Source organism: Stutzerimonas stutzeri (assembly GCF_024448955.1).
Classification (GTDB): Bacteria; Pseudomonadota; Gammaproteobacteria; order Pseudomonadales; family Pseudomonadaceae; genus Stutzerimonas; species Stutzerimonas stutzeri_AQ.
In genome coordinates this window covers 171,730-223,208 of sequence record NZ_JAMOIH010000007.1, presented here as the reverse complement: position 1 = coordinate 223,208, position 51,479 = coordinate 171,730, and the positions used below count along the sequence as shown (strand labels likewise).

Genomic DNA, 51,479 nt, shown 5'->3' with positions numbered 1-51,479 from the left:
CAGCGATATAGACGAAACCCGGCTGATCCTGAGCTACACAATGGCGCTGTGGTAACAGCCCTGCGGTTGATTCAAATACCTCCTCGTTGATCGTTTTTACCGGGCTGTTGTGGCCCGGTTTTTTTCGGCTACTTTCAATGGGGATTCGCCCATGGTGGGCGAAAAACTGGTTGTTCCGATCAATCGATCGTTTGAAATTGGAACTTGCCTGCTGATTGAAACGATTGTTATCGTTTACGTAAAGGTCATCCAGCGACCTGCGCCATAACCAACAACAATAATCAGGGTTAGAGGGCATCTCATGGCACCAGAGTTCGTGCTGGAAACGCGCGGCTTAACCAAGGAGTTTCGCGGCTTCACCGCAGTGGATTCCGTCGATCTTCGCGTTCAGAAGGGTCACATCCACGCACTGATCGGCCCGAACGGTGCCGGCAAGACCACCGTATTCAATCTCCTCACCAAGTTCCTGAAGCCCACTCGCGGCGACATTCTCTATCGCGGCAAATCCATCACCTCGATGAAGGCCAACGAGATTGCCCGGCTGGGGCTGGTGCGTTCGTTTCAGATTTCCGCGGTGTTCGGTCACATGACGGTGCTGGAGAACGTGCGAGTAGCGCTGCAGCAGAAGCTCGGCAACTCGTACCACTTCTGGAAATCCGAGCGAACGCTGCGCGATCTGGATGAGCGCGCCATGCAGTTGCTGGCTGACGTAGACCTGCAGTCCTTTGCCCAGACGCTCGCCATCGAGTTGCCCTACGGCCGCAAGCGCGCACTCGAACTGGCAACCACCTTGGCTCTGGACCCGGTCGTCCTGCTGCTCGACGAACCCACCCAAGGCATGGGCGGCGAGGACGTCGATATGGTCGTTGCGCTGGTTCGTCGCGCAGCTGAAAACCGCACGGTGTTGATGGTCGAGCACAACCTCAGTGTGGTCAGCCGCCTCTGCGATCGCATCACCGTGCTCGCCCGCGGTGCCGTGCTGGCCGAAGGCGACTATGAAACCGTCTCGGCCAACCCGCAGGTCCGCGAAGCCTACATGGGCAGCGAAGCCGCCGTAGAGGAGGCGCATCCATGACGCCCATGGCTGATCGCGACCAGCTGCGGCTGGATGACCTGCATGCGTTCTATGGCGAGTCTCACATCCTTCACGGCGTCGACATGGTGGTCGGGCGAGGAGAGTTGGTGACGCTGCTCGGGCGCAACGGGTCCGGACGCAGCACCACCTTGCGCGCCATCATGAACATGGTCGGCCGCCGCACCGGCTCGATCGTGGTCAACGGCAACGAAACCATCGGCATGCCCGCCCACCAGATTCCCCGGCTGGGTGTCGGCTATTGCCCGGAAGAACGGGGCATTTTTTCCAGCCTGAGCGTCGAGGAAAACCTGTTGCTGCCGCCAACGGTACGCAGTGGCGGCATGGGGCTGGACGAGCTGTACGAAATGTTCCCCAACCTCTATGAACGCCGCTTCAGCCAGGGCACGCGGTTGTCCGGCGGCGAACAGCAGATGCTGGCAATGGCCCGCATTCTGCGTACCGGCGCCAATCTGCTGTTGCTGGATGAAATCACCGAAGGCCTCGCACCGGTGATCGTGCAGAAACTCGGCGAGGTGCTGATCAAGCTGAAGAACCGCGGGTTGACCATCGTTCTGGTGGAACAGAATTTCCGTTTCGCGGCGCCACTGGCGGACCGTCATTACGTGATGGAACACGGTCAGATCATCGAAGAAATCAGCGCTGCCGAACTGGATTCGAAAAAGGAGTTTTTGAATAGCTGTCTGGGGGTCTGACGGGCCTCTTTGTCAGAAAGGCATACCGGGTTGAAGTGCATGCCGGTTAGTACAACAACAAAAACAATCACAGTGAGTGACTATGAAAATCATCAAGAAAACCGCAGCCGCCGTTCTGGTTTCGAGCATGATCACCGGTGCCGCCCAGGCGGAAATCAGCAACGATGAAATTCGCATCGGCTACCTTGCCGACATGTCCGGCACTTACCGCGACCTGTCCGGCCCGGGCGGTCTCGAAGCGCTGAAGATGGCCATCGAGGACTTCGGCGGTAGTGTCGATGGCAAGAAGATCGTCACCTTCAACGCCGATGACTTGAACAAGCCTGACGTGGGCGCCAACACTGTCCGCCAGTGGATCGATGAGCGCAACGTCGACATGGTCACCGGCATGGTGGCCAGCTCCGTGGTGCTGGCAGCCAGCAAGGTGGTGGAGCAGGGCGGTAAGCTCGCCTTGATCTCAGGTGCCGCCGCGTCGAGCATCACCAATGAGTTCTGTTCGCCCAACCACATTCACTGGACCTACGACACCTTCGCGCTGGCCAACGGTACCGCCAATGCAGTGCTCAAGGATGGCGGCAAAAGCTGGTTCATCCTGACTGCCGACTATGCCTTCGGCCACGCCATGGAGAACGACATCAAGAAGGTCGTCGAGGCCGAGGGCGGCAGCGTGGTCGGCGCCGTTCGCCATCCGTTCCCAAGCAGCGATTTCTCTTCCTACATTCTGCAGGCACAGGGTTCCGGCGCCGATGTGATCGCGCTGGCCAACGCCGGCGCTGACACCGTCAACTCGCTGAAAACCGCCAGTGAATTCGGCGTGACCCAATCCGGGCAGCGTCTGGCCGGCATGGTGGTGTTTCTCAACGACATTCACGCCATGGGGCTTGAAGTGACGCAGGGCCTGATGCTGACGACCGGCTGGTACTGGGACATGAACGAGGAGACTCGCGCCTGGGCCAAGCGCTACGAAGAGCGCATGGGCAGCATGCCGACCATGGTGCATGCAGGCATCTACTCGGCGACCACTCACTACCTGAACGCAGTGAAGCAGACGGGCAGCGACGACACCGAAACCGTTCGCGCGCAGATGGCCAAGACGCCGGTCAACGACATGTTCGCCAAGAACGGCACCATCCGCGAAGACGGTCGCATGGTCCACGATATGTACCTGGTAAAGGTCAAGACACCAGCCGAATCCAAAGGCGAATGGGACCTCTACGAGATCGTCAGCACCATCCCAGGCGACGTGGCGTTCCGCCCGCTCTCCGAAAGTCAGTGCAAGCTGGTTACCAAGAACTGACCGGCCGGACCCGAGCCATCCCCGGCCGCGCACGGCCGGGGCGTCACGGACTTTTCTGGGTAGTGAATCATGACTCTCGTTTTCGGCGTTCCCCTGAGTGTGTTGTTCGGGCAGTTGCTGCTCGGCCTGATCAACGGGTCGTTCTATGCGCTGCTGAGCCTTGGTCTGGCGATCATCTTCGGCCTGCTGCGCATCATCAACTTCGCCCATGGCGCGCAATACATGCTGGGCGCCTTCGCGGCATTTCTCGGGCTGAACTACCTGGGCATCAATTATTGGGCAGCGCTGCTGCTGGCGCCGCTACTGATCGGTTTGCTGGGAATGGGGATCGAGCGCGGCCTGCTACGGCGCATCGCCGGTGAAGATCACTTGTATGGCCTGTTGCTGACGTTCGGCCTGGCGCTGATCGTCGAAGGCAGCTTCGTCAAGCTTTTCGGCGTGTCGGGTTCGTCATATCCGATGCCTGAAATGCTCAAGGGCGGACATAACCTGGGCTTCATGTTCCTGCCGACCTACCGCGGTTGGGTCATCGTCGCCGCGCTGACGGTCTGCTTCGCCACCTGGTACATGATCGAACGGACCCGCCTGGGCTCGTATCTGCGCGCCGGCACGGAAAATCCCAAGCTGATGCAGGCATTCGGCATCAACGTGCCGCTGCTGATCACCCTGACCTATGGCTACGGCGTCGCGCTGGCGGCCTTTGCCGGCGTGCTGGCGGCGCCGATCTATGCAGTCACGCCTGGCATGGGCTCGAATCTGCTGATCGTGGTGTTCGCGGTGGTGGTGATTGGCGGTATGGGCTCGATCATGGGCGCCATCATCACTGGTCTTGCCATGGGGCTGATCGAGGGGTTGACCAAGGTGTTCTACCCAGAGGCGGCAAACACGGTGATCTTCGTGATCATGGTACTGGTCCTGCTTGTTCGTCCGGCAGGTCTGTTCGGTAAGGAGGCATGAACATGTCGACTCAGGAAAGCGTTCAAGCGTCTCCGATGACCATCCGGGCAAATGCCGAGCGCGAGCGCCGCCGTGCTGCCCGGCGGCGTCAGAACATCTTCTATCTGGTCCTGCTGGGTGTGGCGCTGGTCGCGCCGATGATGGTCTACCCCGTGTTTCTGATGAAGTTCTTGTGCTTCGCACTGTTTGCCTGTGCGTTCAACCTGCTGCTGGGGTATGCCGGGTTGCTGTCCTTTGGGCATGCGGCATTTTTTGCCTGCGGCGGCTACATCACCGGCTACATGCTCAGCACCTACAGCGGCCTGAGCACGGAACTCGGCATTCTGGTCGGGACGCTGGCATCCACGATCCTGGGTGTGATTTTCGGGCTGTTGGCGATTCGCAGGCAGGGCATCTATTTCGCGATGATCACCCTTGCGCTGGCACAGATGGTCTTCTTCGTTTTCGTACAGGCGCCGTTCACCGGCGGTGAAAACGGCATGCAGGGGGTTCCGCGTGGACACCTGTTTGGGCTGTTCGACATGCAGAACAATATGTCTCTGTACTACTTCGTGTTGGCGGTGTTCGTGCTTGGTTTCGCGATCATCCAGCGCACCATTCATTCGCCCTATGGGCAGGTGCTCAAGGCGATCCGCGAGAACGAGCCGAGGGCGATATCGCTGGGTTATAACGTCGACGCGCACAAGCTGATCGCGTTCGTTATCTCCGCCGCGCTGACCGGGCTGGCGGGGTCCACCAAGACGGTGGTGTTCCAGCTCGCGTCCTTGACCGATGCGCACTGGCACATGTCTGGCGAAGTGATCCTGATGACACTGCTGGGCGGCGTTGGCACGCTCCTCGGGCCGATAGTCGGAGCGACCGTAGTGGTGACGTTGCAGAGCTCGCTATCCAGCGGCCCGTTGGGCGAGTGGGTGCACGTGATTCTCGGGGTGATCTTCGTCCTGTGCGTGCTGCTGTTCCGCTCCGGCATCGTTGGCTGGCTGGAAAAGCTGGTTAAACGCAACTTCAAGTAGCGGACGCAGAGCGTCGCGCTTGCATTTCGACGCGGGAACGACCACCCGTAGGGCCGAACTTGTTCGGCCGCGTTGGCGGTTGCGGGGCCATCGGCCGAATAAATTCGCCCTACGGACTGGTTTGGGACGCGATGCCGGCGTTGCTGAGCGGTAGTTCCGCTCTGCGTGGAAACCCTACAGGGAACCATCACCGTAGGGCCGAACTTGTTCGGCCGTGTTGGCGGTTGCGGGGCCATCGACCGAATAAATTCGGCCCTACGGACTGGTTTGGGATGCGATGCCGGGCGTTGCTGAGCGGTTGGTTCTGCTCTGCGGGGAACCCTGCCTGGACGCGCAGAGAACCATCACCGTAGGGCCGAACTTGTGCGGCCGCGTTGGCGGTTGTGGGGCCATTGGCCGAATAAATTCGGCCCTACGGATTGGGTTTGGGATGCGATCTTGTCTGCGAGGCAGAATGACTTAAGCGTTGTGCCATTTGGCGCTGCGCTTTTCCAGGAAGGCATTGACGCCTTCCTTCTGATCCTGCGTATCGAACAGCTCGGCAAACAACTCGCGCTCAGCGGCCCAGCCGGCAGATTGCGGCGCCTGCCGTGCGTTCATCACCAAACGCTTGCAGCGGCTGACTGAGGAGGGGCTTTGTGCGCTGACGCCTTCGGCAAGCTTGAGCGCGACTTCCAGCGACTGTCCGCGCGGCACCACTTCTTCGACCAGACCGATCTTTTCTGCCTTCTGAGCGCCGATGCGCTCACCACAGAGGATCATCCGCTTGGCCCAACCTTCACCAACCAGCCAGGGCAGGTTCTGCGTCCCGCCGGCGCAGGGCAGCAGTCCTACCTTGGCTTCCGGTAGCGCCATTTGCGCGTGTTCCTCGGCGATACGGATATCGCACGCCAGCGCGCATTCCAGCCCACCGCCCATGGCATAGCCATTGATGGCGGCGATGGAAACACCACGAAAATGGCTCAGCGCTTCGAAGGCGCGCCCGAACAGCGCGGCGACTTCTTGAGCACTCTGCTTGTCCCCATCCGCAAACTGGTTGAGATCGGCACCTGCGGAAAAGAACTTCTCGCCCTGGCCGGTGATCACCAGCGCGTACACGTTCGGATCATCATTGAGTTGTCCGATCATCTGTTCCAGAGCGGCCAGCGATTCCCGATCCCAGGTATTCGCCGGTGGGTTGGCAATGGTTAGCAAGGCCGTGTGGTCGCGCATTTCGAGCTGAATCTTCTGGCTCATGTCGGTTCCTTCTTGTCGGAATTATCGTTAGGCGAAACAGCGTTCGATGAACGAGCCTAGCAGCGTAAAAATAGTAAACCCATGGTGCGAAATGCAGAGTTATTCTGTGTTTTTGCACAAGTTGGCACGCTCATGCCAAATGGATGGAGCCTGAAGTGGATTGGGACAACCTGCGTTTCTTTCTCGAACTCTCCCGGGCGGGCAAGCTGACCGTCGCCGCGCGACGCCTGGCAGTCGATCACACGACGGTGGCGCGACGCGTGCAGGCACTGGAGAAAACCCTGGACCGGCAACTGTTCATTCGCGCCAAGGCGGGCTATCGCCTGTCCGAAGCCGGTCGCGAATTGTTGGTGCAAGCCGAGGCGATGGAAAGCGCCATTACCTCGATCGAACAACCGAGCCTGAGCGCCGACAAGCTCTCCGGCCAGGTGCGCATCGGCGCCACCGAAGGCTACGGCACTGTGATGCTGGCCGGTCAGCTGGCCAATCTGACCCGCGACTATCCGCACCTTGGCGTGGACTTGCTGGCGGTTCCGCGTTCGGTGCGATTGGCGCGGCATGAGGCGGATATTGTCGTCACGCTGGAGCGCCCGGAGCGCGGCCCCTATGTGATCACCAAACTGACCGATTACGTGTTGCGGCTCTACGCTTCGGAGGCTTACCTCGCGCAGCATCCACCGATCCGTAATCGGGACGATCTGAGCAACCATGTATTCGTCAGTTATATCGAGGACCTGCTCTACAGCAAGGAGCTGAACTTTCTCGATGAGATCATGCGGCCGCGCCAGCACTCGCTGCGCAGCACTAGCATTCTTGCGCAGCAGGAAGCCGTTGCGGCCGGCGCTGGGCTGGCGATCCTGCCGGCGTTTGCCGCCCGCAAGGAACCCTTGTTGAAAGAGGTTCTGGTCGAGGAGATCGAGTTCACCCGCACCTTCTGGATGCTGATGCCGGTTGAGAACAAGGACCTGGCTCGGATGCGCGTGTGCTGGGATTTCCTTCGTGAGGTCGCCGCCAGCAGCCAGGATCAGATGATGGGGCGAGCATGATGCGCGAGGACAAGGGCACCATTTCCGTACGGCTGGTGGAAGAAGCGCTGCTGGCCTTCCTGACGCCAACGCAGACGGCCACTGTGCTGCTGCAAGCTCTGGATGTTTCACCGATCGACCTTGATGACCCGGCGGCGCGGATCGATGTGGTCGAGTACAGCAAGCTATGGCGCCGTCTGGCGCGGCGCTTCGATGACGAGTTCTTCGGCATGGATTCACGGCGGATGCGTACGGGCAGCTTTGCCTTCGTTGCGCGTGCGGCCATGGCACAGCCGACGCTCGACGGTGCGCTGCGGCTGGCGCTGGATTTTTTCGGCCTGACCTTCGAGCGTTTTCGCGGCAAGCTGCACCGCAGCGAGAGTCTGGCCGAAGTCGTGCTGTTGGAGCGCACGGATTCACCGCCGTCACGTGCGTTCACGTATTTCACGTTCTGGATGTTGGTGCACGGCCTGGCGTGCTGGCTGATCGGGCGGCGCATCCCGCTATTGGCCGTGGAACTGCGCTGCGCCGAACCAGCCTATACCGATGATTATCGGGTGATGTTCTCAGACAACCTGCGCTTCGCCCGACCCAGCACACGGATTATCTTTGCCGCCGAGATGCTGGACCTGCCGGTGCGACGCAGCGAGCAGGAGCTGCACGCCTTTCTGGCTCATGCCCCGGCCAACATTCTGGTCAAATACCGCGACACCACCAGCCTCGCCAGCCGCATCAAGGCGCAGCTGCGCGAGCTGCCGGCGGATCGATGGCCGACCAGCGAACTGCTCGCGCAAACGCTGTGCGTCTCACCCTCGACGTTGCGTCGGCGACTGGCCGAAGCCGGAATGCCCTACCAGGCGATCAAGGATCTGGTGCGCCAGGAGATGGCCACGCTATGGCTGGCGGATGCCGGCATCACCTACGCCGAAATCGCCGAGCGGCTCGGTTTCGCTGACGTTAGCTCGTTCTACAAGGCGTTCCGCAAATGGACCGGTACGAATCCGGGCCAGTATCGTGGGTTGATCCTTCACGCCGATGAATAGGCCAAGCGTGTTCCTGTAGAAGCGAGGAGCGCCGTGCTCCAGACGCATAAGCTGCAGGCCCAGCCAAGCGAGATCGACAAGTTCATCGGATCAGATCTAATGGCGCTCAACCATTCTTGTCTTGAGACAACCAGCGCTGCCGCTGACTGCTCCGCCTCGTCGTCAAACCCCGCCCGGTAAGCCCGGCTACCGGCTCCCTCGCCCCGTTGGGGAGAGGGCTGGGGTGAGGGGAACAAGGCTGAGTCATCCACCGGCCTCAAATGATGGCCCGAAGCGTCGCCTTGCTATGGATGTCGGCTACGCCGCGCCGTGGAGGTGATTTGGCCAAAACAGTCATCGCGATTGCGTGCAACGACCATTGTCGGTGGCCTTTGGTCTGATGAAGATGAGGTCAGTGTGATCAAGCAGCACGCGTCTGCTCGATCCCAACCATCTGTGCGAGGTCATGCTGTGAACATTCAAGACAAGGTTTTTCTGATCACAGGCGGCGCGTCCGGGCTGGGTGCGGCAGCTGCCGAAGCGCTGATCGCCGAGGGCGCGAAGGTCGTGCTGGCAGATATTAACGCCGAGCTGTTGAACGAGCGCAGCGAAGCGCTGGGCGCAAGCGCTCACGGTGTGGTCACCAACGTGTGTGACGAGGCTGCGGCACAGGCGGCAGTGAATGCGGCGTTCGAACATTTCGGCGGCCTGCATGGGTTGGTCAACTGCGCCGGCGTTGCAAGCGGCGAAAAGGTTCTCGGTCGCCAGGGGCCGCATGGGCTGGACAGTTTCAGCCGGGTCATCGGCCTCAACCTGATCGGCAGTTTCAATATGCTGCGCCTGGCTGCCGAGGCGATGTCGCGCAGTGAGCCGGATGCGCAAGGCAATCGTGGCGTCATCATCAATACGGCTTCCATCGCCGCCTACGACGGTCAGATCGGCCAAGCCGCTTATGCCGCATCCAAGGGCGGCGTAGTCGCCATGACGCTGCCGGCCGCACGCGAACTGGCGCGTCACGGCATTCGCGTGATGACCATCGCACCGGGCGTGTTCGAGACGCCGATGATGGCCGCCATGACCCAGGAAGTACGCGACTCGTTGGCAGCCGGAGTGCCGTTCCCGCCGCGTCTGGGGCGAGCGAATGAGTACGCGGCGCTGGTGCGCCACATCATCGAGAACGACATGCTCAACGGCGAAGTGATCCGCCTCGACGGCGCACTGCGCATGGCCGCCAAATAATCGGGAGATACATGATGAACAACGATCCAATCGTGATTCTGGGCAGCGCCCGTACGCCCATGGGCGGCTTTCAGGGCGATCTGAAAAGCGTCAGCGCGCCGGAGCTTGGCGCGGCTGCGATTCGCGCGGCAGTTGAGCGCAGCGGCATTGCTGCCGAACAGGTGCAGGAAGTGCTGATGGGCTGTGTGCTGCCGGCCGGCCTCGGCCAGGCGCCCGCACGCCAGGCGGCGCTCGGCGCCGGGTTGGGTAAGGCGACCGCATCCACGACGCTGAACAAAATGTGCGGTTCGGGCATGCAGGCGGCCATCCTGGCGCACGATGCATTGCGCGCTGGCAATGTCGATCTGATCGTCGCGGGCGGCATGGAGAGCATGTCCAACGCGCCGTACCTGCTGGAAAAGGCGCGCAGCGGCTATCGCATGGGACATGGCAAGGTGCTCGACCACATGTTTCTCGATGGTCTAGAAGATGCCTACGACAAGGGCCGGCTGATGGGCACCTTTGCCGAAGATTGCGCGCAGAACCATGGCTTCAGCCGCGAAGAACAGGATGCCTACGCGCTGACCTCTCTACAGCGCGCCCGAGATGCGATTTCCAGCGGTCGCTTCGCCACCGAGATCGTCCCGCTTGAAGTCACTCAGGGGCGCGAGCAGCGCACCATCCGCGATGACGAGCAGCCGCCCAAGGCGATTCCGGAGAAGATTCCGTCGCTCAAACCGGCGTTCCGCGAAGGCGGCACCGTGACCGCGGCCAACTCCAGTTCCATCTCAGACGGTGCCGCCGCATTGATGCTGACACGTCGCTCCGAAGCCGAGCGCCTGGGACTGAAACCCCAGGCGGTGATCCATGGCCACGCGGTGTTCGCCGATGCCCCCAACCTGTTCCCGACCGCGCCCATCGGCGCCATTCATAAATTGCTGGAACGCACCGGCTGGCGGCTCGACGAGGTGGATCTGTTCGAGATCAACGAAGCCTTCGCCGTGGTCAGCATGGTCACCATGCGCGAGTTGGGGCTGGATCACGCCAAGGTCAACGTCAATGGCGGCGCCTGCGCGCTGGGCCATCCGATCGGTGCATCAGGGGCGCGGATACTCGTGACGCTGATCGCCGCACTGCGCGACCGTGGCCTGCGCAAAGGTATCGCGGCGATCTGCATCGGCGGTGGCGAAGCGACTGCCATGGCCGTCGAATTGCTCGATTGAGGACCTGCCATGCTGCTCAATGAGGACCAAACCAGTATCCGCGACATGGCCCGGCAGTTCGCTCAGGAACGTCTCAAGCCGTTTGCCGCCGATTGGGATCGTGAACACCGCTACCCAGCGGAGGCGATCAGCGAAATGGCCGAGCTCGGCTTTTTCGGCATGCTTTGCCCGGAACAGTGGGGCGGCAGTGAGACCGGCTACATCGCCTACGCACTGGCGCTTGAAGAGATCGCAGCCGGTGACGGTGCCTGCTCCACCATCATGAGCGTGCACAACTCGGTGGGCTGCGTGCCGATTCTGCGGTTTGGCAATGAGGAGCAGAAGCAGCGCTACCTGACGCCCTTGGCCAGCGGCGCTCAGATCGGTGCCTTCGCCCTGACCGAGCCGCACGCGGGCTCCGACGCCAGCAGCCTGCGCACGCGCGCCCGGCGTGACGGCGATGGCTATGTGATCAACGGCGCCAAGCAATTCATCACCTCAGGCCAGCACGCCGGCACGGTGATCGTCTTCGCCGTAACCGATCCGGACGCCGGCAAGCGCGGCATCAGCGCCTTCATCGTACCCACCGATACGCCGGGCTATCAGGTGGTGCGTGTGGAGGACAAGCTCGGGCAGCATGCGTCCGACACCTGTCAGCTGGCGTTCGAAGACATGCGCGTGCATGAATCCCAACGCTTGGGCGAAGAGGGTGAGGGTTACAAGATCGCATTGGCGAACTTGGAAGGCGGCCGCATCGGCATCGCCGCCCAGTCCGTCGGCATGGCCCGCGCGGCATTCGAAGCGGCACGCGACTATGCCCGTGAGCGCGAGGCATTTGGCAAGGCGATCAGCGAGCACCAGGCCGTCGCCTTCCGTCTGGCTGACATGGCGACCCAGATTGCGGTCGCCCGGCAGATGGTTTTGCATGCCGCCGCACTGCGCGAGGCCGGACAGCCTGCACTCGTCGAAGCCTCGATGGCCAAGCTGTTCGCCTCCGAAATGGCCGAGAAAGTTTGCTCAGCGGCGATCCAGACGCTGGGTGGTTACGGCTATCTGCAGGACTTCCCGGTGGAACGCATCTACCGTGACGTGCGGGTGTGCCAGATCTACGAAGGCACGAGCGACATTCAGCGGTTGGTGATTGCGCGTAATTTGGGTGAGTGACGCTTGCGATGGTCGGTAGGTTGACGTGTCCGCCTGGGGGCACACCGGCGTCCGGATCGCTCCTGTAGGGTGTGATACGGGGGCGCAAAGGATGGCCCGCGTCGCCTATGTGGCCGCTTCAGCCCACCGCAATGGAGCGATACCGGCTGGGCTGAAGGGCACGCCCCCAGCCTACGGAGTTGCGCTGATTCTCCAGATGACGTTGGCTCAGCATTCGCGAGCAAGCTCGCTCCTACGGCTGCGTGGTGGCTGATCATGTAGGAGCGAGCTTGCTCGCAAAAAAGTTAGACGTTTCTGCCGTTGCCTGGCCTCTCGATCAATCCCAATCCGCCGCATCCTCAATTGAATCCGTGATCGCTCCCGGCGTTCGCGAGAAACGCGGAGCCGGTGCGGCATGTAGCGCGCCGTCGATATCGCGATAGACGCCGCGCTGCTGCATGTGGGGGTGCTGCGCGGCTTCTTCGAGGGTGAGCACTGGCGCGAAACAAGCATCGCTGCCTTCGAGCAGGGCGCACCAGTCGGCCTGGGTTCGGCTGACGAACAGGGCGGCGAGCTGTTCGCTCTGTTCCTCCCAGAGCGCAGCGTCGTTGCAGCCTTGGCGCAAAGATTCAGGCGCATCGATTCGCCGAATCAGCTCAGCGAAGAATTGCGGCTCCAGCGGTCCGACAGCGATATCGAGACCATCCGCGCACGTGTAACAGCGGTAATGCGGCGCGGCGCCGGACAGCATATTGCGGTCGCGTTCAAGTGAAATTGCGCCGCTAGGCAAGAGTCCCGCAAAGAAGCTCATCATCGAAGACACGCCGTCGACGATTGCCGCGTCGACCACCTGACCCTGGCCAGATCGTTCCCGTTCCCACAGTGCGGCCATGATGCCGAATGCCAGATACAGCGAGCCGCCGCCGAAATCGCCCACCAGATTGAGCGGCGGAATGGCCGGTCCCTCGCGACCGCCAATAGCGGCCAGCGCGCCGGTAATGGCCAGGTAGTTGATGTCATGCCCGGCGCTTTTCGCCAGCGGCCCGGTCTGGCCCCAGCCGGTCATACGGCCATAGACCAGCCTCCGATTGCGTGCGTGAACCTGCTCCGGACCGAGGCCCAGACGCTCCATCACGCCGGGGCGAAAGCCTTCGATCAGCACATCGGCGTTTTCGGCCAAGGCCAGGCAGCGCTCGCGCCCGGCATCGCTGCGAATATCCAGGCTCAACCGCTTACGACCGCGATCGACCACCGGGTTCGGCCAGCCGTTGCCGCCGTCACGTTCGATGCGCAGAACCTCGGCGCCCAGATCGGCCAGCAGCATTGCGCAATGAGGGCCGGGGCCGATGCTCGCGAATTCCAGCACGCGCAGGCCTAGTAGCGGGCCCTGGCGAGGTTGGACATTTTCGTTTGGCATGGATAGCTCCTAAGCGCAGTAGGCAAGGCGCGTAGCGCGTGTTGAACCGGAACCGTAAATGGCCTGCAAGCAAAGAAGCCGGATTTCCGATGGGTTTCATTCCCCTAGGTGCGTTGGTGACGCGCACCGTTTCGTAGAATGGGTGACTTGTGTTACCCGAACATATGGGACGCTCCAGCCACGTGAGGCTCGCTGACAGGTTGCACCTGCGCGGCCCGACCCATCCTAGGATTACCGCAGTGCAGGACGCTGGGTTGGAGGATGCGTCGGACAGCTCAGGTTGAGCAGAGCGGAGCCCAACGAGCTGGCTGGCTCCGCAAGCTCATCCATCCTCGGACGGCACGGCATTGGCTACATACTCGCCGCGCTCGCTTCTTTTGCCGGCATCTCGATGAGGTACGAGCGATAGCGGTCGCGCAGGGTTTTCTTGTCGATCTTGCCGGTGGCGGTGAGGGGCACGCTGTCGAAAATCACCGCGTCGGGCATCCACCATTTGACGATCTGTGGTTCGAGATAGGCGAGTACCGCCTCGGCGGTCAGTTCAGTGTCGTCATGCGGTTCGATGATGAGCACCGGGCGTTCTTCCCATTTCTCATGCGTCACGCCGACCACCGCGGCGATGCGTACGCCTGGGCAACCCACGGCGACGTTTTCGATATCGATGGAGCTGATCCATTCCCCGCCGGACTTGATCACGTCCTTGCTACGGTCGGTGATGCGCATGTAACCGTTGGGGTCGATGGTCGCGATGTCGCCGGTGTCGAACCAGCCGTCTGCGTCCAGTGCGCTGGTCTCGCTACGGAAGTAGCGCTCGACGGTCCAGGGACCGCGCACCAGCAGGGCGCCTGAGCTGGACCCGTCATGGGGCAGCTCGTTGCCCGCTTCGTCGACGATCTTCAACTCGATGCCAAACTGCAGGCGGCCCTGGCGGGTCCAGATGGCCTCGTTGGTGGCGGCTTCGCCCAGGGCCGCGAGCTTGGGCGTCGGGGTGGCGACGACACCGAGCGGACTGGTTTCGGTCATGCCCCAGAGCTGACGGACGCTCACGCCGTAGCGAGTCTCGAATTTCTCGGCCAGCGCCCTGGGCACGGCCGAGCCGGCAATCACCAGACACTTGAGCTTGCCGGTGTCTTCACCGGTGCGTTCCAGATAATTGAGGTACATGGTCCAGATGGTCGGTACGCCGCCGGAGAAGGTGACGCCCTCGGTCTGGATCAGCTCCTGCAGGCTGGCGCCATCCATCTTGTCGCATGGTAGGACGAACTTGCAGCCGTTGATGGCGGCGGTGAAGGGCACGCCCCATGCGGTGGCATGGTAGAGCGAGGAGCAGGGCATGATGCAATCGAACGCGGAGAAGCCGAAGGCGCCGGTAAGACCCGCCGCCATGGCATGCAGGACGACGGAGCGGTGGCTGTACACCACGCCTTTCGGGTTGCCAGTGGTGCCTGACGTGTAGCAGAGCATGGCGCCCGCGTTCTCATCGAACTGCGGCCAGTCGATGACTGGTTGCACCTTGGCGATGAGCGTTTCGTAACTGAGTGCACCCACTTCCCCCGGCTCGGTGCGTTGCGCGTCGGATAGCATGATGAAGGTCTGGATGTGCTCCAACCGTGGTCGTACGCGCTCGACCACGGCGAGAAAGCTGCGGTCGAACAGCAATACGCCGCTGCCGGCGTGATTCAACGTATAGATGATTTGCTCGTCCGACAAACGAGGGTTGGCGGTATGCAGGACAGCGCCGATGCCAGGCACGGCGAAGAATAGTTCGAAGTGACGATGCGTGTTCCAGGCCATCGAAGACACCAGATCGCCGGGATTGACGCCAAGGCTGCGCAGCATTGCGGCTGCTTGGCCGGCGCGCTTCGCCAGGCCTGAATAGTCATAGCGCCACAGGGGTTCGTCCACCAATCGCGAAACGATTTCCCGGTCGCCATGGGCCAGGGCCGCGTGGGTCAGGATGCCGCTGATCATCAGCGGAGTCTGCTGCATCGTACCTTTGAGCATCTGCGTATCCTTCTTATTGTTGTCTGGATGACGGCTGGCGCATGGACATCCATTGCCGGAATACTGCTATCGAAACGTTCAGTCTGGTCGAGCCTGCCGTGCTGCGCCGGGCGATTTGATCGCTAGCAAGCTAGCTCCTACAAGAGCATGGTGGCCGCGATCGACCAAGTGTCCCGGAACGTACAGGGCGCCGCAGCCTTGTAGGAGCCAGCTTGCTGGCGAACCGATGGCGCCGGGCTTATCGTTTGAGCGTTCCCGTCGTCGCTTACAGTCCATAGTTGTTCAACTCACGCGCGATCAGCAGGCGCTGGATCTCGCTGGAGCCTTCGTAGATTTGGGTGATTCGCGCGTCGCGGTAGTAGCGCTCGACTGGATAGTCGTCGAGGTAGCCGTAGCCGCCGTGGATCTGCATGGCTTTGGAGCAGACGTATTCGGCCATTTCCGAGGCGAATAGCTTGGCCTGGGACGCCTCCGATAGGCACGGCAGATTGGCGCTGCGCAGGCGGGCGGCATGCAGGATCAACAGGCGCGCGGCATTCAACCGGGTATGCATGTCGGCCAGCATGTTCGCCACGCTCTGATGCTCAATGATCGGCTTGTCGAACTGGATGCGTTCACGGGCATAACCTAGCGCCGCTTCGAAAGCGGCGCGGGCGATACCCAGCGCCTGGGCGCCGATGCCGATGCGCCCACCTTCTAGGTTCGACAGAGCAATGGCCAAGCCCTTGCCGCGCGGGCCGAGCAGGTTGGCCTCGGGAATACGGCAATCGCGCAGGGTCACGCCGCAGGTATCCGAAGCGCGGATGCCCATCTTGCTTTCCATGCGATCGACAACGAATCCGGGGTTATCAGTGGGCACCAGGAACGCCGACAGGCCTTTCTTGCCCATATCCGGGTCGGTTACTGCGAAGACGATGGCGATCTTCGCGCGCTTGCCGTTGCTGACGAACTGCTTAGCGCCGTTGATCACCCATTCGCCGTTTTCCAACACGGCGCGGGTGCGCAAGTTGTGCGCTTCCGAACCGGCCTGGGGTTCGGTGAGGGCGAAGCAGCCAATGGCGCGGCCAGCAGCCAGATCCGGCAGCCATTCGTCCTGCTGTTCTGGAGTGCCGTATTTCAGGATGGGGCCACAGCCGACCGAGCTGTGGATGGACATCAATGCGCCTATAGCGCCGTCGCCGGCCGATATTTCCTCGACCGCCAGGGCATAGGCGACGTAATCGATGTAGGTCCCGCCCCATTGCTCTGGGACGATCATGCCGAGAAGGCCGAGGTCGCCCAGCTGGGTTACCGTCTCGTCGCCGATCCAGCCGGCCTGTTCCCAGGCTTGAGCCTTGGGGGCGATCTCGGCGCGGGCGAAATCTCGCGCCATGTCGCGGATCATCCGCTGTTCTTCGCTCAGTTCGATGTCTTGCATTGATCCTCCTCAGGCACCCGCGAAGAAATCAGCAACACGCTGCGGCGTCACTTCATTGAGCGTAGGCGGGTTCCAGCGCGGGTTCTTGTCCTTGTCGACAATCAGTGCGCGCACGCCTTCGATGATGTCGCCCTTGTCGAACCACTGCCGGTCCAGATGTAGCTCCATGGCGAAGCACTCGGCTAGCGACAGCGTGCGTCCGCGACGGAGCATTTCCAGCGTGACGCTGAGCGATAGCGGCGAACGGCTGTCGATGACCTTGAGCGTTTCGGCCGCCCAGTCGCGGTACTCGGGTCGGTTTTCGTCTGCCAAGGATTCGCGGATGGCCGCAACGCTGTCATGGGCGAAGTGCTTCTCGATGGCGGGAAACAGGGTCTTGAACGGCGCGTCTGGCAGTTCCTTGCTGCCCATGGAGGCGAGCAGGGCGGTGAGTGCTTCGCCGGCCGGAGCGATCCAGCGCTGCTCGTCCAGCCGTTGTTCCAGTTCGGCGAAGCGCTCGTAGGGCACGCAGTAATCGGCAAGTTCGGCGTAGAGCGCATCGGCCGAACCAACGTGGTTGCCAGTCAGGCCCATATAAATGCCTAGATTGCCGGGCAGACGCGGCAGGAAGTAACTGCCGCCGACATCCGGAAAGTAACCAATGCCGACCTCCGGCATGCCCATTCGCGTGCGTTCGGAGATCACTCGCAGCGAGGCGCCCTGGACTAGGCCCATGCCGCCGCCGAGCACGAAGCCGTTCATCAATGCCAGCAGCGGTTTGCTGTAGGCGTGGATGTACTGATCCAGCGCGTATTCTTCCTCGAAGAAGACACGATGCAGGTCTTCGCCGCTCTGATAACTGTCATACAGCGAGCGAATATCACCACCGGCACAGAAAGCTTTTTCGCCGGCGCCGCGCAATACCACGGCGACCACGCCCTGGTCGTCGGCCCAATCCTGCAGCTGGCGATGGAGGGTGCGCACCATGGGCAGCGTCAGGGCATTCAGGCCGGCTGGACGATTGAGTGTGAGATAACCGACGCGGTTGCGGACTTCGATCAGTACCGGCGCCTCTGCCTGGGTCATGCTCAATTCTCCTGGCGGTAAAGTTTGATGATCGCGGAAAAATCCAGCGCACCGTGGCCCTGCATGCTGAAGGCTTGGTAGAGCTGCTGGGCGATGCTCCCGAGAATCACCGGCTGGCGCACCTGTTTGGCCGCTTCACTGGCAAGGCCGAGATCCTTGAGCATCAAATCGGTCCCGAAACCGCCGCTGTAGTCGCGCGAGGCCGGGCTGTTCTCCACCACGCCGGGGAACGGGTTGTAGATTTCGGAGCTCCAGCAGCGCCCGCTGGACGAGTTGATCACGCCGGCGAGAACCTTGGCATCCATGCCCAGCGCGACGCCCAGGGACATGGCTTCGGCGGCGCCGATCATCGAGATGCCGAGCAGCATGTTGTTGGCGACTTTCGCCACCTGGCCGTTACCGGTGTCGCCACAGTGGACGATGTTCTTGCCCATTGTCGCGAGAATCGGCTGAGCCTTCTGAAAGTCCGCCTCGCTGCCGCCGACCATGAACGTCAGGGTTCCCGCTGCTGCGCCGACGGTGCCGCCGGAAACCGGCGCGTCTAGCATTGGATTGCCTTTTTTCGCAGCCGCTGCGGCGACGTCGCGTGCGCTCATCGGGTCGATGGTGGAGGAGTCGATCAGCAGTACACCTGCCGGCACATGGGCCAGCAAGCCGTCCTCGCCAAGATAGACCTGACGCACATGTACTGCCGCCGGTAGCATGGTGATGATGACTTCGACCCCTGCCTGGGCGACAGCGGCAGGCGAAGTGGCTTCCTTCGCGCCGGCTTCCACCAATCCGGAAACCGCCGTGGCGGATAGATCGAAAACGCTGACCTGATGGCCGGCCTTGAGCAGGTTGCGGGCCATGGGTCCGCCCATGTTGCCGAGTCCCAGAAAACCGATATGCATGGCCGTTTCCTTCTTCTTGTTAGTGGCGACTGGTTGTTGTGGCGAAGGACGGCGCCGGTGGTGCGGCGCCGATTGCGTTACTTGAGGTTGATGGTGGTGTTAACCGGTCCGCCCACTTCGCTCTCGTCGAACCAACGCTGGATGACGGTCTTGGTCTGAGTGTAGAACTGCACCACCTGTTTGCCGTATGGGCCAAGGTCGCCGAGCTTCGAAGCGCGCGAGCCGGTAAAGGAAAACATCGGGACCGGCACCGGGATCGGCACGTTGATGCCCACCTGACCGACGTCGATCTCCTCCTGAAAGTGGCGTGCCGCGGCGCCGGAGCGGGTGAAGAGGGCGGTGCCGTTGCCGTTGGGGTTGGCGTTGATCAGTTCGATGGCCTCGTCGAGGGTGCCGACCTGCATTACGCATAGCACCGGACCGAAGATTTCCTCGCGGTAGATGCTCATGTCGGCCGTGACGCCGGAGAAAATCGTCGGGGCGACGAAGTTGCCCTTGTCGTAGCCGGCGACCTGCGGGTTGCGACCGTCTAGCGCGAGCTCTGCGCCCTCGGAGATGCCGCGTTCGATCAACGAGCTGATGCGATCCAAAGCCGCGCAAGAGACCACCGGGCCGACGTCCGTGCCGCCTTCAGCACCGGCATTGACCTTCAATGTCTTGGCCTTGACCACCAGATCCGGCAGCCAGCTCTGCGCTTCGCCTACCAGGATCAGCACAGACAGTGCCATGCAACGCTGACCGGCTGCGCCGAATGCGGCACCCACCAAGTTGTTGAGCGTTTGCTCCTTGTGCGCATCGGGCATGACGATGCCGTGGTTCTTCGCGCCCATCATGCATTGCACGCGCTTACCGGCCTGGCTGGCGCGGTTGTATACGTGGGTACCGACCTTGGTCGAACCAACGAAGGAAACGGCCTTGATGTCCGGGTGATCGCAAATCATGTTCACCGCATCGGCGCCACCATGGATGACGTTGAGCACGCCTGGCGGCACACCGGCTTCCATCGCCAGTTCCGCCAGGCGCATAGTGACCATCGGGTCCTGCTCGGACGGCTTGAGCACGAAAGTATTGCCGGTAGCGATAGCCATCGGGAACATCCACAGCGGGATCATTGCCGGGAAGTTGAACGGCGTTATGCCGGCACAAACGCCCAGCGGTTGCAGCAGCGTGTAGGTGTCGACGCCCGTGGCGACGTTGTTGGCCAATTCACCCAGTTGCAGGTTGCCGATACCGGCGGCGTGCTCGACCACTTCCAGCCCGCGGAACACATCGCCCTCGGCGTCGGGCAGGGTCTTACCCTGTTCGGCGGTGAGGATCGCAGCCAGCTCCTTCATGTTCTCTCGGATCAGCTGCTGATACTTGAGGAAGATCCGCGAGCGCGCGCCGATGGGCGTCTTGCGCCACGTCTTGAACGCTTCCTTGGCGCTGGCGACGGCGGCATTCATTTCGGCTTCAGTGGCGAAGGGCACGCGGGCCAGCACTTCCTGGGTCGCCGGATTGACGATGTCACGCCACTCGGTGGTAGAGGACTCGACCAGCTCACCGCCGATCAGGAGTTTGACTGTTGGGATGGCACTTGACGGGGTCATGGCGGGGTCCTAGCGATTGTTGTTATTGGATACGGCTGTCCTGATCCTAGAGTGCAAATTTCTCAGTATCAATGAGGCTTGCCGCATAGTGCATCTGCAAAAATGCACGTCCTGCTCTCGCACGTTGACGGGCGCAGATTCGCTGCGGCTTGAATGACTATAGATGTTGAGGCTGGATAATTCTGGCGAAGCGGTAGTCGACAGGCTGATGGACTTCGATGAAGCGCTACCGGATATGCTGGCGATTGACATGCCTGCTCGACGCGATGATGCGTGCGAGTCGCCGGTTAGGCGTGTCGGTGTCCAGGCGGATGGGAGCCAGATCGGAGGCCTGCGCAGACCGGATGCGCAAGCCCCCGCTGAAGTGCAGGGGTGTTGGGCCATTGCACGCACTATCGAGCAAGGCGGCGAGTGCGACGTACCGCTAGACCGCGTACCCCAGCACGCGCGGTAGCCACAGCGCGATTTCTGGGAAGATCGCTACCAGCACCAGTGCGCTTCCCATCACCAGTACGAACAGCATGGCCCAGCCGACCGTTTGTTCCAGACGGATCTTGGCGACTTCGGCCGTGACCATGAGGTTGATTGCAACCGGCGGCGTGAACTGGCCAATGGCGATGTTCATCGCCAGCAGAATGCCGAACCACACCGGATTCCAGCCGAAGTGCTGCATTACTGGAATCAGAATGGGCATCAGGATCAGGTAGATGGAGATGGCGTCGAGCAACATGCCGGCCAGCAGCACGGCGATCATCACCAGAATGAGCAGTACCGTGCCGTTGTCCGATAGCGAAATCAGCCATTCGGCCAGATGACGGAACGTGCCGAGCATCGTCCCGGCCCAGGCGAAGATGCCGGCCAGAGCGATGATCAGCATGACCACGCCAGAGATCACCGCAGCCTCGCCGCAAAGTCGCCAGAGGTTGCGCCAATCCAGTTCGCGAGTGACGAACAGGCCGATCAGTACGCCGTAAGCCACGCCGGCTACGGCCGCTTCGGTCGGCGTGAACAGGCCGCTGCGCAGGCCGCCGAGGATCAGCACCGGCGCGAACAGTGCGGGCAACGCCTGGCGGAAGCTTTCGCCCAACGGCGGCCGTTCGGCGCCTTCAGGGTTTTCCCAACCATAACGCCGTGACAGTAACCACGCGGGCAGCAGCAACACCAGACCGGCAAGGATTCCCGGGAACAGACCCGCGGCGAACAGTGCACGTAGATCGACGCCCGGCACGACGATGGAATAGAGGATCAGCGCGATGGATGGCGGAATCAGGATGGCGGTGGAAGCCGAGGCGGCAATCAGCGTGGCGGAGAACGGCTTGGGATAGCCCGCGCGAGTCATGCTAGGCAGCATCACCATGGCGACCGCCGCAGCATCGGCCGGCCCCGAGCCGCTCATTCCGCCCATAATCAGGCACACCAGGATCGCAACCATCGCCAGGCCGCCATGACGTGGGCCGATCACTGCCTGGGCGAAGCGCACTAGACGCAGCGCGACCCCGGATTTCTCGAACACCAGGCCGGTGAGAATGAACAATGGAATGGCAATCAGCGGGTACTTGGCGACGCCGTTGTAGGTGTTGGTGCCGAGCGTTGCCAGCATGTCTGGCGAGAGCCCGGCGAGGATGCCGATCGCGCCCGACAGCGCCAGAGAAAACGCCACCGGCACACCGATCAGCAGCAACAGCAGGAAGCTTGCGAGCATCCAGAAATCAGGGCTCATCAGAAAGCCTCCCGCGCAGTCGGTCGACGGTCATTTGAGTCAGGCGCACCGCCATCGACAGAGCCAGCAATGGCAGCCAGACCACATACCACCAGTTCGGCAGGCCAAGGCCGGGAGACTCCGATTCCCATTGGTATTCTTCCAGCGCGAACTGGCCACCGAACCAGACCACCAGACCCAGCACCAGCATGCTGGCGAGCCATTGAAGGAGGATTAGGGGTGTGCGCAAGCGCGGAAAGAGGCGCTCGATCAAGCCAATGCGAATGTGGCGGTTACTGCGCATTGCCACCGAGGCGCCGGCAAAGGTCAGGATGACCAGCAGAAAGACGGAAAGCTCTTCAGTGAAAGCAAAGGAAGCATCGGTGAAATAACGCACCACTACGTTGGCCAAGCTGATCAGGCTGATAAATATTAGCGCCAGCGTGCCCAGCACGCGCTCCAGGCGCGCGTCCTTTCGATTGTCCATGGATTTCCTCGAATCCCGGCGGCACGGCGCCGCCGGGCAGAACGGTTTACTCAGCGATGGCCGCGCGGGCCGCCTCGATCAGCTCTGCGCCGATCTTCTGCGTCCACTTCTCATGCACGCTGCGAGTCGCGTCGACGAATGCCTGGTGCTCGGCGTCGCTCAGTTCGGTCACCTCGACGCCGCGGGCGCGGATATCTTCCAGGCGCTTGGCCTCGCTGCTGCGCGACAGCTCGATCTCCCACTTGCCTGCGTCGATGGCTGCCTGACGCAGCAATTCGCGATCAGCTTCCGGCAGTTGTTTCCAGACGCGCTGGTTGACCGCAAAAATCAGCGGGTCGGCCATGTAGTGCCAGAGTGTCAGGTATTTCTGACCAACCTGGTCGACGCGCGCGACATCGAATACTGCCAACGGGTTTTCCTGGCCATCCACCGCGCCGGTGGTGAGCGCTGGCTTGGCATCGGCCCAGCTCATCTGGGTCGGGTTGGCGCCCAATGCGGTGAAGGTGTCCTGAAACAGGGGGGAACCGACCACACGGATCTTCAGGCCGGCAAGATCGGCTGGGGTCTTCACCGGCTTGGATGAGTTGGATATTTCGCGAAAGCCGTTCTCACCCCAGGCCAGCGGAACGATGCCACGCTTCTCGATGGCTGCGAAGGCCTGCTTGCCGGCGTCGCCTTGGGTGATGGCGTCGAGATCGGCGCTATCGGCCATCAGGAAGGGCAGGGAGAACAGGTTCAGCTCCGGCACCTGGGGTGACCAATTTATGGTCGAGCCGACCGCCATATCGATCAGCCCGGAACGCATGGCGGAGAATTCCTTGGTTTGATCCCCGGCGACCAGTTGCGCGTTGGGGTAAACGCGCAAGGTGATTTCGCCTCCGGAGCGTTCCTCGACCAGATCGGCCCATTTCTGCGCCGCCTGGCCCCACGGAAAGGCATCGGACAGCACAGTGGAAACGGAGTATTCGCGGGCCGAAGCGGCGAAGGTAGCAGACAGGGCCGCAGCGGCAGCCAGCGCGGTGAAGCAACGGGTCAGTTTCATGAGGCGTCCTTGTTCGGATCGATCTTGGTTTTATTTGGCGAACGACCGGGCGCTGGCGAGCAGCGACGGGTGTAACGATAGCGGGTCGGCCATCGAACGCGCGGGTAGCGCGAAAGGACGCGGCGAGCTGCGGAAGGTGGGCGCAGCGAATATTGAAGGGCGTCACGAGCGCCGAACGCCTTGTGAGCGAGCGGCGTACCAGCCGCAACGCGACAGGTCGGGCAACTATCGCAGAAGGTGTCGCGGAGCGCTATTACCGGTTCTGGTTAGACGCAACGGCGGGTCATCAGGCATCGCGCAACAAGTCGTGGGCGTTGAGGAGACTGAAGGCGATTTCCGGCCGCTTCTGTAATGCCCGTCGAATCGCGGCGGGAATCGACTGGCGCGTTTTACGACACAGCCCAGGCAGCTCGGCTATCTCAATGCGGATGCCACGCATGCTGCGCACTTCGTTGTGTCCCGGCGCGATCTCCACGCGAATACCCAATTGCTGGTACATCCGCTGCTGCATGCGCTCGAGGTCGTCCAGGCTGGTCAGGTTCTCCAGCCGCTCCAGCAGCCGATTCTCTTCATGAAGGGTCAGGCGCAGGATGCGCGCATCACTGTTGGGCATGCCCAATAACTGCTCTCGGCCACAAATGCAGGCGGCGGGAGGGCAGGATTGGCGAATCGGAACCGAGGCTGTCATGGCGCTGATCATAGTGAGCGTCGCATGGCGTTGCCCATCATTTTTATTGGCCTTCGAATTGCCGGCGCCGCTAGTGCTTTGCCTGCATTTTTCACTAATGGCGTCTTCTAACCTCCGGGCGAGGCTCTGTTCGGTTGACCGCTGACGAGCGGGGTGACTTCTATGATTCGAGCCACTAGAATGCTTGCCCATTCTGGGGCCGGAACGCCGGCTTATGTCTGTGCAACGAGGAAAATCCATGCAAGTTTCTGTTGAAAGCACCTCCGCTCTTGAGCGCCGCATGACCATTGGCGTGCCGGTCGAGCGCATCGAGAACGAAGTCAACAAGCGTCTGCAACAGACCGCCAGCCGTGCAAAGATCCCAGGTTTTCGTCCCGGCAAGGTGCCGATGAGCGTCATTCGTCAGCGCTATGAAGCTGCTGCACGCCAGGAAGCGCTGGGCGATCTGATCCAGGCCACCTTCTACGAAGCCGTGGTAGCCGAGAAGCTGAACCCCGCCGGCGCGCCTGCCGTCGAGCCGAAAGTGTTCGAGAAGGGCAAAGATCTGGAATACGTCGCGACTTTCGAAGTGTTCCCCGAGTTCAAGGTTGCCAGCTTCGAAGGCGTCGAGATCGAGCGCCTGCAGGCCGAAGTGGCAGATGCCGACGTCGACAACATGCTCGAAATCCTGCGCAAGCAGAACACTCGTTTTGAGAAGGCCGACCGTGCTGCCGAAGATGGCGATCAGCTGAACATCGATTTCGTCGGCAAGATCGACGGTGAAGCCTTCGCCGGTGGTTCGGCGCAAGGTACCCAGCTGGTACTGGGATCCGGTCGCATGATTCCGGGCTTCGAGTCCGCGCTGGTTGGTGCCAAGGCCGGTGAAGAGCGGGTCATCAACCCGGCTTTCCCGGAGGACTACCAGAATCTCGACCTCGCCGGCAAAACTGCTGAGTTCACCGTTACCGTCAACAGCGTCGAGGCTCCTCAGTTGCCGGAGCTGAACGACGAGTTCTTCGCCCAGTTCGGTGTACAAGAAGGCGGCCTCGAAGGCTTCCGTGCCGAAGTGAAAAAGAACATGGAGCGCGAGCTGCGCCAGGCCATCAAGACCAAGGTCAAGAACCAAGTCATGGAAGGTTTGGTCAGTGCCAACCCGATCGAAGTGCCGAAGGCTCTAGTCGACAACGAAGTGAACCGTTTGCGCGTTCAGGCCGTTCAGCAATTCGGCGGCAACATCAAGCCGGACCAACTGCCGGCCGAGCTGTTCGAAGAGCAGGCCAAGCGCCGCGTCGTGCTGGGTCTGATCGTCGCCGAAGTGGTCAAGCAGTACGAGCTCAAGCCTGATGACACACGCGTTCGCGAGCTGATCGAGGAAATGGCTTCCGCTTACCAAGAGCCGGAGCAGGTCGTGTCCTGGTACTACAAGAACGACGAGCAATTGAACGAAGTCCGTTCTGTTGTGCTCGAAGAGCAAGTTGTAGATACTGTCCTGCAGCAGGCTAAAGTGACCGACAAATCGGTCTCCTACGAAGAAGCAGTGAAGCCTGCGGAAGCTCCGCAAGCTGCCTGAGGCTCTTCACCGTTTATATGCATTCATAAGCCAGCCTCGTGCTGGCTTATGTCTTTGCGGCATGACATAGGGAGTTTCGTTGGAAATGTCCGGCAATTCGTTTATGCAAGCACCAGATATCCAGGCGGCTGGCGGCCTGGTGCCCATGGTCATCGAGCAATCCGCTCGTGGCGAGCGTGCGTATGACATCTATTCCCGTCTCCTGAAGGAGCGGGTGATCTTCATGGTTGGCCAAGTGGAAGATTACATGGCCAACTTGATCGTTGCGCAGATGCTGTTCCTCGAGGCGGAAAATCCCGAGAAGGACATTCACCTGTACATCAATTCCCCCGGTGGTTCGGTTACTGCAGGCATGTCGATCTACGACACGATGCAGTTCATCAAGCCCGACGTTTCCACAATTTGCATCGGTCAGGCGTGCAGCATGGGCGCCCTTTTGCTGACGGGCGGCGCAGCGGGCAAGCGTTACTGCTTGCCGCATTCGCGCATGATGATTCACCAGCCTCTGGGTGGTTTCCAGGGGCAGGCGTCTGACATCGAAATTCACGCCCGCGAAATTCTCACGATTCGTGAGCGGCTGAACAAGGTAATGGCTGCACACACTGGCCAGCCGATGGAAGTGATTGCGCGCGACACCGACCGTGACAACTTCATGAGTGGCGAAGAAGCCGTCAAGTACGGCCTGATCGACCAGGTCCTGGCCCAGCGGCAGATGGCAGTCTGATCACACCGCCCGGCGATATCCGGCTGTAGCGTGGGCTTGAAAAAGCCCACGATTGCCTTCATCTTGTGTTTCAAGCCTTCCCCGATTGGATCGATCGAATGACTGACACCCGCAACGGCGAGGATTCCGGCAAGCTGCTCTATTGCTCTTTCTGCGGCAAAAGCCAGCATGAAGTACGCAAGTTGATTGCCGGACCTTCGGTCTTTATCTGCGACGAGTGCGTCGACCTGTGCAATGACATCATCCGTGAGGAGGTGCAAGAGGCACAGGCTGAAAGCAGCGCGCAAAAACTGCCTGCACCCAGAGAGATCAGCGGCATTCTCGACCAATACGTCATTGGTCAGGAGCGTGCCAAGAAGATCTTGGCAGTGGCTGTTTACAACCATTACAAGCGACTCAACCAGCGCGACAAGAAGGAAGAAGTCGAACTGGGCAAGAGCAACATTTTGCTGATCGGGCCGACCGGTTCGGGCAAGACGCTGCTTGCCGAGACGCTCGCACGGCTGTTGAATGTGCCGTTCACCATTGCCGACGCCACCACCCTCACCGAGGCGGGCTACGTAGGCGAGGACGTTGAAAACATCATTCAGAAGCTGTTGCAGAAATGCGATTACGATGTCGAGAAGGCTCAAATGGGCATCGTCTACATCGACGAGATCGACAAGATTTCCCGTAAGTCGGACAACCCTTCGATTACCCGTGATGTGTCGGGTGAGGGTGTACAGCAGGCACTGCTCAAGCTGATCGAAGGTACGGTCGCCTCGGTTCCGCCGCAGGGCGGTCGCAAGCATCCGCAGCAGGAGTTCCTGCAGGTCGATACGCGCAACATCTTGTTCATCTGTGGCGGTGCGTTCGCTGGTCTGGAGAAGGTTATCCAGGGCCGCTCGACCCAGGGCGGCATCGGCTTCAATGCCGAGGTTCGCAGCAAGGATCCGGGCAAGAAGATCGGTGAGTCGTTGCGTGCCGTGGAGCCTGACGATCTGGTCAAGTTTGGCCTGATTCCAGAGTTCGTCGGTCGTCTGCCGGTCATCGCGACCCTCGATGAGCTGGACGAGGCAGCGCTGATTCAGATCCTGACCGAACCCAAGAACGCGCTGACCAAACAGTATGGGAAGTTGTTCGAGCTCGAAGGCGTAGATCTCGAGTTCCGTACCGACGCACTCAAGGCCGTGGCTAGCCGTGCGTTGGAGCGCAAGACCGGAGCGCGCGGTCTGCGTTCGATCCTGGAGGGTGTGCTGCTCGATACTATGTATGAGATTCCTTCGCAGAAGGATGTCAGCAAGGTGGTCATCGACGAAAGCGTCATCGAAGGGACTTCCCAGCCGCTGCTTATTTACGAGAGCAGTGAGCCGCCTGCGAAGGCTGCGCCGGACGCGTAACGTAACAAGGGGCCTCCGGGCCCCTTTGCTTTTCTGCCGCCGCCTTGTTTTTTGCCCTGCACGCCCTCATCTTGATTGCCAGGGTGTTTCCCGTTCACCGCCGTATGGCCGTCGTAGAGCTGAATTTATGAAGACAACCATCGAATTGCCCCTTTTGCCACTGCGCGACGTCGTGGTTTACCCGCACATGGTGATTCCGCTGTTCGTTGGCCGGGAAAAGTCCATCGAGGCGCTCGAATCCGCCATGGCTGGTGACAAGCAGATCCTACTGCTGGCCCAGAAGAACCCGGCCGATGACGATCCGGCTGAAGACGGGCTTTACCGTGTGGGCACGGTTGCGACCGTGCTGCAGTTGCTCAAGCTTCCGGATGGCACCGTCAAGGTTCTCGTCGAGGGCGAGCAACGTGGCGTCATAGATCGCTTTTACGACGTGGACGACCATTGTCGCGCCGAGGTGTCGTTGATCGATGAGTCCGGCATCGAAGAGCGCGAAGCGGAAGTTTTCACTCGCAGTCTGCTGAGTCAGTTCGAGCAGTACGTTCAGCTTGGCAAGAAGGTCCCCACCGAGGTGCTTTCATCACTTGCCAGCATCGATGAGCCGGCGCGTCTGGTCGATACCATGGCCGCGCATATGGCGCTCAAGATCGAGCAGAAACAGGCGATTCTCGAAATCATCGACCTGCCGGCCCGGGTCGAGCACGTACTGGCGCTGCTTGATGCCGAAATCGATCTGCTTCAAGTGGAAAAGCGAATTCGCGGGCGCGTGAAGAAGCAGATGGAGCGAAGCCAGCGTGAGTATTATCTGAACGAGCAGATGAAGGCCATTCAGAAAGAGCTGGGCGACATCGACGAAGGTCATAACGAAATCGATGACCTGAAGAAGCGCATCGAGAATGCTGGCCTGAGCAAGGATGCCCACGCCAAGGCGACGACCGAGCTGAACAAGCTCAAGCAGATGTCGCCAATGTCGGCCGAAGCGACTGTCGTGCGGACCTATATCGACTGGCTGGTAAGTGTACCGTGGAAGGCCGCGAGTAAGGTGCGTCTGGATTTGGCGAAGGCCGAGGATGTGCTCGATGCCGACCATTATGGTCTCGAGGAAGTCAAGGATCGCATCCTTGAATACCTCGCGGTCCAGAAACGCGTGAAAAAGCTCAAGGGGCCGGTGCTCTGCCTGGTTGGGCCTCCGGGCGTGGGTAAAACTTCGCTGGCGGAGTCCATTGCGCGTTCCACCAACCGCAAGTTCGTACGGATGGCGCTGGGTGGGGTGCGGGACGAAGCCGAGATCAGAGGCCATCGGCGTACCTATATCGGTTCGATGCCTGGCCGGTTGATCCAGAAGATGAGCAAGGTCGGCGTGCGCAATCCGCTGTTCCTGCTCGATGAGATCGACAAGATGGGCAACGACATGCGGGGTGATCCCGCATCCGCGTTGCTTGAAGTGCTCGACCCAGAGCAGAACCATAATTTCAATGACCATTACCTCGAGGTCGACTATGACCTATCCGACGTAATGTTCCTTTGCACTGCGAACTCCATGAATATCCCGGCTCCCTTGCTGGATCGTATGGAGATCATTCGTCTTCCGGGGTACACCGAAGACGAGAAAATCAACATCGCGATTCGTTACCTGGTTCCGAAGCAGATACAGGCCAACGGACTGAAAAAGACCGAGCTGCTGTTCGAGGAAGAGGCGATCCGCGACATCATCCGCTATTACACCCGCGAGGCGGGCGTTCGCAGCCTTGAGCGCCAAGTCGCGAAGGTCTGCCGGAAAGTGGTCAAGGAACATGCAGCGGAGAAGAGCTTCGAGGTGAAGGTCACCGCCGAATCGCTTGAGCACTTCCTTGGCGTTCGCAAGTTCCGCTACGGGCTTGCCGAGCAGCAGGATCAGGTCGGCCAGGTGACGGGTTTGGCCTGGACCCAGGTTGGCGGCGAGCTGCTGACGATTGAGGCCGCCGTAGTGCCCGGCAAGGGCCGGTTGACCAAGACGGGTTCGCTCGGTGATGTAATGGGCGAGTCGATCACCGCGGCGCTTACGGTCGTGCGTAGCCGAGCCAAAAGCCTGGGGATTCCGGTAGATTTTCATGAGAAGCAGGATATCCATATCCACGTGCCGGAAGGTGCAACACCCAAGGATGGACCTAGCGCGGGAATTGGAATGTGCACGGCGCTCGTATCAGCGCTTACGCAGATTCCGGTTCGCGCCGAAGTTGCGATGACCGGAGAAATCACGTTGCGTGGTCAGGTATTGGCTATCGGTGGACTGAAAGAGAAACTGCTCGCTGCGCATCGGGGTGGAATCAAGACTGTGATCATTCCCGAAGAAAATCAGCGTGATCTGAAAGAGATTCCTGAGAATATTAAGCAGGACCTGCAGATTAAACCGGTGAAGTGGATTGACGAAGTCCTCCAAATTGCGCTGCAATACGCGCCGGAGCCCTTGCCCGATGCGGCTCCAGAGATTGTTGCAAAGGACGACAAGCGCGAGTCTGATTCCAAGGAGCGAATCAGCACGCATTAGTCTGAAAGGCTTTGTTGACACATTTTCGCCGGCCTTGATATAAGCCGGCCCCTTGTGTCGTCGCTATTTCGGCACCGCTTTGCTTACACCCAAAAAATTAAAGATACGACTCAACAGAAATAAGGGGACTTAGAGTGAACAAGTCGGAACTGATCGATGCCATCGCTGCATCTGCTGATATCCCGAAAGCTGTTGCTGGCCGCGCGCTGGATGCAGTGATTGAATCCGTCACTGGTGCTCTGAAGGCTGGTGATTCCGTGGTGCTGGTTGGTTTCGGTACTTTCGCTGTCAAGGAACGCGCCGCTCGTACTGGCCGCAACCCGCAGACCGGCAAGCCAATCGACATCGCTGCCGCCAAGATTCCGGGTTTCAAAGCTGGCAAAGCTCTGAAAGACGCTGTCAACTAAGCGTTTTCGATCCGGCCAGTTGTCAGTTAGCGCTGGCCCTGGCTTGGAGCGGTTAGCCGAACAGGCACGGCCTGTTGCGTTCGGGCCTGGGGGATAAGGTCCAACCGCTCCAAAGCTCCGAGAGGCGCATCCCTGGATGCGCCTTTCTTTTATTCGGATTCCACCCGCGCTGCAACGATCATTGCGCAGCTGACTCCTGGGGGACGCATGCTTCAGAACATCAGGGACAATTCACAAGGCTGGATTGCCAAAACCATCATCGGCATCATCGTTGTGCTGTTGGCACTGACAGGCTTTGAGGCCATATTCAATAGTGCAGGCAACAGCCGAACTGCCGCCGAGGTTAATGGCGAAGAAATCTCGCAGGATGAGCTCAACCAGGCAATGAATATGCAGCGCCGGCAGCTGTCCCAGCAGTTGGGCGGTAATTTCGACCCTTCACTGCTGGACGACAAGCTAGTCCGCGAATCATCTCTGCAAGCGCTGATCGACCGTGCACTTTTGCTGCAAGGCACTCGTGAAGCCGATTTCGCCTTCTCCGAGGCTGCTCTCGATCAGCTGATATTGCAAACGCCTGAGTTTCTCGTCGACGGTGTTTTCAACGCGTCACGGTTCGATCAGGTCATTCAGCAGATGGGCTATACCCGCTTCCAGTTTCGTGAGCTGCTGAAGCAAGAAATGCTGATTGGGCAGCTGCGTGCCGGTATTTCCGGTTCCGGTTTCGTCACGGATGATCAGATCGAAGCCTTTGCTCGACTGGAACAGCAAACTCGCGATTTCGCCACCATTACCGTGCCGGCAGATACGGCTGTGGCTGAAGTCAGTGACGATGAAGCGCGCGAGTACTATGAGCAGAACACTGACCGTTTCCGCTCGCCTGAGCAGGTCGTTCTTCAGTACGTCGAGCTGAAGAAGGAGTCGTTCTTCGATCAGGTCGATGTCTCGGACGAACAAGTGGCGAATCTCTATCAGCAGCGCATCGCCAATCTTGCCGAGCAGCGCCGTGCGGCGCATATTCTGATCGAGGCCGATAACTCTAGCGACGCTGAGGCCAAGGCGAAGATCGACGAAATTGCCAAGCGCTTGTCCGCTGGTGAGGATTTCGCGGCACTGGCCAAGGAAACCTCCGACGACCCGGGTTCGGCCAACGAAGGGGGCGATCTGGGCTTCGCCGGTCAGGGAGTCTATGACCCGGCGTTCGAGGAAGCGCTGTATGCGCTCGAAGAAGGGCAGGTATCAGCTCCGGTCCGGTCTGACTTTGGCTGGCATCTGATCAAACTGTTGGGTGTGCAGTCACCTGAAGTCCCTACGCTGGAAAGCATGCAACCGGAGCTGGTGCGTGAGCTCAAGGTGCAGCAGGTCGAGCAGCGTTTCGTCGAGGCAGCCAAGCTGTTGGAAGATACCGCGTTCGAGTCGTCTGATCTCGCCCAGCCGGCTCAGGAGCTAGGCTTGTCCGTACATACGACCGAGGCGTTCGGGCGTGAGGGCGGCGGCAGTGGTGTTGCAGCCAATAGGCAGGTTATCCAGGCGGCGTTCAGCGAAGAGGTTCTGATAGATGGCGCCAACAGCGGTGTCATCGAACTGGATCCGGACACCGTTGTTGCGGTGCGTGTGAAAGAGCATCTACAACCGGAAGTGCAGCCGTTCGATGTGGTGAAAGGAGACATCGTCGCTCAGCTTCAGCGCAGCAAGGCGGCTGAGCAGGCGCGTGAGGCAGGCGAGTCGCTGGTTGCCAGTCTGCGCGAAGGCGTGCAGGCTGAGCAGCAGTGGCAGCCGGTAGAGGCCGCTTCGCGCAATCAGGAAGGCGTTGATCCGGCAGTGCTTCAGCAGGTGTTCCGGATGCCGAAGCCGGAGACGAATGAAACGCCGACTTACGGCAGCGTCCGGCTTCCCGGTGGGGACTTTGTAGTCGTTCGTCTAAGCGGAGTCAGCGAGCCGAACGCTGAACTGTCAGAGGAGGACAAGCAAAGCTATCGCCGTTTCCTGGCTTCGCGTAGTGGTCAGCAGGATTTTGCTGCGTACCGGCAGATGCTGCACGCCAACGCTGACATCGAAACCTTCTAATTCGATTCACTTAGGCGCAAAAAACCCGCACTTGGTGCGGGTTTTTTTATGGGCGCTGGTTCAGTCTTCGATCGCACCCATTGCGGTGGTATTGAAGCCACCGTCGACATAGAGAATTTCACCACTGATACCGGAAGCGAGATCCGAGCAGAGGAACGCGCCGGCATTACCGACTTCCTCGATGGTGACGTTGCGACGCAGCGGTGTCTGCTTTTCGTTGGCCGCCAGCATTTTGCGGAAGCTTTTGATGCCAGATGCGGCCAATGTGCGGATCGGGCCTGCCGATACGGCGTTGACGCGGGTGCCCTCTGGTCCGAGGCTGCCGGCCAGATAACGAACGCCTGCTTCAAGGCTGGCCTTGGCCATACCCATGACGTTGTAGTTGGGCATGGTGCGCTCGGCACCGAGGTAGGAGAGGGTGAGGATGGCGCCGTTACGGCCCTTCATCATCGGACGACCGGCCTTGGCCAAGGCGACCAGGCTATAGGCGCTGATGTCGTGAGCGATCTTGAAGCCATCGCGAGTGGTGACGTCGGTGAAGTCGCCGTCGAGCTGATCGCCTGGTGCAAACCCGACCGAGTGAACGATGCCGTCCAGGCCGTCCCACTTCTTGCCTAGCTCTTCAAAGACCCGGACGATTTCATCGTCATTGGCAACGTCGCAGGGGAAGCACAGCTCCGGACCTGAGCCCCAGCCGGCGGCGAACTCTTCGACGCGCCCCTTGAGCTTTTCGTTCTGATAGGTAAAAGCCAGCTCAGCGCCTTCGCGATGCATGGCGGCGGCGATACCCGAGGCGATCGACAATTTGCTGGCGACGCCAACGATCAGTACGCGCTTACCGGTAAGAAAACCCATGTGCTTGTCCCTCTTCTGGTTGTTCAGCCGCTGGCACCATGAAGGCGGATTCCAGCAACTGCTGTGTATATGGATGTTGGGGGGCGGCGAAGATACCCTCGGCCACTCCCTGTTCAACGACCTTGCCTTGCTTGACGACCATCATCTGGTGGCTCAGCGCCCGTACCACCGCCAGATCGTGGCTGATGAACAGGTAGGTCAGGTTGTACTTGGCCTGTAGCGAGCGTAGTAGCTCCACGACTTGCCGCTGTACGGTTCTATCCAGCGCTGAGGTTGGCTCATCGAGCAGGATTAGCTCCGGCTTGAGTACCAGAGCCCTGGCTATCGCGATACGCTGCCGCTGGCCCCCGGAAAATTCGTGGGGATAGCGGTGGCGGCTCTCCGGGTCGAGCCCAACCTCGACCAGCGCATCGATGATCGCCTGCGCCTGTTCCTCAGCACTGCCCATTCCATGGATGCCAAGCCCTTCGCCAACAATCTGGCCGACCGACATTCGGGGACTGAGGCTACCGAATGGATCTTGAAACACGACCTGCATTTGACGCCGCAACGGACGTACCGAACGTTGCGACATCTTCTCCAGTGCTTGACCCTGAAACCGGATTTCGCCATTGCTGGCTAGCAGTCGCAGGATTGCAAGCCCCAATGTAGATTTCCCCGAGCCGCTTTCCCCGACGATGCCCAGCGTCTGGCCCTTAGGCAAGCTGAAGGTGACGCCATCAACCGCTTTGACGTGATCGACGGTGTGCCTGAACAGCCCCTTCTTGATAGGGAACCAGACACGCAGATCATTCACTTCCAGCAGCATCGGAGATGAGGCTTCAACTGTTACCGGATCGCCGCTAGGCTCCGCCGCAAGCAGCTCCCGGGTATAGGGGTGCTGTGGCGAACGAAACAATTCTTCGCAAGGCGCTTGTTCGACGACGCGACCGCTCTGCATGACACATACACGATGAGCGATTCGGCGAACGAGGTTGAGATCATGGCTGATCAGCAATAGAGCCATGCCCAGGCGGGCCTGCAGATCCTTGAGCAGTTCCAGGATTTTCAACTGGACCGTTACATCCAGCGCTGTGGTCGGTTCGTCAGCGATGAGCAGTTCGGGTTCGTTCGCCAGCGCCATGGCGATCACCACACGTTGACGCTGACCGCCTGACAGTTCGTGCGGATAGGCCCGAATACGCTTGGCAGGTTCTGGAATGCCGACCAGTTCGAGAAGCTCAAGGGTGCGTGCCGTGGCGGCTTTGCCGTTGAGGCCCTTGTGAATCTGCAGCACTTCATTGATCTGTTTGCCAACGGTATGCAGTGGATTCAGCGATGTCATCGGCTCCTGGAACACCATGGCGATGCGGTCGCCACGTATGCCACGCATGCGTTTTTCGGTTGCCTTGAGCAGGTCTTCACCGGCGTAGCGGATTTCACCGGCTGGATGTTGGGCGAGCGGGTAGGGCAGTAGGCGCAGGATCGAATGTGCCGTGACGGACTTGCCGGAACCGCTTTCTCCCACCAGTGCCAGGGTCTCGCCCTTGCGGATATCGAAGCTAACACCTTCGACGACCCGCTGAACCCGGTCCCCGGTGACGAACTCGACGGCCAGATCGCGGACCTCTATCAGATTCTCAGCCATGCTATTTCCTTGGATCGAAGGCATCGCGAGCGGCCTCGCCGATGAATACCAGCAGAGTCAGCATGACGGCCAGCACCATGAATGCACTGATGCCAAGCCATGGCGCCTGCAGATTCGCTTTGCCTTGCGCCACCAGTTCACCCAGTGATGGGGCGCCAGGCGGCAGGCCGAAGCCAAGGAAGTCCAAAGCGGTTAGCGTGCCGATTGCTCCGGTCAGGATGAATGGCATGAAGGTCATGGTCGACACCATCGCATTCGGCAGGATGTGACGGAACATTATGGCGCCGTTGCGCATGCCCAACGCCCGTGCGGCGCGGACGTATTCGAGGTTGCGTCCACGCAGGAACTCGGCGCGCACGACATCGACCAGGCTCATCCAGGAAAACAGCAGCATGATGCCGAGCAACCACCAGAAATTCGGCTGCACGAAGCTCGCAAGGATGATGAGAAGATAGAGCACCGGCAATCCGGACCAGATTTCCAGGACCCGCTGTCCGACGAGATCCACCCAGCCACCGTAGAAGCCCTGCAACGCACCGGCGACGACGCCTATCACCGAACTGATCAGCGTCAGGGTCAACGCGAACAATACCGAGATGCGGAAACCGTAGATGATCCGGGCCAACACGTCGCGGCCCTGATCATCGGTACCCAGCCAATTACTCCATGACGGCGGGGCGGGCGCAGGCACCTGAAGGTCGTAATTGATGCTGGAGTGATGGAATGGAATCGGTGGCCAGATCATCCAGCCGTCCTTCTTTTGGATCAGCTCCTGAATGTACGGCCCCTTGTAATCGGCCTGCAGCGGGAATTCGCCGCCGAACACCGTCTCCGGATAGCGTTCGAATACGGGGAAATACCAGCCGCCGTCGAAGCGCACCACGATCGGCTTGTCGTTGGCAATCAGTTCGGCCCCGAGACTCAGCACGAACAGGGTGAGAAATATCCACAGCGACCACCAGCCGCGCCTGTGCGCTTTGAACAGGGCGAAGCGGCGCTGATTCAGCGGCGACAGCTGCATCTCAGGCCTCCCTGCTTTCGAAATCGATACGCGGATCGACCAGTGTGTAGGTCAGATCACCGATCAGCTTGACCACCAAGCCGAGCAGGGTGAACAGGAAGAGGGTGCCGAACACGACGGGATAGTCGCGGTTGATGGCGGCTTCGAAGCTTAGCAGGCCAAGGCCGTCGAGCGAGAAGATCACTTCGATCAACAGCGAACCGGTGAAGAACATACCGATGAAGGCGGCAGGGAAACCCGCGATGATGATCAGCATTGCGTTGCGAAAGACATGGCCGTAGAGCACGCGATTCTTGCTCAGCCCCTTAGCCCGCGCTGTGATCACGTACTGCTTGTTGATTTCGTCGAGAAAGCTGTTTTTCGTCAGCAGGGTCAGGGTCGCGAAGTTGCCGATGACCAGAGCCGTGACCGGAAGCGCCAAGTGCCAGAAGTAGTCGAGAATCTTGCCGCCCAGCGTCAGCTCGTCGAAATTGCCCGAAGACAGTCCTCGCAGCGGAAACCAGTTCCAGTAGCTGCCACCGGCAAACAGCACGATCAGCAGGATGGCGAACAGAAATGCCGGTATCGCATAGCCAATGATGATCGCCGAACTGGTCCAGACATCGAACGGGCTGCCATGACGAGTCGCCTTGGCGATACCCAGCGGTATCGACGCCAGATACATGATCAGCGTGCTCCATAGCCCCAGCGAGATCGACACCGGCATCTTTTCGATGATCAGATCGGTCACCTTGGCGTCACGGAAAAAGCTTTCGCCGAAATCCAGGCGCAGATAGTTGCTGAGCATGATCCAGAAACGTTCCGGTGCCGGTTTGTCGAAGCCGTACAGACGTTCGATCTCGGCGATCAGGTCGGGGTCCAGCCCTTGTGCACCCCGATAGCTATTGCTGCCGGTAGCCACTTCGGAGCCACCGCCCGCAATGCGGCTCGTCGCGCCTTCGAACCCTTCGAGTTTGGCGATCGCCTGCTCGACCGGCCCCCCAGGCGCGGCCTGGATGATGATGAAGTTGATCAGCAGGATGCCGAACAAGGTGGGAATGATCAGCAGCAGACGTCGGAAAATGTACGCCAGCATGCCTATCGCTCCGCCGCTCGGGTGGAGTCGCTGGCGTCTGATTCTGTGATTGGCTCTTGCGGATCGGGACTGTCGACGTTGGGCTTGTGCCACCATGTCATCAGGCCGATATCGTAACGAGGTGTCGTTTCCGGGTGAGCCAGATGATTCCAGTACGCCACGCGCCAGGTCTTGATGTGCCAGTTCGGAATCACGTAGTGCCCCCAAAGCAGGACGCGATCCAATGCGCGGGTGCGGGTGATCAACTCTTCACGCGAGTCGGCGGCGATCAGCTTTTCCACCAGAGTATCGATGGCTGGGTCCTTCAGCCCAATGAAGTTGCGGCTGCCGGGATTGTCCGCACTCGCTGAATGCCAATACTCGCGCTGTTCGTTGCCCGGAGAGCTGGACTGGCCGAAACCGCTGACGATCATGTCGTAGTCGCGCGAGCGCAACCGGTTGATGTATTGCGATACGTCGACCCGGCGGATCTCTAGCTCGATCCCCAGACCGGCAAGGTTGCGCTTGTACGGAAGCAGCACCCGTTCGAAGTCGGCCTGTACCAGCAGAAACTCCAGCTTTACCGGCTTGCCCTCGGCATCCACCATACGATCGTTTTCAATTTTCCAGCCTGCATCAGTGAGCAGCTCGTACGCGCGGCGCTGCTGCTCTCGGATCATGCCGTCGGCGTTGGTCTGGGGCAGCTCAAAGGGTTTTTCGAACACCTCTTCGGGTATCTGGCCACGCAGGGGTTCGAGAATGCTCAGCTCGTTCTCGCTCGGCATGCCCGAGGAGGCGAGCTCCGAATTGTCGAAGTAGCTGGTCGTGCGGGTATAGGCGCCGTTGAACAGCTGGCGATTGGTCCATTCAAAATCGAACAGCAGCGCCAGGGCTTCTCGAACCCTGATGTCCTGAAGGTGTTGTCGGCGGGTATTGAAGATGAAGCCCTGCATGCCTTGCGGATTGTGATTGGCGATCTCGTCCTTGATGATCCGCCCGTCTCGGACTGCGTCGGTATCGTAGGCGGTCGCCCAGTTCTTCGCGCTGGTTTCCAGCCAGTAATCGAAATGTCCGGCCTTGAAGGCCTGCAGCGCTACGGTGTTGTCGCGGTAGTAATCGTGGTGCACATGGTCGAAGTTGTAGAAGCCGCGGTTGACGCCCAGGTCCTTGCCCCAATAGTCCTCGACACGGGCATAGCGCACCGAGCGCCCAGCTTCCGCGCGTTCGATTCGATAGGGGCCACTGCCTAGCGGCGGCTCCATACTGCCGGAGGTGAAGTCCCGTTCGGTCCACCAGTGCTTCGGCAGGACCGGGAGTTGTCCGAGAATCAGCGGCAGTTCGCGGTTGCCGCCATGCTTGAAGTCGAAACGCACGCGACGTGGGCTTTCGACCACGGCTTTCTCGACGTCGGCGTAGTAGCCGCGGTAGTGCGGCGCGCCCTGGCTGATCAGCGTCTCGAAGGTGAATACGACATCTTCCGCCTCAACCGGCTCGCCGTCGTGAAAGCGCGCTTCGGGTCGCAGATGGAAGCGAACCCACTCGTTGTTCGGACCCTTCTCGATCTTTTCTGCAAGCAGGCCATAAACCGTGAAGGGTTCATCCAGGCTGTTGGTCGTCAGGGTGTCGTAGATGAGACCGATGTCGTCGGCGGCGACTCCTTTACTGATGAAGGGGTTGAGCGAGTCGAAACCGCCGAAGCCGGCCTGTCGAAGGGTGCCGCCCTTGGGGGCGTCGGGATTGACGTAGTCGAAATGGGAGAAGTCCGCAGGATACTTGGGCGGCTCATCATATAGCGTCAGCGCGTGTCGGGGCGCCGCTTGCGCAACGCCCAGAAGACATAGCGCGGCAAGGACTCCTGCATGCAGGATCGATAATCGCGTGTTTCTTGTCATTGAGCCTTCTCCAGATCCTTCAGCCACCACGCACGTAACCCGAGAGTGTAGGGCGGCGTGGTGACATGGGCGAACCGATTGCGATACGCCAAGCGGTGGTAACTGATGTACCAGTTGGGGATGGTGTAGTGATTCCAGAGCAAAACGCGGTCGATGGCGCGCGCGGCTGCGATCTGCTCTTCTCTGGTTCTGGCCGCCAGCAATTTGCCGATCAGCTCATCAACCAATGGGTTAGCGATGCCGGCGTAATTGCGGCCACCTTTGACGTTCACCTGGCTGGAGTGGAAATACAGCCACTGTTCGAGGCCAGGGCTGAGGCTCTGACCCAGCGTTGTCAGAATCATGTCGTAGTCGTACTGATCCAGGCGCTGCTTATACTGCGCACTATCAACGGTACGCAAGCGAGCCTGTATGCCAATGCGAGCCAGATTTTCCACGTAGGGCTGAAGAATGCGCTCGAGTCGTGGATTGACGAGCAAGATCTCGAACCGGAACGCGCGGCCTGCTTGGTCGTGAAGACCATCAGCCGTCAGTTTCCAGTCAGCTTGATCGAGTAGGTTGAGAGCTTCGCGCAAGGTGTCGCGTGGAATACCGCGCCCGTCCGTTTTCGGCAGTTCGAAGGGTTCGGTGAATAGTTCGGCGGGCAACTGGTCGCGGAAAGGCGACAACAGCAACCATTCACCTCCTTTCGGTGTGCCGGTCGCCGCGAAGTCGCTGTTCGGATAGTAGCTTTCGCTGCGCTGATAAGCGCCATAGAACAGCGCGCGGTTGGTCCATTCAAAATCGAACATCATGCCCAAGGCCTGACGAACCCTGATGTCGGCAAAGATCTGCCTGCGCCCGTTCATGAACAGCGCCTGCGTCTGGGTGGGGATCTGATGCGGGATTTCGGCGCGGATCACGTCACCGCGCAGAACGGCAGGAAACTGGTAACCGTTGGCCCAATTCTTCGCCTGGTGTTCGATGTAGAAGTCGAATTCGCCGACCTTGAATGCTTCGAATGCCACCGTGCTGTCTCGATAGAACTCGACGTCGACACGGTTGAAATTGTATTTGCCGCGGTTGGCTGGAAGCTCCGCGCCCCACCAGTCCTTCACCCGCTCGAAGGTTACCCGGCGTCCCGGTTGCACCTCGCTGATGCGGTACGGGCCACTACCCAGTGGCGGCTCGAACGTCGTGGCGCGGAAATCGCGGCCTTTCCAATAATGTTGTGGCAGTACCGGTAGTTCGCCAAGGCGCATGATCAGCAGTGGGTTACCGGGCTTGTCGAATACGAAGCGAATCCGGTGGCGGTTCAGTATGTCGACGCGCTCGATGCCTTGCAGGTCGGTGCGAAAGCGCGGATGACCATCCTTGATCAGCAAACGATAGGAAAAGGCTACGTCATAAGCCGTGATCGGTTGGCCATCATGAAAGCGAGCCGAATCGCGCAGATTGAATACCACCCAGCTATGGTTGTCGCTGTACTCGATGGTTTCGGCGATAAGCCCGTAGGCCGAAGCAGACTCATCGCCGGAAGGATCATAAACCCCCGTTCCGACCATCAACGGTTCGTTCAGCTCACTGATGCCATATTGGAAGAATCCTGGCGTCGCGGTTGGGCTGGTCCCTTTGAAAGTGTAAGGGTTGAGCGTGTCGAACGTACCCGAAGCCATCAATCGTATACGGCCCCCCTTCGGGGCATCGGGATTCACCCAGTCGAAGTGGGTGAAGTCTTTCGCATACTTGAGGGTGCCGAACTGGGCATAACCGTGGCTTTCGCTGAGGGTCGCGAACGACGGAAAGCTAAATCCCAGGCAGCTCAATAACAATAGGATGGGTCGCATCAAACGGTGAATCCGATCCATGGCGCTTTCGGTCTTTTCGGTCGGGTACAGTAACAGCTTGTATCCGCTGGAAAAAGGCCAGCCATCTGGGCAAACTGCCCGTTACCAACTGCCGTGGCGTTAGGTGAGGTCGCACAATCTTGAGTGAAAACAGCTACGGGCTGCAGGCGTGGATAGACCGCTTGAACCAGTCCGAACTACCCGCATTGGCAACGGTTGTGCAGGAGCTGCAGCGCCTCACGGGGCAGCAGCATGCCTCCGTGCAACAACTTGCCGACGTCCTGCTGCGCGACGCCGCGCTGACGGCCAAGGTGCTTCGGGTTGGCAACAGCAGCTATTACAACCCGTCACAGGAAACCATCAAGACCATTTCTCGCGCGATCGTCATGATCGGCTTCGATAACGTTCGTTCGATCAGTCTCTCAGTCAGTCTCATCGATGGGCTAATGGATCACGCGCCGCGCCAGCAGCTGCAGGAACTGTTGGCACGGTCATTTCACGCTGCGGTGCAGGCGCGCAATATTGCCGGTTACGTACTGGCGAAACATGAGGAAGAAGTGTTCATCGCGGCGTTGCTGCATGAGGTCGGCGAGCTTGCCTTCTGGGGTTGCGGTGGTGTGCAGGCCGATGAGCTCGCAGAGGCTCTGGCGGCCCGCGACACTGATCATGAGCAGGCGGTTGAAGACGTGCTCGGCACCAGTTTCCGTCAGTTGAATCTCGGAATGATCAAAAGCTGGAGTATCGGAGAGCTCGCCAGCCTGGCTCATGGTTCAGCTAATCTGCGGGATCCAGCTGTGCATTCGATCAGCCTGGGGGTGCGCATCAGCGCGGCTGCGCTGGACGGATGGGGCAGTTCCGGAATGGAAGAGTTGGTCAGTGAGCTGTCCGAGTTTTGCGGCATATCCGAAGCGGATGCGATGCAGCAAATCTTTGCGAGCGCCGATGAAGCGGTCAAGATCGCGACGACCTTCGGCGCCAGTCGATTAAGCAAGCTGATCCCATCAACCGATCCCGAACAAGTGCGGCTGCAGCAGGCGCAGCGTAGAACGAGCCACTTGCAACCCAATCTGTTGTTGATGCAACAGACCATGCAGGATCTCGGAATGATGGCGTCCGGCCAGGGCGACGTCGCGTTGATCCTCGATGCGTTACTCAAAGGTTTGCATGAGGGCGCCGGGTTGGAGCGCGTGATGCTGACTGTTCTTGCGGATCGACAAACGACGTTCCGTGCCAAATGCGTCGTTGGCGAGCAGACACAGCCTTGGCTCGAAACCTTCGTCCTGCCTGTCGAGCCGTCGAGCCAGACGCACATATTCAGTTATGTGCTGCGTCAACGCCAGCCGCTATGGATGGGCGTGCCGGCAAGCTACAAGCTCGATGAATTGGTCACATTGCCGCTTCGGCAGCAGTTGGGCAAAGGCATGTTCTTCATTGCACCGATCATGGCGGGTACGCGTGAAATCGGTGTGCTCTACGCGGATAGTCGGATATCCAGCCGAGCGTTGAAACATGAGCAGTTCGTTGCTTTTCAGCGATTCGCCCAACTGGCCGGACGCTGTCTCGAGGCGCTGAGCAGGCGCGGTTGAATAGGCGCGCCTGCGCCATGCCTTATTGAGATAGGTACAAGGTAAGGGTCTGCCCCGGTTTGAGCATCGCGCTATCCCTGGGATTCCAAACCTTCAGATTATTGATCTGAACGTTGAAGCGCTTGGCAATCTCGTAGAGCGAATCACCTTTCTTGACTTTGTAATAAGTCGGCGCGGGTTTGGCGCGCTGATTGCTGCCGGCTGCCTGCAGAAATAGCGCCTGGCCCACCTTGATATTGCTTCCCGATAAGTTGTTCCAGCGCTGCAGGTCACCTACCGAGACGCTCTGTGTCTTGGCGATATCCCAGAGATTGTCGCCCTTGCGGACTCGGTAGCTGCGCGGAGCTGGCTGGCTTCTCGCAACGGCATGCAGCAGTTCTCGAGACTGTCCTGTACCAACCGATTGAGGAATGCTCAGCACTTGCCCGATTTGCAAGCGATCACTTCGAAGGCGGTTGATGTCACGAATGATATTGACCGAGAGGCGATGCCTGTTGGCGATCGCTCCGAGCGTGTCGCCGGGGCGCACCTTGTATTGCTGCCAGTCAACCAAATCCTGTGGCTTCATCAATGCCAGGTTGGCCGAGAACATCTCGACCTTGTCACTCGGGACCAGGAGGTGCTGCGGACCATCCAGTGTGATGCGGCGGGTAAACGCCGGGTTCAACTGGTAGATCTCGTCTTCCTCCATGTTCGCCATTTCGGCGACTCTCGCGAGATCCATGCGTTGCTTGAGTGCGACGACTTCGAAGTAGGGTTCGTTGGCGATCGGGTTCAGATTGAGGCCGTATGCCTCGGGGCTCTGCACCATCTGCGAAAGCGCCAGCAGTTTTGGCACGTAATCGCGCGTTTCTTGGGGCAGGGGCAGATTCCAGTAGTCGGTCGGCAAGCCGAGTTTCTGGTTGCGCTCGATCGCTCGGCTGACGGTTCCTTCGCCTGCGTTGTAGGCCGCCAAGGCCAGCAGCCAGTCGTCGTTGAACAGGCCATGCAGATAGGTCAGGTAGCGCAACGCTGCGGCGGTGGAGGCGGTAATGTCGCGCCTGCCGTCATACCAGCTGGTTTGCTGCAGGTTGAAGTGCCGGCCAGTAGCGGGAATGAACTGCCACAGGCCCATGGCCTTGGCTGGAGAGTACGCGAACGGGTTATAGGCGCTCTCGATTATCGGCAACAGTGCCAGTTCGAGCGGCATGTCGCGCTCTTCCAGCTGCTCGACGATGTAGTGGATGTAGGGACTGCCTCGCTCGCTGGCGATCTCGATGGAGTTCGTCCGGCTGGAGAACAGGAGGCGCTGCTGCTCGATACGCGGATTGCTGCCCAGATAATCTTGGAGCTTGAACCCATGTCTGATGCGATCCCAGACGTCGGAATGCGTCGGTACGGCGGGCGCCTGGGTGAGCCACAGCGTTTCTTGTACCTGTGGCACCGCTCGCGTCTGGATATCGCTGCCGGTCGGCGCACGCGGCGCGGTGCTCTGGCAGCCCGTAATGGCGAGACAGATTGCTAGCGCCAGGGCCCGGCCGGAGGCTGCCAAGGCGTCCGGATGAGGGCTGTTCGAAGAGTCAGACGGCATTGGCTGAAGGGTTCCCTTGGCGCAAATTCGAGGGAGTGTAGGAATGCCGTTCCGGTGGGTCAACCCGACGAACCTGTTTTTGGGGAATGGTCGACTCCGTCAGAAGCTATCTTTCCAGGCACGCAGGGCCGCGAAAACGGCTTCCGCTGTGGCAAGTTCGCGCCCTGCGTGTCGGCTTGCCGCAGCGGCCACGACCGGCTCGGTGCTACGCAGAAAGGGATTTGTGGCCAGCTCGGTGCGTAGATCAGAGGGGAGGGTGATGCGTTTCGCCTCACGCATCTGGACGACTCGTTCGAGGCGCTCGGCAATCGCCGGGTTGCCCGGCTCGACCGCTTGGGCAAAACGCAAATTGCTCAAGGTGTATTCGTGCGTGCAATAAACGCGTGTTTGCGCCGGCAGCGCTGCCAGTCGTCCTAGTGAGTTGAACATCTGGGCTGCGGTCCCCTCGAAAAGGCGACCGCAGCCTGCGGCAAAGAGGGTGTCGCCGCTCAGCAGCCAAGGATCCTGAGGGTTGTCATGATAGTAGGCGATATGGCCGCTGGTATGGCCGGGTACATCGATGACGTCTAGATCGTGATCGAGGATGCGGATGCGTTGTCCATCGACTAGAGCCTCGTCCCGGGCAGGAATATTCTCTGCGGCCGGGCCGTAGATCCTGGCTCCATGTCGGGTCTTGAGTTGCTGCACCCCGCCCACATGATCGTGGTGGTGATGGGTTATCAATATATCGGTCAGACGCCAGTCGGGATGCGCGTCCAGCCACGTCTGAACGGGGGCGGCATCGCCTGGGTCCACCGCTACGCAGCGACGTTGCTCAGGATCCAGGAGCAGCCATATGTAGTTGTCGATGAACGCGGGCAGTGCTTCGATTTTCAACATGGGACCGGTCGCCAAGTCATTAGCAAAGGCGCATCCTAGCAGTCGAACTGGAAAGTTGAACCGACCGGTAGCATTTATCGGTTCGGCCGAACCGATGAACGGAGGCTAACCATGAGTGAGTCTTGTACCAAGTCGGATGACCGCTGGCTGTCGCTAATGAACGATGCCAGCGCCTGGTTCGACAGCCCGTCGGGCCGTCAATTGCTGACGCAGGAGCAGCAGGCGATCGATCAACAGCTATCGCGTTGTTTTGGCAGTTATCTGGTGCACTACGGCCCTTTTGCAAGCGCTCCGATCGAGTCGCAAAAAATCAAGCGCAGTGTCCGGCTGGGGCCGCCGCTTCCCGGAGTCGAGATCGTTTGCGAAGAGCAATCTTGGCCGATCGGTGAACATGCCGCTGATGTCGTCGTGGTTCAGCATGGCCTCGACTTCAGCCTGTCACCGCATGCCTTGCTGCGCGAAGCAGCTCGTAGCGTTCGGCCGGGCGGCCATCTGGTGATCGTCGGGGTCAATCCGTGGAGTGCCTGGGGGGCGGCGCGTTTGCTGTCACGCAAGGCCTTTCGCCACGCTCGTTGCATCCGCCCCACACGCGTCGGCGATTGGCTGAACCTGCTCGGATTCGCACTGGAGAAACGTCGGTTCGGGTGCTATTGTCCGCCGCTTTCTTCGAGCGCTTGGCAGGCGCGATTGTCCGGTATGGAGATCGCCGGCCAACGGCTGCAAATGCCTACTGGCGGTTTCTACCTGCTGGTGGCGCGAAAGCTGATGGTGGGGCTGCGTCCTCTGCGGCAAAGTCGTCGGGAGCGTATGGGTCAGCTGTTACCAATGCCGGTGGCGAAAGTCAGCCGCCGCGATGCCGAACAGTAAGGTCGAACATCCTTCATGAGTGATGACATAGTCGAGATATACACAGATGGCGCCTGCAAGGGTAATCCTGGTCCCGGTGGCTGGGGCGCGCTGCTTATCTATAAAGGTGTAGAGCGCGAACTTTGGGGGGGCGAAGCGGGCACTACCAACAACCGTATGGAGCTGATGGCGGCGATTCGCGCATTGGAGGAGCTGAAAAGGTCATGCCCGGTGCGATTGGTAACCGACTCCCAATATGTCATGCAGGGCATCAACGACTGGATGCCCAACTGGAAGAAGCGCGGCTGGAAGACAGCTACCAAGCAACCGGTAAAAAATGCTGATCTATGGCGATTGCTGGATGAGCAGGTCAATCGTCATCAGGTGAGCTGGCAGTGGGTGCGCGGGCATACCGGCCACCCGGGTAACGAGCGCGCCGATCTTCTGGCCAATCGCGGCGTAGTGCAGGCCAAACGACAAACCGCTTGAGTGAGTGAAATATGCGTAGCGTAGTGCTGGATACCGAAACCACTGGCATGCCGGTGACCGACGGCCACCGGATCATCGAGATCGGCTGTGTCGAAGTCATCGGTCGCCGCCTTACCGGTCGGCATTATCACGTGTATCTGCAACCGGATCGCGAAGTGGACGAGGGCGCGATCGCGGTCCACGGCATCACCAATGATTTCCTGACCGATAAACCACGGTTCAAGGATATCGCCGATGAGTTCTTCGAATTCATCAAGGGCGCCCAGCTGATCATTCACAACGCAGCGTTCGACGTCGGCTTCATCAACAACGAGTTCGCTCTGCTCGGACAGCAGGATCGCGCCGAGCTGAGCGATCACTGCAGCATTCTCGACACCCTGCTAATGGCCCGTGAGCGTCATCCGGGGCAGCGCAATAGCCTCGATGCGTTGTGCAAGCGTTACGGGGTAGACAACTCCGGTCGCGATCTGCACGGCGCTTTGCTCGATGCGGAAATTCTCGCCGACGTCTTCCTGACGATGACGGGCGGGCAGACCAATCTGTCCCTGGCCGGGGACGGCGCCGATTCTGAAAACGGCGGCCGCCAACAGGCGACGCCGATTCGGCGTCTGCCTGCCGATAGAGCTGGAACCTTGGTCATTCGCGCCAGCGCCGAAGAAGTCGCTGCACATGCGGCGCGCATGCAGGCGATTGAAAAAGCGTCGGGAGCAGCACCGCTCTGGGTTCAGCTGGAACACCCCGCCGACATCGAGGCGGAAGCCTTGCCTGCTTGAATCTTTAGCGCTGACGTAGGTTTTGCCGCGTCAGCCTGGCGCAATCGCATTTCACGCTTGGTGCTTGGGGGCGGACCTTCTACGCTGAAGGGGAACGCTCTCAGGAAGCACTCATGTACAAAGATCTGAAATTTCCCATCCTTATCGTTCATCGCGACATCAAGGCTGATACCGTCGCCGGCGAGCGGGTTCGCGAAATCGCGACTGAGCTCGAGCGCGACGGCTTTCATATTCTTCCTACCGCAAGCGCTGCTGAAGGCCGTATCGTCGCTTCGACGCACCATGGCTTGGCCTGCATTCTGGTCGCTGCCGAAGGTGCGGGTGAGAACCAGCGACTGCTGCAGGACGTCGTAGGGCTGATCCGCGTTGCCCGGCGTCGTGCGCCACAGCTTCCTATATTTGCGTTGGGCGAGCAGATCACCATCGAGAACGCTCCGGCCGAAGCGATGGCCGATCTGAATGAGCTGCGTGGGCTGCTGTATCTCTTCGAGGATACGGTGCCTTTTCTGGCGCGGCAGGTGGCACGAGCTACACGCGCCTATCTGGAGGGCCTGCTGCCCCCGTTTTTCCGCGCGCTGGTTCAGCATACGGGCGACTCGAATTATTCGTGGCACACGCCGGGTCATGGCGGTGGGGTTGCTTTTCGCAAGAGCCCGGTCGGCCAGGCATTTCACCAGTTTTTCGGCGAAAACACGCTGCGATCCGATCTGTCGGTATCGGTGCCCGAGCTCGGCTCGCTGCTCGATCACACAGGCCCGCTGGCGGCAGCCGAGGCGCGTGCGGCGCGCAATTTTGGCGCCGATCATACGTTTTTCGTCATTAATGGCACGTCGACCGCCAACAAGATCGTCTGGCACTCGATGGTGGCGCGCGACGACCTCGTACTGGTGGACCGTAACTGCCACAAGTCGATACTGCACTCGATCATCATGACCGGCGCGATTCCGCTCTATCTGGTGCCATCACGCAACGAACTCGGCATCATCGGCCCCATCCCGCTCGAGGAGTTTTCACAGGCGTCGATACAGGCCAAGATCGATGCCAACCCGCTGACCCGCGGGCGTGCGCCGAGGGTGAAGCTGGCGGTCGTGACCAACTCCACCTACGACGGCCTCTGTTATAACGCCAACCTGATCAAGCGAACCCTCGGGAACAGCGTCGATGTGCTGCATTTCGACGAGGCCTGGTACGCCTATGCCGCGTTTCACGAGTTCTATGACGGCCGCTATGGAATGGACACGCGTGAGCAAGGGCCCCTGGTGTTCACCACCCACTCGACGCACAAGGTGCTGGCGGCGTTCAGCCAGGCCTCGATGATCCATGTGCTCGATAGCAAGCAGCGACAGCTGGATCGAGATCGCTTCAATGAAGCCTTCATGATGCATATCTCGACGTCGCCACAATACGGCATCCTCGCATCGCTCGATGTGGCTTCGGCCATGATGGAAGGCCCTGCTGGCCGCTCGTTGATTCAGGAGACCTTCGACGAGGCGCTGAGCTTTCGGCGAGCGCTGGCCAATCTTCGGCAGCATCTACCTGCGGGCGACTGGTGGTTCAGCATCTGGCAGCCCACGGCGGCGGACGGGGCCGACGAGCTGGTCACGGCGGACTGGTTGCTGGAGCCTGAAGCGGACTGGCATGGTTTCGGCGACGTCGTGAATGACTACGTGCTGCTCGATCCGATCAAGGTCACGTTGGTCACTCCGGGGCTTACCGCCGGTGGCAAGCTCGGCGAGCGGGGTATTCCCGCGGCCGTCGTCAGCAAATTTCTCTGGGAGCGAGGCTTGGTGGTGGAAAAAACTGGTCTCTACTCGATCCTTGTTTTGTTTTCCATGGGGATCACCAAAGGCAAGTGGAGCACTTTGCTAACCGAGCTGCTGGAGTTCAAACGGCACTATGACAACAACGTACCGCTGTGTGATGCACTGCCCTCCGTAGTGCAGGCCGGCGGCAGCCAGTACGTCGGCATGGGGCTGCGAGACCTCTGCGATTCGTTGCATGACTGCTATCGGGAGAATGCGACCGCCAGAGCCATGCGGCGGATGTATACGGCGCTACCGGCGTTGGCGATGAAACCGGCTGATGCCTATGACAAGCTGGTCCGTGGCGAGGTGGAGGCGGTGCCCATCGAAGCGCTGGAGGGCCGTATCGCCGCTGTGATGCTGGTGCCTTATCCGCCTGGGATTCCGCTGATCATGCCAGGCGAGCGGTTCACTGCCGAGACGCGCTCGATACTCGACTACCTCCAATTCGCGCAACGTTTCGCCGCGCGCTTTCCGGGCTTCGATGCCGATGTCCATGGGCTGCAGCTTGAGGATCATCCGGACGGCATGCGCTATACGGTCGATTGCATCTTGGAAGGTTGATTGGCCGCCTTGCCGGTATCGCCGAATGTCAAAGCTGATGTTGCGCAAGGCCGTGGGCTGGATCACAACCTCCTGCATCGACTTTCACCCGGCTGTTGTTATAGTTGTTCGGCTGAGAGCAGTCCCTGGGGAGGGACTGTCCCACTGTTTCAGGCACTGAGGTGCCTCGGCTGTCGAGGATGATAGCGTGACTGAATACCAAGCCTTCCGTGTGGAGTTGAAGGACAAAGTCGCTTATGTAGCGATCAACCGGCCGGACAAGCTCAACGCCATGAACGCTGCGTTCTGGAGCGAAATCGTTGAGATCTTTCAATGGATTGACGATACGGATGAGGTAAGGGTGGTCGTGTTGTCCGGAGAGGGCAAACATTTTTCGGCCGGTATCGATCTTCAGTTGCTGGCACAAGCCGCCATGCAGATGGGCACGGATATCGGGCGCAACGCAGAAAGCCTGCGCCGCCAGATACTTAAGCTTCAGGCCTCGTTCAATACAGTGGATAACTGCCGAAAGCCGGTTATCGCAGCCATCCAGGGTTATTGCATCGGCGGTGCAATAGATCTCATCGCCGCATGCGATATGCGTTACAGCACGCTCGATGCGCAATTCTCCATCAAGGAGATCGACATGGGCATGGCTGCGGATGTCGGCACGCTGCAACGCCTGCCGCGGATCATCGGCGATGGAATGATGCGCGAACTCGCCTATACCGGACGAAGCGTAGATGGACAGGAAGCGCAGTCCATTGGTTTGGTCAATCGGGCGTATACCGACCAACCCGCCCTCATGGCTGCCGTATTCGCACTCGCGGCTGAGATCGCCGCGAAGTCGCCGGTCGCTATTCGCGGCACCAAACAAATGATCCGCTATATGCGTGACCACCGTGTCGACGATGGCCTCGAGTACATCGCTACCTGGAATGCGGCAATGCTTCAGTCGGCCGATCTCAAAGTCGCCATGGCCGCTCATATGAGCAAACAGAAACCGGATTTCGCCGACTGATGAACCATCTAAACGTTGCGCGGGAGGCGCGCTAGGCATGGTTACCGGAGCTACTTCACTCAGCCTGGTTCGCGATGAGTTGTTCGCCACCATGGAGGAGGCCGAGCAGAGCCTCGAGCATTTCATCATCGACCGTAATAACGGCAGCCTGCTGCAACAGGCTGTCGAAAATCTCAAACAGGTTCGCGGGACCCTTAAGCTCATCGAGTTGACGGGAGCCGAGCTGCTCGCACAGGAAATGCTTCAGCTGGCAACTGATATTCCGGTTGGCGCGGGCGGCGAGCGCGATACGCAGCTGGCCGCGCTGAGCAACGCGCTGTACGTGCTGGAGCGCTACCTGGAAAGCGTCGACGCGACTCGTCAGGAAATGCCTGAACTGTTACTCCCGGCGATCAATGCGTTGCGCCTTGCCAGCGAGCAATCACCGTTGCCCGAAAGCTTTTTCTTCAGCGCTCGGCTAGACCATGCCCGGCCTCCGGTGGTTGCAGCGGTGCGGGAGCCTGCCGTACGAGCGACCGAAGCTCGGCGTTTGCGCCAGATGTATCAAGTCGGTCTGCTTGGCTTCATTCGCGAAGACAACGCTGCGGCGAGCCTCAAGCTTATGGCACGGGCGCTTAGCCGCTTGGATCTGCTGTTCGCCAGTACGCCTGCAGGGCGTCTGTGCTGGCTGGGTAGCGCAGCTGTGGAGGCGCAGCTGGATGGTCAGCTGCTCCCTCGTCAATCGCGCAAACAGTTGTTCTCCAGGCTCGACCGTGAGCTTCGACAGCTCACCGGCAATGCTACCTACGAGCCGCCGCGTGTTCTGCTCAAAGAGCTGCTGTATCTGGTTGCACTGGCAGAAAGTAA

43 protein-coding genes (1 of these 43 running past the window's edge) are annotated in these 51,479 nt (G+C 60.1%); 23 read left to right on the top strand and 20 right to left on the bottom strand.

Annotated features, from left to right (window positions below):
- The coding region (locus NA645_RS10155; protein ID WP_256048681.1) for a hypothetical protein at positions 1-298 on the bottom strand (298 nt) is incomplete at its 3' end.
- A 3-nt stretch (positions 299-301) separates the two neighbouring features.
- Between NA645_RS10155 and NA645_RS10150 the strand changes: the two genes are divergently transcribed.
- From NA645_RS10150 to NA645_RS10130, 5 genes are all read left to right on the top strand, one after another.
- Positions 302-1,075: an ABC transporter ATP-binding protein gene (locus tag NA645_RS10150; RefSeq protein ID WP_256048680.1), complete on the top strand. Its 774-nt coding sequence runs from the start codon at positions 302-304 to the stop codon at positions 1,073-1,075.
- A complete protein-coding gene (locus tag NA645_RS10145) occupies positions 1,072-1,788 on the top strand; it encodes an ABC transporter ATP-binding protein (protein ID WP_256048679.1) in 717 nt (238 codons plus the stop codon). Before NA645_RS10150 ends, NA645_RS10145 begins: the two co-directional genes overlap by 4 nt.
- Positions 1,789-1,870: 82 nt before the next feature.
- On the top strand, positions 1,871-3,085 hold the full coding sequence (locus NA645_RS10140) for an ABC transporter substrate-binding protein (protein WP_256048678.1): 1,215 nt from the start codon (positions 1,871-1,873) through the stop codon (positions 3,083-3,085).
- Positions 3,086-3,154: 69 nt separating this feature from the next.
- Entirely contained in the window at positions 3,155-4,042 is an 888-nt protein-coding gene (locus tag NA645_RS10135) for a branched-chain amino acid ABC transporter permease (RefSeq protein WP_131648621.1), read from the top strand.
- A gap of 2 nt (positions 4,043-4,044) precedes the next feature.
- Positions 4,045-5,055: a branched-chain amino acid ABC transporter permease gene (locus NA645_RS10130; RefSeq protein ID WP_256048677.1), complete on the top strand. Its 1,011-nt coding sequence runs from the start codon at positions 4,045-4,047 to the stop codon at positions 5,053-5,055.
- Between the two features lie 459 nt (positions 5,056-5,514).
- Here NA645_RS10130 and NA645_RS10125 read toward each other — a convergent pair whose 3' ends face one another.
- Positions 5,515-6,291 (bottom strand): enoyl-CoA hydratase, encoded by a 777-nt coding sequence (locus NA645_RS10125; RefSeq protein WP_256048676.1) that lies wholly within the window; start codon positions 6,289-6,291, stop codon positions 5,515-5,517.
- 155 nt (positions 6,292-6,446) lie between these two features.
- On the opposite strand from NA645_RS10125, the gene NA645_RS10120 reads away from it, so the two are divergent.
- From NA645_RS10120 to NA645_RS10100, 5 genes are all read left to right on the top strand, one after another.
- Positions 6,447-7,337, top strand: a complete 891-nt coding sequence (locus NA645_RS10120) for a LysR family transcriptional regulator (RefSeq protein WP_256048675.1) — start codon at positions 6,447-6,449, stop codon at positions 7,335-7,337.
- Positions 7,334-8,359: an AraC family transcriptional regulator gene (locus NA645_RS10115; protein WP_256048674.1), complete on the top strand. Its 1,026-nt coding sequence runs from the start codon at positions 7,334-7,336 to the stop codon at positions 8,357-8,359. The genes NA645_RS10120 and NA645_RS10115 overlap by 4 nt, the downstream gene beginning before the upstream one ends.
- Positions 8,360-8,809: 450 nt before the next feature.
- Positions 8,810-9,577, top strand: coding sequence for an SDR family NAD(P)-dependent oxidoreductase (locus NA645_RS10110; protein ID WP_256048673.1), 768 nt, complete (start codon positions 8,810-8,812; stop codon positions 9,575-9,577).
- A 14-nt stretch (positions 9,578-9,591) separates the two neighbouring features.
- A complete protein-coding gene (locus NA645_RS10105; RefSeq protein ID WP_256048672.1) occupies positions 9,592-10,779 on the top strand; it encodes an acetyl-CoA C-acyltransferase in 1,188 nt (395 codons plus the stop codon).
- A gap of 9 nt (positions 10,780-10,788) precedes the next feature.
- Positions 10,789-11,922 (top strand): acyl-CoA dehydrogenase, encoded by a 1,134-nt coding sequence (locus NA645_RS10100; RefSeq protein WP_256048671.1) that lies wholly within the window; start codon positions 10,789-10,791, stop codon positions 11,920-11,922.
- A gap of 316 nt (positions 11,923-12,238) precedes the next feature.
- Here NA645_RS10100 and NA645_RS10095 read toward each other — a convergent pair whose 3' ends face one another.
- The 10 genes from NA645_RS10095 to NA645_RS10050 form a co-directional block, all read right to left on the bottom strand.
- Positions 12,239-13,318, bottom strand: coding sequence for a CaiB/BaiF CoA transferase family protein (locus NA645_RS10095; RefSeq protein WP_256048670.1), 1,080 nt, complete (start codon positions 13,316-13,318; stop codon positions 12,239-12,241).
- A gap of 351 nt (positions 13,319-13,669) precedes the next feature.
- Positions 13,670-15,322 carry a long-chain fatty acid--CoA ligase gene (locus tag NA645_RS10090; protein ID WP_423836575.1) on the bottom strand — a complete coding sequence of 551 codons (1,653 nt, stop codon included), beginning with the start codon at positions 15,320-15,322 and terminating at the stop codon, positions 13,670-13,672.
- A gap of 265 nt (positions 15,323-15,587) precedes the next feature.
- A complete protein-coding gene (locus tag NA645_RS10085; protein ID WP_256048669.1) occupies positions 15,588-16,739 on the bottom strand; it encodes an acyl-CoA dehydrogenase family protein in 1,152 nt (383 codons plus the stop codon).
- Between the two features lie 9 nt (positions 16,740-16,748).
- Complete coding sequence (locus NA645_RS10080; RefSeq protein WP_256048668.1) at positions 16,749-17,804, bottom strand: enoyl-CoA hydratase/isomerase family protein; 1,056 nt, start codon at positions 17,802-17,804, stop codon at positions 16,749-16,751.
- A 2-nt stretch (positions 17,805-17,806) separates the two neighbouring features.
- Positions 17,807-18,697 (bottom strand): 3-hydroxyisobutyrate dehydrogenase, encoded by an 891-nt coding sequence (gene mmsB / locus NA645_RS10075; RefSeq protein WP_256048667.1) that lies wholly within the window; start codon positions 18,695-18,697, stop codon positions 17,807-17,809.
- Between the two features lie 77 nt (positions 18,698-18,774).
- Positions 18,775-20,286, bottom strand: a complete 1,512-nt coding sequence (locus NA645_RS10070; protein ID WP_256048666.1) for a CoA-acylating methylmalonate-semialdehyde dehydrogenase — start codon at positions 20,284-20,286, stop codon at positions 18,775-18,777.
- 424 nt (positions 20,287-20,710) lie between these two features.
- Positions 20,711-22,006 carry a TRAP transporter large permease gene (locus NA645_RS10065; RefSeq protein WP_256048665.1) on the bottom strand — a complete coding sequence of 432 codons (1,296 nt, stop codon included), beginning with the start codon at positions 22,004-22,006 and terminating at the stop codon, positions 20,711-20,713.
- Positions 21,996-22,472, bottom strand: a complete 477-nt coding sequence (locus NA645_RS10060; RefSeq protein WP_256048664.1) for a TRAP transporter small permease — start codon at positions 22,470-22,472, stop codon at positions 21,996-21,998. The genes NA645_RS10065 and NA645_RS10060 overlap by 11 nt, the downstream gene beginning before the upstream one ends.
- A gap of 46 nt (positions 22,473-22,518) precedes the next feature.
- On the bottom strand, positions 22,519-23,514 hold the full coding sequence (locus tag NA645_RS10055; RefSeq protein ID WP_181103803.1) for a DctP family TRAP transporter solute-binding subunit: 996 nt from the start codon (positions 23,512-23,514) through the stop codon (positions 22,519-22,521).
- 286 nt (positions 23,515-23,800) lie between these two features.
- Positions 23,801-24,202 (bottom strand): hypothetical protein, encoded by a 402-nt coding sequence (locus NA645_RS10050; RefSeq protein ID WP_256048663.1) that lies wholly within the window; start codon positions 24,200-24,202, stop codon positions 23,801-23,803.
- Between the two features lie 238 nt (positions 24,203-24,440).
- On the opposite strand from NA645_RS10050, the gene tig reads away from it, so the two are divergent.
- The 6 genes from tig (at position 24,441) to NA645_RS10020 (ending at position 32,849) form a co-directional block, all read left to right on the top strand.
- Positions 24,441-25,751: a trigger factor gene (gene tig, locus NA645_RS10045; protein WP_256048662.1), complete on the top strand. Its 1,311-nt coding sequence runs from the start codon at positions 24,441-24,443 to the stop codon at positions 25,749-25,751.
- An 85-nt stretch (positions 25,752-25,836) separates the two neighbouring features.
- Positions 25,837-26,475, top strand: a complete 639-nt coding sequence (gene clpP / locus NA645_RS10040; protein WP_158189037.1) for an ATP-dependent Clp endopeptidase proteolytic subunit ClpP — start codon at positions 25,837-25,839, stop codon at positions 26,473-26,475.
- 98 nt (positions 26,476-26,573) lie between these two features.
- Complete coding sequence (clpX, locus tag NA645_RS10035; protein WP_256048661.1) at positions 26,574-27,854, top strand: ATP-dependent Clp protease ATP-binding subunit ClpX; 1,281 nt, start codon at positions 26,574-26,576, stop codon at positions 27,852-27,854.
- Positions 27,855-27,981: 127 nt separating this feature from the next.
- Positions 27,982-30,378 carry an endopeptidase La gene (lon, locus tag NA645_RS10030; RefSeq protein WP_256048660.1) on the top strand — a complete coding sequence of 799 codons (2,397 nt, stop codon included), beginning with the start codon at positions 27,982-27,984 and terminating at the stop codon, positions 30,376-30,378.
- 134 nt (positions 30,379-30,512) lie between these two features.
- On the top strand, positions 30,513-30,785 hold the full coding sequence (gene hupB / locus NA645_RS10025) for a nucleoid-associated protein HU-beta (protein ID WP_019339231.1): 273 nt from the start codon (positions 30,513-30,515) through the stop codon (positions 30,783-30,785).
- Between the two features lie 207 nt (positions 30,786-30,992).
- Positions 30,993-32,849, top strand: a complete 1,857-nt coding sequence (locus tag NA645_RS10020; RefSeq protein ID WP_256048659.1) for a SurA N-terminal domain-containing protein — start codon at positions 30,993-30,995, stop codon at positions 32,847-32,849.
- Between the two features lie 60 nt (positions 32,850-32,909).
- Here NA645_RS10020 and fabI read toward each other — a convergent pair whose 3' ends face one another.
- Genes fabI through NA645_RS09990 form a run of 6 tightly spaced genes read right to left on the bottom strand, consistent with a single transcriptional unit; the run spans position 32,910 to position 41,124 of the window.
- Complete coding sequence (gene fabI, locus NA645_RS10015) at positions 32,910-33,704, bottom strand: enoyl-ACP reductase FabI (RefSeq protein ID WP_181103792.1); 795 nt, start codon at positions 33,702-33,704, stop codon at positions 32,910-32,912.
- Positions 33,685-35,331, bottom strand: a complete 1,647-nt coding sequence (locus NA645_RS10010) for an ABC transporter ATP-binding protein (protein ID WP_256048658.1) — start codon at positions 35,329-35,331, stop codon at positions 33,685-33,687. Before NA645_RS10010 ends, fabI begins: the two co-directional genes overlap by 20 nt.
- Position 35,332: 1 nt before the next feature.
- On the bottom strand, positions 35,333-36,352 hold the full coding sequence (locus NA645_RS10005; protein ID WP_256048657.1) for an ABC transporter permease: 1,020 nt from the start codon (positions 36,350-36,352) through the stop codon (positions 35,333-35,335).
- Position 36,353: 1 nt separating this feature from the next.
- Positions 36,354-37,427, bottom strand: coding sequence for a microcin C ABC transporter permease YejB (locus tag NA645_RS10000; RefSeq protein WP_181103783.1), 1,074 nt, complete (start codon positions 37,425-37,427; stop codon positions 36,354-36,356).
- Positions 37,428-37,429: 2 nt separating this feature from the next.
- Positions 37,430-39,298 carry an extracellular solute-binding protein gene (locus tag NA645_RS09995; RefSeq protein WP_256048656.1) on the bottom strand — a complete coding sequence of 623 codons (1,869 nt, stop codon included), beginning with the start codon at positions 39,296-39,298 and terminating at the stop codon, positions 37,430-37,432.
- Positions 39,295-41,124, bottom strand: coding sequence for an extracellular solute-binding protein (locus tag NA645_RS09990; protein ID WP_256048690.1), 1,830 nt, complete (start codon positions 41,122-41,124; stop codon positions 39,295-39,297). Before NA645_RS09990 ends, NA645_RS09995 begins: the two co-directional genes overlap by 4 nt.
- Positions 41,125-41,264: 140 nt before the next feature.
- Here NA645_RS09990 and NA645_RS09985 point away from each other — a divergent pair, with 140 nt between their 5' ends.
- Entirely contained in the window at positions 41,265-42,710 is a 1,446-nt protein-coding gene (locus tag NA645_RS09985) for an HDOD domain-containing protein (protein WP_423836574.1), read from the top strand.
- Positions 42,711-42,732: 22 nt separating this feature from the next.
- Here the strand turns inward: NA645_RS09985 and NA645_RS09980 are convergent, their stop codons facing one another.
- Both NA645_RS09980 and gloB read right to left on the bottom strand, forming a co-directional pair.
- A complete protein-coding gene (locus NA645_RS09980; protein ID WP_256048655.1) occupies positions 42,733-44,280 on the bottom strand; it encodes a LysM peptidoglycan-binding domain-containing protein in 1,548 nt (515 codons plus the stop codon).
- A gap of 99 nt (positions 44,281-44,379) precedes the next feature.
- Complete coding sequence (gene gloB, locus NA645_RS09975) at positions 44,380-45,159, bottom strand: hydroxyacylglutathione hydrolase (protein ID WP_256048654.1); 780 nt, start codon at positions 45,157-45,159, stop codon at positions 44,380-44,382.
- A 111-nt stretch (positions 45,160-45,270) separates the two neighbouring features.
- On the opposite strand from gloB, the gene NA645_RS09970 reads away from it, so the two are divergent.
- From NA645_RS09970 to NA645_RS09945, 6 genes are all read left to right on the top strand, one after another.
- The gene (locus tag NA645_RS09970; protein ID WP_256048653.1) at positions 45,271-46,026 is read left to right on the top strand and encodes a class I SAM-dependent methyltransferase; all 756 of its coding nucleotides are present in this window, start codon (positions 45,271-45,273) and stop codon (positions 46,024-46,026) included.
- Positions 46,027-46,041: 15 nt separating this feature from the next.
- Positions 46,042-46,494 (top strand): ribonuclease HI, encoded by a 453-nt coding sequence (rnhA, locus tag NA645_RS09965; RefSeq protein WP_256048652.1) that lies wholly within the window; start codon positions 46,042-46,044, stop codon positions 46,492-46,494.
- An 11-nt stretch (positions 46,495-46,505) separates the two neighbouring features.
- Positions 46,506-47,267 carry a DNA polymerase III subunit epsilon gene (dnaQ, locus tag NA645_RS09960; RefSeq protein WP_256048651.1) on the top strand — a complete coding sequence of 254 codons (762 nt, stop codon included), beginning with the start codon at positions 46,506-46,508 and terminating at the stop codon, positions 47,265-47,267.
- Positions 47,268-47,380: 113 nt separating this feature from the next.
- The gene (locus tag NA645_RS09955; protein WP_256048650.1) at positions 47,381-49,633 is read left to right on the top strand and encodes an arginine/lysine/ornithine decarboxylase; all 2,253 of its coding nucleotides are present in this window, start codon (positions 47,381-47,383) and stop codon (positions 49,631-49,633) included.
- A 187-nt stretch (positions 49,634-49,820) separates the two neighbouring features.
- Positions 49,821-50,633 (top strand): crotonase/enoyl-CoA hydratase family protein, encoded by an 813-nt coding sequence (locus NA645_RS09950; RefSeq protein ID WP_256048649.1) that lies wholly within the window; start codon positions 49,821-49,823, stop codon positions 50,631-50,633.
- Positions 50,634-50,670: 37 nt separating this feature from the next.
- A protein-coding gene (locus NA645_RS09945; protein WP_256048648.1) for a ferrous iron transporter B crosses the window boundary here: on the top strand, positions 50,671-51,479 show its 5' portion. Its footprint extends 874 nt past the window's final position; only the first 809 of its 1,683 coding nucleotides appear in the window; the start codon lies at positions 50,671-50,673; the stop codon falls past the right edge of the window.

Coding starts and splice junctions, on each gene's coding strand:
- NA645_RS10150 (WP_256048680.1), top strand. CDS start 302: ATGGCACCAGAGTTCGTGCTGGAAACGCGCGGCTTAACCAAGGAGTTT.
- NA645_RS10145 (WP_256048679.1), top strand. CDS start 1,072: ATGACGCCCATGGCTGATCGCGACCAGCTGCGGCTGGATGACCTGCAT.
- NA645_RS10140 (WP_256048678.1), top strand. CDS start 1,871: ATGAAAATCATCAAGAAAACCGCAGCCGCCGTTCTGGTTTCGAGCATG.
- NA645_RS10135 (WP_131648621.1), top strand. CDS start 3,155: ATGACTCTCGTTTTCGGCGTTCCCCTGAGTGTGTTGTTCGGGCAGTTG.
- NA645_RS10130 (WP_256048677.1), top strand. CDS start 4,045: ATGTCGACTCAGGAAAGCGTTCAAGCGTCTCCGATGACCATCCGGGCA.
- NA645_RS10125 (WP_256048676.1), bottom strand. CDS start 6,291: ATGAGCCAGAAGATTCAGCTCGAAATGCGCGACCACACGGCCTTGCTA.
- NA645_RS10115 (WP_256048674.1), top strand. CDS start 7,334: ATGATGCGCGAGGACAAGGGCACCATTTCCGTACGGCTGGTGGAAGAA.
- NA645_RS10105 (WP_256048672.1), top strand. CDS start 9,592: ATGAACAACGATCCAATCGTGATTCTGGGCAGCGCCCGTACGCCCATG.
- NA645_RS10100 (WP_256048671.1), top strand. CDS start 10,789: ATGCTGCTCAATGAGGACCAAACCAGTATCCGCGACATGGCCCGGCAG.
- NA645_RS10095 (WP_256048670.1), bottom strand. CDS start 13,318: ATGCCAAACGAAAATGTCCAACCTCGCCAGGGCCCGCTACTAGGCCTG.
- NA645_RS10090 (WP_423836575.1), bottom strand. CDS start 15,322: ATGCTCAAAGGTACGATGCAGCAGACTCCGCTGATGATCAGCGGCATC.
- NA645_RS10085 (WP_256048669.1), bottom strand. CDS start 16,739: ATGCAAGACATCGAACTGAGCGAAGAACAGCGGATGATCCGCGACATG.
- NA645_RS10080 (WP_256048668.1), bottom strand. CDS start 17,804: ATGACCCAGGCAGAGGCGCCGGTACTGATCGAAGTCCGCAACCGCGTC.
- mmsB (WP_256048667.1), bottom strand. CDS start 18,697: ATGCATATCGGTTTTCTGGGACTCGGCAACATGGGCGGACCCATGGCC.
- NA645_RS10070 (WP_256048666.1), bottom strand. CDS start 20,286: ATGACCCCGTCAAGTGCCATCCCAACAGTCAAACTCCTGATCGGCGGT.
- NA645_RS10065 (WP_256048665.1), bottom strand. CDS start 22,006: ATGAGCCCTGATTTCTGGATGCTCGCAAGCTTCCTGCTGTTGCTGCTG.
- NA645_RS10060 (WP_256048664.1), bottom strand. CDS start 22,472: ATGGACAATCGAAAGGACGCGCGCCTGGAGCGCGTGCTGGGCACGCTG.
- NA645_RS10055 (WP_181103803.1), bottom strand. CDS start 23,514: ATGAAACTGACCCGTTGCTTCACCGCGCTGGCTGCCGCTGCGGCCCTG.
- NA645_RS10050 (WP_256048663.1), bottom strand. CDS start 24,202: ATGACAGCCTCGGTTCCGATTCGCCAATCCTGCCCTCCCGCCGCCTGC.
- tig (WP_256048662.1), top strand. CDS start 24,441: ATGCAAGTTTCTGTTGAAAGCACCTCCGCTCTTGAGCGCCGCATGACC.
- clpP (WP_158189037.1), top strand. CDS start 25,837: ATGTCCGGCAATTCGTTTATGCAAGCACCAGATATCCAGGCGGCTGGC.
- clpX (WP_256048661.1), top strand. CDS start 26,574: ATGACTGACACCCGCAACGGCGAGGATTCCGGCAAGCTGCTCTATTGC.
- lon (WP_256048660.1), top strand. CDS start 27,982: ATGAAGACAACCATCGAATTGCCCCTTTTGCCACTGCGCGACGTCGTG.
- NA645_RS10020 (WP_256048659.1), top strand. CDS start 30,993: ATGCTTCAGAACATCAGGGACAATTCACAAGGCTGGATTGCCAAAACC.
- fabI (WP_181103792.1), bottom strand. CDS start 33,704: ATGGGTTTTCTTACCGGTAAGCGCGTACTGATCGTTGGCGTCGCCAGC.
- NA645_RS10010 (WP_256048658.1), bottom strand. CDS start 35,331: ATGGCTGAGAATCTGATAGAGGTCCGCGATCTGGCCGTCGAGTTCGTC.
- NA645_RS10005 (WP_256048657.1), bottom strand. CDS start 36,352: ATGCAGCTGTCGCCGCTGAATCAGCGCCGCTTCGCCCTGTTCAAAGCG.
- NA645_RS10000 (WP_181103783.1), bottom strand. CDS start 37,427: ATGCTGGCGTACATTTTCCGACGTCTGCTGCTGATCATTCCCACCTTG.
- NA645_RS09995 (WP_256048656.1), bottom strand. CDS start 39,298: ATGACAAGAAACACGCGATTATCGATCCTGCATGCAGGAGTCCTTGCC.
- NA645_RS09990 (WP_256048690.1), bottom strand. CDS start 41,124: ATGCGACCCATCCTATTGTTATTGAGCTGCCTGGGATTTAGCTTTCCG.
- NA645_RS09980 (WP_256048655.1), bottom strand. CDS start 44,280: ATGCCGTCTGACTCTTCGAACAGCCCTCATCCGGACGCCTTGGCAGCC.
- gloB (WP_256048654.1), bottom strand. CDS start 45,159: ATGTTGAAAATCGAAGCACTGCCCGCGTTCATCGACAACTACATATGG.
- NA645_RS09970 (WP_256048653.1), top strand. CDS start 45,271: ATGAGTGAGTCTTGTACCAAGTCGGATGACCGCTGGCTGTCGCTAATG.
- rnhA (WP_256048652.1), top strand. CDS start 46,042: ATGAGTGATGACATAGTCGAGATATACACAGATGGCGCCTGCAAGGGT.
- dnaQ (WP_256048651.1), top strand. CDS start 46,506: ATGCGTAGCGTAGTGCTGGATACCGAAACCACTGGCATGCCGGTGACC.
- NA645_RS09955 (WP_256048650.1), top strand. CDS start 47,381: ATGTACAAAGATCTGAAATTTCCCATCCTTATCGTTCATCGCGACATC.